Here is a 57,671-nt window from a genome sequence, read left to right on the forward strand (position 1 = left end):
TGATCTTCTATTAATTCGAAGTTTTTTCCTGCTTCACTTTCCAAGAATTTCTGAACCTGCTCCTGATTTTCGGAAGGTAAAATGCTACAAGTTGCATAAACCATCTGTCCTCCAGGTTTCAACATAGATGGATACGATTGTAGAATTTCCTGCTGCGTTTGTTTTACTTTTTCTATGGATTCCGGATTTAACTTCCATTTGGTATCTGGGTTTCGTTTTAAAACTCCTAGTCCAGAACAGGGGACATCCAATAATAATCTATCTGCGGATTCTTTTAATCGCTTGATAGTTTTTGATCCTTCAATGACTTTTCGCTCAATGATAGAAACCCCATCTCTTCTTGCTCTGAGCTTAGTTTGCTGAAGTTTCCATTCTTCCACATCTAGGCTGAGAATTTTTCCTTTGTTTTCCATCAAAGCGGCTAAATGCAATGATTTTCCTCCGGCACCTGCGCAGGCGTCAATGACCCGCATTCCCGGTTCAACGGCAAGCGCTTCTGCCACTAATTGTGATGAACCATCTTGAACTTCAAATAATCCTTCTTTGAAAGCTGGATGTCTAAATACATTTTGGCGCTCATCCAGGATCAAGGCATCCTTGTATCCTTTAATAATATGCGTTTGGATATTGGCTTCAGCCAACATATTTCTAAGACGCTCACGAGTTGTTTTTAAGGTGTTCACCCGCAAAACCACATCAGCCTCCTGATTTAAACTGTGAATTTCAGCTTCCCATTTTTCACCTAATTCTTTCTGCCCCAACTCCTCTAACCAATCGGGAATGGATTCGATCAAAGCAGGATCTTCAAGCTTATCGTATTTTCCTTTTAGCTTTTCGGGTTGGATTTTTGAAAATTCCTCCCACGGTGGCAAGCTATGTCCCTGCATGAGCCAATAAGTTCCAAAAAGATCGTATGGATTATTAGAAGGACTTAAATAATTGATCAATCTCCACCAACGAACCATTTCATAGGTTGTTTCTGCTATAAACGAGCGGTCTCTAGCACCCCATTTTGGGTTTGATTTGAGTGTCCGTTCGATTACTTTATCTGCGTATTGACCTTCTTCGAAAATGGCTGCAAGTGCAGTATGCACTCCACGTATCGTATTGTTATGTAGTTTCATTAGAAAGAAATTCTCTACAAAGGTAGGTTTTCTTTCTGTTCTCTCAGAATCTGATTTTAAAATGGGCTAAAGATCAATCCAAACCGGATCCCATCACGTGCCATAGCTGATCCAAAATCATAATGATTTCCAAAATATTGGGTCGTCGCTGCATAAAATGGATCATATACAGCTTCAATATCAGTGTAGAGCTCTCTTTTATCTTTTAAAATCTGCTTTCTGTATTCAAGTAGATTTGCTCTAACCTCCAAGACCATCCAAGGTTTTAACTTGTAAGCAAATGCAAAGTCAAGTCCGATTTTCCAATTGGTCTCCGCCAATGGTATTTCATTTCTTACATATGCAATACTTAAACAATTAATACAAGGATAGAAAAATCCAAAATATCCAAAATCAGGAGCTAGTAATACTTTTCCTTCTTTTCCTGATTCTTTCATGCCATACCCACTGAAATTGATAGAAATCTTTTTCCCCACGGGAATAGCTTTCTTTAGAAAGATTCCGTAGCCTCTTAAGTTATTTTTTAAAGAAGCTTCTTGATAAATATTTCTGTAGCCAGTTAATGGGAAATCACCATTTTCGTCTGGAGCACCATAGATAGGATAGCTATATTCAGATGGAGAGACTTTTTCTTGGTAAGAACTAAAATTAGCAATGATTCCTATAGACCAGTTTTTTTGAAGATTGAAACCTATCATCGGACGGATACTTCCTGACATATCCCGCTGAATTGCTAATTGGTCTGAATTGTGAATAGCTTTTTGCCAATAGCTGGCATCAAATCCAAACCAGAATTTGGAATCCGTATTTTGAGCCATTACGTTGAGAGAGAAAAACAATGTAAAAATCAGTAGTTGAAATTTTTTCATAAGTAAAGAATTGGGATTGCTACCTTTACGGTAAAATAAGGCCATTCGCAACAGCTATGAGCAACTACAACGAACTAGTAAAACGATGGGCGGGGGAACTCACCCAATATTCTCCTGAGGAGGCAGTTAATTTGATCAATTGGCTTCTGGAATACCATCTGGGACTTCGGAAAGTGGATATGGTCGAAGCTTTTGAAGAAAATAATCTTTCAGAATCTCTTTATCAGGATTTCGAACGTTTGAAAACCGGGGAACCTGTTCAATATATTATTGGAAAAGCTCCCTTTTATGGGCGTGATTTTTTTGTGGATGAATCAGTGTTGATTCCGAGAAATGAAACGGAGGAGTTGGTACATATGATTATTAAAGAAAATCCTAAGCCAGGAATGAAAATTTTGGATATTGGCACTGGGTCTGGTTGTATTCCAATTAGTTTGGCACTTGAGATGAAGGATTCAGAAGTGTATTCAGTTGATGTATCTGAAGATGCGATTGAAGTTGCCTTACAAAATGCGGAGCAACTAGAAGCGAAGGTTACTTTTATTCATCTCGATATTCTGAAAGACCTACCGGCAATTTCGGACCTGGATATTTTGGTGAGTAATCCCCCTTATGTTCCGCAAGCAGAATGGGTGGATCTACACAGCAATGTTAGAGATTTTGAACCTGGGTTGGCTCTTTTTGTACCTGATCATGACCCACTTTTATTTTACAGAGTAATTGCTGAAAAGGGCAAATTATTGTTAAAAAAAGGAGGGAAGTTATATTACGAAATTCATAATAATTTCGGTCCTGAAACAGTAGATCTTTTGGAAAAACTTGGGTATCAGGATATCAATTTGGTTAGGGATCTAAATGATAAAAACCGAATGGTTTCTGCGACATTTGCTGGATAGATCTTAACGAATCTGCTCCCCGATCCAAAAAATACCAGGCGCTTTAATTTCGGTAATCCCTTCTGGAACTTCTAAAAATGTAGCATATGTGATGGGCAGAATTAGCTGCCCATTTTCGTTAGTTATCTCCACCGGAAGACCTTCTTTCGCATGAATGTGGATAGTGGATTTAGAAAACCATTTTTTGAATTCTCCTTCTTTAATGGGGTAATATTTCCAATTGCCATCTATGATTGTGAGATCCAAAAGTTTTATTTTTTCTTCCAGTTCCAAAGCTTGCAGGTGGGGAATTCCTACTAAATGGACTGCATAGTGATTATTTGCTACTAGGTACCCTATACCTTCTTCCAGAGAATCTTTTTGAGTTGAATTTAAAAACCTAATTGGATATTGTTCCTCCAGTAATTGGATGTTTTCCTTTTGAAATGATTCGGTTGCTAAAATTACGTCAATCTTGATTCCCCAGCTTAGCACCTGATCTAAAGCCTCTTCAGCAACCAAAACCGTAGGTACCCATTCAAGAAGCGGAGAAACCTGATCAAAATGAATCTCATCAGCATTCAAAATAAAAACTGCCGGTTCCTGTTGTTCCTTGACAAAATGATGAGAAGACATGTGATTATTTCCAGAGGTTATTATAAAAGTCTAAGGCATTCTTATATGCTAGATTAGCTAATTCTTGCTCATCTAGTTCATTTTCTAAATGATCTAAAAGTGAAGGATACTTACTGGAATTTTCTGCTATTGGAAAATAGAAAGGAATCCGGGAAGGGTCTCCAAAATCCTTGGTGTAAAAGAAATCTGCGCCAAAACACATCGCTTTCTTTCCTCCAATGTGAAATCCGTGTAGTATGTGGTCAAATAACCTCTCAGGTACCTCGGTATCTAAAAATGCTCTCAAGAAATTGACTCCAATGATTCCCCTTCTAAAGATAATTTCCTTTGCAAATTCATCGGTTAAATTTCTTCTGTGATTCCAGATTTCTCTAAAGTTAGAATGGCTGGCAATTATGGGAATATCCAGTTTTTCGGCATCGATATAACTGAAAATACCTTCCGCGAGTAAATCTGAAGAATGGGATAAATCGACGGGTATTTTTTTGCCTGCCATATAATCCAGCAGGCGTTTGCCATCTTCTTTCAGTCCAATTCCATCGGTATAGTTACCTCCGCCAAATCGATTCTCTGTATGATGAGTTAAGCTGATATAAGCCAGTTTTTTTGTTTTTTCAAGAATGCTATCGAACTGTGCTTTTATCTCTTCTATAGTGGCGGCTTCATTACCAAATCCAGCAGCATTTTCTACAGATGCAATTACTCCAACGTTATTTTGACTTTTCCAATTGGCAAGAAATTCAGGACCGGCAAAATTTAAATCCAATGGATTTTTCTCTAATAATCCTTGAAAAATATCAGCTTGTTTGCTTGCAAGCTTCATCGAATCTGGATTGACATCAGTATAAATAGCCAAAACCTGCATCCGAACTCCTCCTGCTTTTAGAAATGGAATTGCACATGCAATATCATCTTTAGAATAAGGATTGGCTGCGGGTACTTTAGCAAGGTAGGAAAGCAAATCGCAATGAAGATCGACAATGGGTAGAGTCATGATTTTGGGCTTTGAAACAAAGTAAACCAAAAAAGCGCATGATTTTTAATACTTTTAAGCCTGATTAGTGTTACATACTTTGAAAGGCAAATTTCATTTTTAACCGAAATAAAAAGCTAATGGCAATTTTAAAACCCTTCAACTTCAAAAAATGGATCGATGAAAATAGACATTTGCTAAAACCACCGGTAGGCAATAAGCAAGTTTATCTTGATAATGAGGACTTTATCATCATGGTAGTGGGTGGACCCAATTCCAGAAAAGATTATCACTACAATGAGGGAGAAGAGTTTTTCTACCAGATTGAGGGAGATATAACTTTAAAAATCATTGAGGATGGTAAGCCAACTGATGTTTCCATCAAAGAGGGAGAAATTTTTCTACTTCCTCCTAAAGTTCCGCACTCTCCAAGAAGACCAGCAAATACCATTGGTTTGGTTATTGAGCGATATAGGAAAGCGGGAGAAAAAGATGGCTTTATCTGGCATTGTGAGAATTGTGGAGAAAAGCTTTATGAAGAGTATGCAGACGTCACAGATATAGTCAACCAGCTTCCTCCGATCATGGAGAGATTCTGGTCGAATCCAGAAAATAGAACCTGTAAGAACTGTGGAACAGTAATGGAAAAATAATAAAAATTCTTTTCATCCCAGAATAGAAAAAATCAGAGTTTTTAATAGAATCCTGTTGAATTAAGATATTAAAATATGACCCAAATAGAATACAAGTTTTCAGAGGATTTTGCCAAAAAAATGGATGCTGAAGATCCAATGAAAGGATTTAGAGATCGTTTTTTCTTTCCTCAGGTAAACGGAAAAGAAGCCATTTATTTCTGTGGGAATTCATTGGGGCTTCAACCGAAGTCTGTAAAATCGTATTTAGATAAGGAGCTTGATAACTGGGCTAAATTAGGAGTTGATGGGCATTTTCATGGAGAAAATGCCTGGTATCACATTCGGCAAAAGTCGAAACCTGCCTTGGCGGAAATAGTAGGAGCCCATACACATGAAGTAGTGGCTATGAATAATTTGACTTCAAACCTACATTTCCTGATGGTGTCCTTTTATCAACCGACCAAAAAACGGAACAAAATAATCGTTGAGGCTGGGGCTTTTCCTTCGGATATGTATATGCTCGAGTCTCAGGTAAAGTTTCATGGTTTAGATCCTGATGAAGTGATTGTAGAGCTGAATCCAAGAGAAGGAGAACATACCTTGCGAACTGAAGATATTCTGAGGGAGATAGAAAATCAGGGAGATTCCTTGGCTCTGGTTAATATGGCGGGTATTCAGTATTATACTGGTCAACTTTTTGATATAAAATCAATCACTGAAGCAGCACATAATCAAGGGGCATATGCTGGTTTTGATTTAGCGCATGCCGCTGGCAATGCTAGACTGAAATTGCATGAATGGAATGTTGATTTTGCTACCTGGTGTAGCTATAAATATATGAACTCAGGTCCAGGTAATGTATCTGGAATTTTTGTTCACGAAAGATTTGCTGATAGACCTGACCTTCCAAGATTTGCTGGTTGGTGGGGATATGATGAAGGTCAAAGGTTTTTGATGGAGAAAGGATTTATTCCAATGCATGGTGCAGATGGATGGCAAGTTGCAAATAGCAATGTATTGGCTTTAGCTGCACATCAGGCTTCCTTAGATATCTTTCAGGAGGCAGGAATAGAAAATTTACGAGCAAAAAGTGAAAAGCTAACCGGTTATTTGGCTTTTTTAATTGAGCAAATTGGTGGAAAATCGGGTATTTTGGAAATTATTACCCCAAATAACCCTGCTGAAAGAGGTTGTCAACTATCTTTGCACATTCATCGTGGAGGTAAAGCTGTATTCGATGAATGGTATAGTCAAGGAGTTGTGGGTGATTGGAGAAATCCAAATGTAATTCGACTGGCACCTACTCCTCTGTATAATAGTTTCTTGGATGTTTACAGATTTGGTCTGATTTTGGAACAAAGCCTTAAAAAATTCGCTTAAAGAAACTGGGATAAAACTTATCCGAATGAAGAAAAATGAAATATCTATTTTAGGAGCTGGTCTAATCGGTTCTTTAATAGCAATTTATCTCAAGCGTCAAGGCCTTGATGTCACGGTGTACGACAAGAGACCGGATAAGCGTAAAACACCTTATTACGAAGGAGGAAGATCGATCAATATGGCTTTAAGTCATAGAGGGTGGAAAAGTTTAGAAGAAGTTGGGTTGAAGGATAAAGTTTTACCTCTTTCCATTCCGATGTTTGGCAGGAAAATCCATGATGAACATGGAGGCACCTCTTTTATTCCTTATGGCAAGCAAGATCAAGCAATCTATTCTATTTCAAGAGGAAAGTTTAATCAACTTCTTGCTGAAGAGGCAGAAAGATTAGGGGCAGAATTTAAATTTGAGCATAAATGTCTGGAAGTAAACTTTCCTTCCCAGGAAGTTACTTTTGAAACTCCTCAAGGTGAGATGAAACTTGAAGCACCTGTTCTCATTGGAGCAGATGGAGCATATTCCGCATTAAGGCTGAGCATGCAAAAGAAAATTCGCTTCAATTACAAGCAGGAATATATTTCCCATGGGTACAAGGAACTTACTATTCCAGCTACCGCAAATGGAGAATTTGCGATGGACCCAAATGCTTTACATATTTGGCCTAGAGGTAAGTTTATGCTTATTGCATTACCAAACCCCGATAAATCCTTTACATGTACGCTGTTTTTGCCTTTTGAAGGAACTAAAGTTTGTTTTGATAAAATCCTTGATAAAACTGATCTGGTTAGTGTCTTTAGTAATTATTTTGATGATGCTTATAAACTGATGCCGGACTTGGTAGATGAGTTTTTTAGGAATCCGACCTCTGCCTTAGTAAATGTTGATTGTTACCCTTGGGTACAGGGCCAAAGTTTACTGATTGGTGATGCATCTCATGCAATGGTTCCTTTTTACGGGCAAGGCATGAATTGCGGTTTTGAGGATTGTTATATCCTAAATAGTTTAATTGACAAACTTGGAACGAATACCTGGGATCTGGTTTTTGAGAAATTTCAGAAAAATAGAAAGCGCGATACCGATGCGATCTGTCAATTAGCAATGGAGAATTTCATAGAAATGAGAGATTCTGTCGCTGACCCTAAGTTTTTATTAAGAAAGAAAATCGAGGCGAAACTATACGAACTATATCCAAATGATTGGATTCCATTGTATAGCATGGTCACTTTCTCCGATATCAGTTACTCGGAAGCCTATGCACAAGGGAAACTTCAGGAAGCAATCATGGATAGGGTAATGGAAGATCCCTTGATTACAGAGAATTGGAATAAGCTTGATTATGAGGATATTATATTTCAGATGGAAACAGCAAGAGCGGTCTAATAGACCGCTTTTTTTAGATAAGATTTTAAATTTTTTGTGTTAGACTTAAAATCTCATCTAAATATTCTCTACTATTAGAAAGCCTTGGAACTTTATGTTGCCCCCCTAGTTTTCCTTTTTTTGCAAGCCAGTTTTCGAATATTCCATGGGGCGCTGGGTGGATGATCGGAGCGATTAAAGCTAAATCTTTATGTCTTTTTGCATCATAATCCGAGTTGATCTCTCTCAAGTGCTGATCCAAAAGCTCATTGAATTTCATCTGATCGGAAGGCTCTTTATGAAACTCTATTAGCCATTCATGTGCACCTTTTGAGCCGGAGCTATCAAAATAAACCGGAGCTGCGGTAAAGTTTACAATAGTTGCTCCAGTATGCTCTGCAGCATATTGGATTGCTTTTTCGGCATTTTCTACGATTACTTCCTCCCCGAATGCATTTATGAAATGCTTTGTTCTACCAGTTATTTTAAAACGATAGGGTTTTGTAGAAGTGAATTTAACTGTATCTCCAATTTTATATCGCCAAAGACCTCCATTCGTACTGATAACTAGTGCATAGTTCTTTCCAATTTCTACTCCGGCAAGAGGGACTACAGTTGGGTCTTCTTTCTCCCAATCCTCCATGGGGATGAATTCATAAAAAATTCCATAATCCAGAAGAAGCAAAAGTTCTTCCGAGTCAGGTTGATCCTGAATTCCAAAAAACCCTTCTGATGCATTATATGTCTCCACATAGCGCATTTTTTTGGATGGGATCAGTTCCTTAAATAGACTTCTATACGGACCAAAAGCAACTGCTCCATGGAAGAAAACTTCTAAATTAGGCCATACTTCTAAAATGTTTTTAGCCTTTTTTATTTCAAGAACACGCTTCATTAATACGATTGTCCATGTTGGAACTCCTGCAATGCAAGTCACATCTTCATCCATGGTTTCTCTTGCCATTTTTTCAATCTTGGCTTCCCACTCACTCATCAATGCAGTTTCCAAAGAAGGGGTCCTTACAAAGTAAGCCCAAATTGGAAGGTTTTGCATGATGACAGCAGAGATATCACCAGCTCTTGCAGAACCTTGTGGATTTAAAGGGTTTTTTTCAAGTGTTCCTCCGATGGTCAAGCTTTTACCTGCGAAAAGTCTGGAGTCTGGGTAGTTTGCGATATAAAGTGATACCATGTCCTTGCCACCGCTATAGTGGCAATCTTCCAAGCTTTCGGTTGACACTGGAATATATTTACTTCTTGAAGAGGTAGTCCCTGAAGATTTAGCAAACCAATTAATATCAGTATTCCAAAGTACATTTTGAGTACCCTTCATCGTCTTATCAATGTAAGGTTTGATTCCTTCGTAATCTAAAATTGGTACCTGCCTTGCGAAATCGTCATAATGTTTGATTGATGCAAAGTCGAATTCCTTTCCAAATTCGGTGTTTTTTCCAGCCTCAATTAATTCGAAAAATGTTGTATCCTGTACCTGAATTGGGTTCTTTTTAAAGTTTTCAATCTGACCTATTCGGTTTTTGAAAATCCAGGTCATAAAGGAATTTAATACCTCCATCACTTAAAAATTTTACGTTTCAACTCAAATTGGCTACCCAAATAAACTTTTCTCACTTGCTCATCAGCAGCTAGCTCTTCTGCTGTTCCAGCTTTCAAAAGTCTTCCTTCAAACATTAAATAAGCTCTATCAGTGATGGAAAGGGTTTCGTTGACATTATGATCCGTGATCAAGATCCCAATATTTTTATCTTTTAGCTTTGCAACAATGGTTTGGATTTCCTCTACTGCTATTGGGTCCACGCCGGCAAATGGCTCATCCAATAAAACGAATTTTGGATCAACCGCCAATGCTCGGGCAATTTCTGTTCTTCTTCGCTCGCCACCAGACAGAACCATTCCCAGATTCTTCCTAACATGAGTCAAACTGAATTCCTCTAATAGACTCTCAACTTTTTCCTTACGCTCTTGCTTCGGCATTTTGGTCATTTCCAAAACTGCCATGATATTTTCTTCTACTGATAATTTTCTGAAAACTGATGCTTCTTGAGCCAAATATCCAATCCCAAGTTTTGCTCTTTTATACATTGGTAAGCTCGTAATATTCTCCTCCTCAAGAAAAATCTTGCCTTCATTGGGTTGAATTAAACCCACAATCATATAAAAGGAAGTTGTCTTACCAGCACCATTAGGGCCAAGTAAGCCCACAATTTCACCTTGTTCTACCTCAACAGAAATATCATTAACCACACGGCGGCCTTTGTATATTTTGACAAGGTTTTCGGCTCTTAGCATCATATCAGTCGAATTTGATGTCTTTTACGTATAGTTGCAAACTTGATTTATCTCTAAAAAAATTTTCTCTCATTTCAGCCACAATATCAAAGCGCATTTTGCCTTGAAGCATTTTTACGATGGTATGATCTGGATCTTTAGCTCGATCTGCTAGTCCAAAGCCCAAACAAACCGGTTTTGTTACTTGCCCGTCTTGTACAATATTGAAACGCAAATGTTTGTCTTTTAAGATGATGACATTTTCGGCATAAGCTTGGTTGATCCGAAAAACAGGTTCAGCATTCCCGGGTCCAAATGGCGCCATTTGCTTCAAGATATTATAAAATTTGTAATTTATTTGATCTAAAAGTAACTCGTCATCAACTTCAATGACAGGTTTGCGATGTGCTTCCTCTATCCTGCTTTTCACTACCTTTTCAAACATTACCTGAAAATCAGGTACTTTATCCACCGAGAGAGTAAGTCCGGCAGCATACTTATGTCCTCCGAATTGATCTAAGAGTCCTGCACATTCTGCGATCGCTTCATAAATATCAAAATCTACAACTGACCTGGCACTGCCTGTTGCTTTACCATTTGATTCTGTCAGGATAATTGTAGGCCTGTAATATTTTTCGATGCATCGACTTGCCACTATCCCTATTACACCTTTGTGCCAGTCTTCTTTAAAGAGAACAGTAGAATTCCAGGCAACGGACTCTTCCCGATCTGCAATCATTTCAAAAGCCTCTTTGGTAATATTTTCGTCGAAATTTCTTCGTGTAGTATTTACTTCATCTACCAATTTTGCACGCTCGATGGCCAAATTCAAATCAGTTGAAATCAATAGCTCTACAGAGGCTTTTGCATGCTCTAACCGGCCGGAGGCATTGATTCTTGGACCGATCTTGAAAACAATATCAGAGATTCCGATTTCCTTTTCGATTTTAGCACTTAGCATAAGTGCTTTTAGACCAGGCCGGGGAGTATTGTTGATTTGGTCCAGACCATAATAGGCCAAAATTCTGTTTTCTCCAGTGATCGGAACAATGTCTGCAGCGATACTTACCACCAACAAATCCAGGTAAGGATATAAGGTAGCTTCATCGATATCCCTTCTTTTTGCCAATGCTTGAATCAGCTTAAATCCAACTCCTGCGCCACTGAGTTCTTTATAGGGATAGTTACAATCTTTTCTTTTGGCGTCCAGCACTGCTACCGCTTGAGGTAGTTCATCTCCTGGCGTATGATGGTCACAAATGATAAAATCAACGCCAAGTTCCTTGGCCATTTTGACCTTATCAATGGCTTTGATTCCGCAGTCCAATGCAATAACTAACTTATAGTCATTTTCTGCGGCTAATCGTACCCCTTTATCCGAAATGCCATAGCCTTCTTTGTAGCGATCAGGGATGTAAAAATCAACTTTGGAATAAAAGGTCTGAAGGAAACTATAAACCAATGCGACCGCTGTGGTACCGTCGACATCATAATCTCCGTAAACCATGATTTTTTCATTCCGCATTATCGCCTCCTCTATTCTATCGATAGCTTCTTTCATGTCCTTCATGAGAAAAGGATCATGTAAATGGCTTAGGCTAGGGCGGAAATAATTTTTAGCAGTTTCATAGCCTTCTACCCCCCGATTAATGAGCATATTGGCAAGGATAGGATTAACATTGATTTCCCTTCCTAATTGCTCAACTAGCTCTATCGATGCTCTGGGCTTTTGCTTCCAAACGTACTCCATGGTTTGCTCTCTAAATTTATAAAAGGTAAAACAGTATCTAAATTAATCGCCTAAACTGATGAAAAAGTTCTACAATAAAGATTTTGAATTTAAGCTTTCCCCTTTTTGTATTGAAACCAAAAATACCCTGGGAAAATGAGTGCTTTTAATTTCCAGTCATTTTTCTCTCGAATACTTAGGTTTGAATCTTGATGCACAGAACGATACATTTTTCCTGCTAATAGGCAATGTCCAATCAAAGCAGCAAAAATGATAGCATAAATAATTAATTCGTTCATTTTATTTTTTTTGTAAAATCAGGGCTGCCCAATTGTCCTTGCTCTGTTTTCTCGTTAAACTGAATCCAAGTGGCTTGGCACATTCCAAAAGGTCATCTACATCTTCGTTATAAAAACCGCTAAGCAATAAATAACCTTGTGGTGAAGTTAAATCTGCATAGATTTTCATTTCATCCAGCAGCACGTTTTTATTAATATTTGCCAAAACTATATCAAAAGGACCTTCTGGATTGACTTCTCTGATAGTTCCGATTTCCATCCGGGTAGTTAATCCATTCAAGTCAAAATTTTCATTTCCGTTCTCCACGCACCACTCATCAATATCAAAAGCTACAACTTCTTTTGCTCCAAGTAAATGCGCCATGACGGCCAAAATCCCGGTTCCGGACCCTACATCCAATACGCGTTTCCCTTTATGATCAATTTCTCCCTGATGTTTGAGCATTTGGAAAGTGGTCGCATGATGCCCCGTCCCAAATGACATTTTGGGATTGATTATAATTTCATACTTATATCTTGGGTCTGGTTGATGAAAAGAAGCTCTGACAAATACGAGATCATCTACAGCAATGGGATCATAATTTTTTTCCCATTCTTCATTCCAATTGACTTTTGGCATTTTACTCTCATGCCAAGTGATTTCAGCCGGGAGCTTATACTTTTCTATCAATTCTAGAAAGGCCTCCCTATCAAATTCATTTTCCGGAGCATAGGCATCCAATCCTTCTTCAGTTTCCAAAAAAGAATCAAAGCCTATTTCTGCCAACTCCGCAATGAGGATTTCCCTGAAATCTTCGAGGCAGGAAATCTTTAATTCCAGGTAGTCCATTTTTTTAGAAAGATTTAATAATATCTAAGAAGTCTCTTGATTTCAACGAGGCTCCGCCAATTAGACCTCCATCCACATCAGGTTTTGAGAAGATCTCTTTCGCATTTTTTGGATTACAGCTTCCTCCATATAATATCGAAGTCTCTGCAGCAATATCTTTTCCATATTTGCTTGCAATATGTCTTCTTAAAGCAGCATGCATTTCTTGCGCTTGTTCAGCTGTAGCCGTTTTTCCTGTACCAATCGCCCAGATAGGTTCATAAGCAATAACTATTTTGCTGAAATCTTCAGGACTTAAACCAAAAAGACTTTGAGTCAATTGGAATTTAACATTTGGTTCATGAGTTCCTGCTGTTCTAATATCCAAAGATTCACCGCAGCAAAAAATAGGTTTTAAACCTTGTGAAAGGGCTTCTTTGACTTTAACTGCTAAAAGTTCGTTCCCTTCATTGAAATACTCTCTTCTTTCACTATGCCCAATGATGACATATTCTACACCAAAAGAAGCTAAAATTTTTGCGGAAACTTCACCGGTAAATGCTCCAGATTCTTTATCTGAACAATTTTGCGCTCCTAAGGAAATTCCCGAAGTATCACCAATCAATTTCTTAACTGGGAAAATATGTGGAAATGGTGGGTTTAAGATGGCAAGTACATCTTTTACATTTTCATCTTTGTACATGTTGACAATCTCGGAAGTCAGTTTTTGACCTTCTTCAAAAGTCATATTCATTTTCCAGTTGCCGGCAACGATTTTCTTACTCATAGTTAGGGTGTTTAAAGTAATTCGGTTTGAAAGAAGATATTTCAAGGGTAATTTGTCCTAAAATTAAAGAAAATGTCCGTCTGGCGAAAAAATAACAGTGATCAGTCAATAAAAAAGTCTTGGAGCTTGGATGAAGCGAAGGAAAAACTCTCTACTTTTTGTGCTTATCAGGAGCGATGTATCTGGGAAATCAGACGTAAACTTTATGAAAAAGGAATAAAAGATTCAAACACTGATGTGTTAGTAGATTATTTAATTCAGGAGAATTTTGTCAATGAAGAGCGCTATGCAAAATCTTTTGCCAGAGGTAAATTTAGAATGAAAAAATGGGGTAGAGGTCGGATTTCCAGAGAATTAAAAATGCGCCAAATCAATGAAGCAGATATTAGAAAGGGGCTTTCTGAAATCGATCCAGTTGAATATTATGATTCGCTATTATCCCAAGTTGAAAAGCATTGGGAAAGAATCAAAGAATCTGATCCCTACAAAAAGAAATACAAGCTTATCCAATACCTTTTTTCCAAAGGTTTTGAGCAAGACTTAATTAAAGATGCTATTTCGGATTTAGGTTTTGAGAATTAGTTGGAATCCGGAATCATGTCAGACATGATTTTTGCAGAAAGAAGACAAAGTGGAATACCTCCTCCTGGGTGAACAGAACCTCCGCAGAAATAGAGATTTTTAATTTTTGAAGAATAATTCGCATGTCGGAGGAAGGCTGAAAACTTATTATTGGAAGAGTTCCCATAAAGTGCTCCCTGGGCGCTGGAAGTTTTAATTTCAATTTTTCGTGGATCTAAAATTTCTTCAACTTCAATCAAAGGCTCAATGTCGGTTTTTAAAATCCGGTTGAGTTTATGGATTATATTTTTCTTAGCCTCAGCAATCATTCTGTCCCAATTTTGACCCGTATTATTGGGTACATTAATCATTGTAAACCAATTCATACTATCCTTAGGGGCATCGTCTTGCTTATAAACTGAAGTAATATTTATATAAACTGTAGGGTCATGGTATATACTTCCTTTTTTGAAAATATGATCAAACTCTTCTAAATAATTATCCGAAAAGAATATGTTGTGAAGGTCTAATTCTGGAAAATTTCGTTGAATTCCCCAATAAAAAATAAGTGCGGAACTTGATTTTGGTTGGTTTAAAAGCAGTTTGGGTTGTCTTTGTTTTTTCAAAATGGTCTTGTAGGCATTGACCATATCCATGTTATTAATTACCAAATCTCCTTTGATGGATTTGTCTTCAATTTTCACTCCAATAGCTTTCCCATTTTGTACTAATATCTCTTCCACTTTTTGGTCAAAATGATAAGAAACCCCCAGCTGTTGAGAAAGCTTATATAAACTTAATGTGATGTCATGCATTCCTTTTTTTGGAAAAAATGCGCCTATGTTAAATTCCAGATGCGGAATGATATTTAATGTAGCTGGGGTTTCGTAAGGGTTGGAGCCATTATAGGTCGCATATCTATTAAAAAGTTGTACGAGTTTGGGATTATCAAACTGCTTTTCATTGGCCTCATTCATGGTCATGAAAATCCCTAGTTTCCCCATTTTTAAGTAGGATTTTAAAGCTTTAGAATTTGTCCAGGTTTTTAATTCATGCAATGATCTGTGCATAAAAAGAGGTGACAGGTGCTCATAAATGAAGGAAGATTTTTCTAAAGCTTTTTTAACATGATTAGAAGGTTCTCCTAATTTTTTTTCAACCTCTTCCGCAAATTTATCTAGATCAGAAAAAGCTTTCAGACTCCTCCCATCTTCCCAGAAGTAATGACAGGCTACCGGGAGTCTCAAGTAATCAAAATGTTCTTTCGGAGATTTTCCTGCTAAAGAAAATAGTTCTTCAACCTGCTCTGGAAGGGTAAATAGAGATGGTCCTGCGTCAAACCTATAACCTCCAATTTCAATTTCTGAAAGTTTACCTCCTGGATAAGAATTCGCTTCAAAGACTTCAACATCGTATCCTTTCAGCGCCAAGCGGATTGCAGAAGCGATGCCTGCTATACCAGAACCAATGATTAATGCTTTTTTTGCCATGAGTTTTAATTCATCTGCTAAACTAGTATTTTTTTAAAGGCAAATCCATTTACAAATACGTCATTGATTTTTCTATTTATCAATTCCGAAAAGGATTACTGATTTTGTATTCAGTTTAATATTACACCCCCAATGCTTACTTTTGGCAGATGTTAAAAGAAATCTCAGTCTTGATTCAGAAAGAGCTCACCTTAGAGTGGAGACAGAAGTATGCGTTAAATGGGATTTTACTTTACGTGGTTTCAGCAGTTTTTATCACATATTTGAGTGTTGGGGCGAAGTCTGGAAACATTTCTATCCCTACGTGGAATGCATTATATTGGATTATAATTCTTTTTTCAGCAGTCAACGCAGTTGCAAAAAGTTTTGTACAAGAGCATCAAGGTCGACAGCTCTATTATTATATGATTGCCTCCCCTGAATCAATTATCCTTTCCAAGATTATTTATAATACAGGTTTGACCTTGCTCTTGGCATTACTAGGCTATGGAGTTTTTTCTGTCATCCTTGGGAATCCAGTGCAAGACCAAGGGTTATTTTTATTGAATTTGATTTTAGGTGCAATGGGTTTTTCTGCGAGCCTCACAATGGTGAGTGGGATTGCTTCTAAAGCAGGAAATAATTCAACTCTCATGGCTATTTTGAGTTTTCCGGTGATCATTCCGATCTTGTTAATGGCAATCCGAATTTCCAAAAATGCCATGGATGGTTTAGACTGGAGTGTGAGTGCGGACAAAATCATCAGCCTTGTTGCGATCAATGCCATTGTAGCTGCTGCTGGCTATATTTTGTTTCCTTATTTATGGAAATCGTAGTCTTTGAATTGAAGGATTAAATTAGACATTGGAGATACCGTTTATAAGGATTACAAACCTTTGTAGCCCCAGAGTTTAAAAGACTTAAGAAAAAGCAGCGAAATCAGGAACTTATGAGTTATTTTTGCGCTTTAATTAGCAAAAATACCCTATGCGCCAAAGTTGGTGGAAAATACTTACCATCGCACTGCTGCTCTATACTTTAACTGCAGGTTTGCTGATGGATGTGCCCCGTCTTCCGATCCTAAATGAAACGATCCGAGCTCTCCATTTTCATGTCACTATGTGGTTTGGTATGATACTGATGCTGATTGTTTCAGTGTTTTATAGTATAAAATACTTACGGACCAATGATATTAAAAATGATGACATGGCAATTGAATTTGCTGGTTCAGCGATCCTTTTTGGAGTTTTGGGGATTGTGACAGGAATGCTTTGGGCAAAATTTACCTGGGGAGATTACTGGAGTGGAGATCCCAAACAAAACGCAGCAGCAATCGGGATTCTCATGTACTTTGCCTATCTGATTCTTCGTAATTCGCTTACAGATTCACAACAAAGAGCAAGGATTGGTGCGATTTATAACATTTTTGCCTTTGCGGCATTTATACCTTTGATCTTCGTACTTCCTCGATTGACTGACAGTCTTCACCCAGGTAACGGTGGCAACCCAGGTTTTAATGCATATGATTTGGATTCAAAACTGAGAATGGTTTTTTATCCAGCAATTATAGGTTGGACACTTTTAGGCAGTTGGATTGCAACTGTTCGTGTGAGAATGCGTAGGGTTGAAAGGGTATTAGAAGATCGAATGATAAATTCATAATTGATGAAAAAATTACTGATTATAGCTCTCATGATTTTCTCACTAGGTGCTTTGGCACAAGAGAAAATACCCGTGAAAGAGTCTGATTATTCCAACAATTCTGTTGAAATGGCTGATGCTATGAGAGCAGATGGTAAAATCTATGTGTTGGTCGGTGTAATTGTATTGATTTTCGCTGGAATTACAGCCTATTTGATCAGTACTGATAGAAAGATCAGCAAGCTTGAAAAGACAATTCAATCCTAAACTTTGGAAACATGAAAAAAGGACATCTTATAGGAATTGGAATTATTGCTGTTGCAATAATAATTATCATGACTTCCATCGGTGATGCAAGTAGTTATGAAAGCTTCAATACTGCCATGGAAATGAAGCAAGAAGGAAATGACAAGCCAATCCACGTTGTGGGTCAATTAAAGAAAACCCAAACAGGTGAGGTAGTTGGATTAAATGTAAGAGAAGACAAGACATCCTTTACTTTTGTTTTGGTTGACAATGATGGTACTGAGCAAGAAGTATTTTATAATGAACCTGTACCTGCTGACTTTACAAGATCAGAATCAGTGGTTGTCATCGGACAGTTCAAAACAGATGATATTTTCATTGCAGATAAAATCCTGATGAAATGCCCATCCAAATATCAGGAAACGGACGTGCAGGCGGCTGGAATGTGAGTTAGAGTAGAAAGAATAACAAATCCATGATCAATACCTTTATAGGAAATCTTGGCCATATGATGACCATTGTGGCCTTTGTCAGTGCATTGGTTACGGCTTATGCATATATTCAGTATTTCCGGGCAAAAGAACTAGATAAAGCTAGCTGGAGAAGATTCAGTAGAATCAGTTTTTACGTCCATGGTGTTTCTGCTACACTAATAGCTGTTTCGCTTTTTGAAATCATCTACAATCATCGATACGAGTATTTTTACGCGTATTCGCATAGCTCGAAAGCACTTCCTGTTCATTACATGATTTCCAGTTTTTGGGAAGGTCAAGAAGGAGCATTCATCCTTTGGATATTCTGGAATGTAGTTTTAGGTGTGATCATCATTAATACCAATAAGTTTTGGGAAGGGCCTGTCATGGTAGTTTTTGCCCTGGTTCAGGCTTTTTTGGTTTCCATGATTTTAGGAGTTGTAATTGGAGATCTGAAGATTGGAAGCTCTCCATTTATTTTGCTTCGAGATGCCACACAAGCTCCTATTTTCCAAATTAATCCCGATTTTGTTCCTGAGGATGGTACTGGGCTTAACCCCTTATTACAAAATATCTGGATGGTGATCCACCCTCCTACTCTTTTCCTTGGATATGCCTCAACGCTAGTACCTTTTGCCTTTTTAATGGGTGGATTGGTGATGAAGAAATATTCTGAATGGATCAGACCTGCCCTTCCTTGGGCAATTTTCTCTGCTATGATTCTGGGAATGGGAATAATCATGGGTGCTTATTGGGCCTATGTAACCCTAAACTTCGGAGGTTATTGGAACTGGGATCCTGTAGAAAATGCAGTGTATGTACCTTGGCTGGTTTTAGTTGCTGCAATCCACACCATGATCACGTTCAAGAAAAGTGCTACAGCATTAAAAACATCAATTGTTTTGGTGATCATGACCTTCATATTGGTTCTCTATGCAACTTTTTTAGTAAGGTCTGGCGTATTGGGTGACGCTTCGGTTCACTCTTTTACAGACTTGGGATTGTCAGGCCAGTTGTTGATTTATATGCTGTTTTTCCTATTAGTTGCGATTATTCTTGCAGCTAGAGCATGGAAACATATTCCTACCTCAGAAAAAGAAGCATCTGTTTATTCACGAGAATTCTGGGTATTCATTGGAGCGACCACATTAGGGTTGATGGCATTCCAGGTAATCCTTCCTACTTCAATTCCGGTTTGGAATACCTTAGTGGAAAGCTTTGGAGGTATTTCAAATATGGCGCCTCCGGCAGATCAAATAGAGTTTTATACAAAATTTCAATTGTGGTTTGCAGTGGTCTTAGCTTTGCTTACGGCTGTGGGCCAGTTCTTCTGGTGGCAGAAAATGGATAAGCAAACCTTGAAAGATACGCTTGTCACCCCATACATTGTTTCTGTTTTGATCTCAGCAGCTATCATCGTATTGGCCAAAGTATATGATTGGAAATATATCATCATCGTTTTGGCAGGAACATTTACGATTGTTGCCAATGCGGTTATTTTAGCTAAAATTCTGAAGAAGTCTACTTTCAAGCTTGCAGGAGGTTCATTGGCACATATTGGATTGGGAATGGTATTAATTGGAATCATGTTCAGTTCCGGTTATTCCGATGTGATTTCAATTAACATGTCTGGTTTGACATATAGCAATAGCTGGGAAGATGAATTAAACAAAGAGCATGTGTTGCTTTGGATCAATAAGCCAACACAAATGAAAGACTATACTGTAACCTATCGCGGTCGTCAGAAAAAAGTAGTTGGGGTTCCTGAATATGTTCCAGCAAAAATTTTGGAGACAACTGGAAATGTCAACGAATCTGTTGCACTAGAAGGATATAAAGATTATTTCCAAAAAGGGGATACAGTCAAATTGGTTTTGGAGGAAAATGATTACTTCAAAATCGATTATTACCAGAACGAGAAACTTCAATTTTCACTAAATCCTATGTCTCAATTTAACTCGAGTATGGGTGGTTTGATTTCTTCTCCAGATTCTAAAATCTACTTTGATAAAGATCTTTATACCTACGTTGCTGCAATGAATGATTATGAAGATCCAGATTGGAAAGATGATGAGATTTACGAAGTTGCTCCTGGAGAGCAATTCCACGTTGCTGATTTTGTCACCTATTTTGATGGAGCTGAAGTTTTAGAAGAGCTGGATGGATATATTCTTCAAGAAGGAGATGTTGCCGTGAAAGCAAAACTTCGAATTTTGGATTATGATGTAGAAAAAGTTCTTGAGCCAACTTTCATAATCCGAAATAGTCAGATTGGGAAAATTCCTGTCATCGATTCGGAACTTGGGATAAAAATTTCTTTGGAGAATATTCTCCCTGAAGACAACAAGTTTGTCTTTAAGGTCAACCAATACCAAAAAGATTATGTGGTAATGAAGGCTATTGTAAAGCCTTATATCAATGTATTGTGGATCGGAACGATTATCATGCTTACCGGATTTTCGGTAGCCATATTCAGAAGATTTGATGAGTTCAAAAAGATGAGAGATAAAGGGTTGGAATAAGTGGGTTTCAGTCCTTATATATCTTAAAACAAAAATAGCCCGATAAACATCGGGCTATTTTTATGATAAGTTATATCCAATTTCCGCTAAAGCAAAGGGGTAAATTGCTTGAGGAATCTTACATCATTCTCAGTGAAGAGACGGAGATCTTTTATTTGATATTTCAGCATCGCAATCCGCTCTATTCCCATCCCAAATGCAAATCCGGTATATTTTTTTGAGTTAATCCCGCAATTTTCCAAAACATTTGGATCCACCATTCCTGAACCACCTATCTCTACCCAGCCTGTTCCTTTACAAACATTACATCCTTTTCCACCACAGATTAGACAGGTGATATCGATCTCTGCACTAGGTTCTGTAAATGGGAAATAAGAGGGTCTGAATCGTACTTTGGTTCCCTTGCCAAACATCTCCTTGGCAAAGTGATATAAGGTGTTTTTTAAATCAGCAAAGCCCACATTTTCATCAACATAAAGTCCTTCCACTTGGTGGAAAATGCAATGCGCTCTAGCTGAAATCGCCTCATTTCTATAAACTCTTCCAGGGGAAAGAGTTCTGATAGGAGGTTTTTGGTTTTCCATCACACGGACTTGCACAGAAGAAGTATGAGTTCTCAGAGCAATATCTGGATTTTTCTCTATAAAGAAGGTGTCCTGCATTTCCCTTGCCGGATGATTTTCAGGGAAGTTTAAGGCTGTAAAGTTATGCCAATCATCTTCGATTTCGGGACCTTCAGATAGATTGAAACCGATTCTTTCGAAGATATCGATGATTCTTTGTCTAGTCGCTGTTAAGGGATGAATTCCACCTAATCCTTGATTAGAAGGAGGTAGAGTCAAATCAATATCAGCGGATTTCGTTTTTTTATTACTCTGGCTAACTTTCTCTATAAGCTCTTGAAACTTGGCTTCAGCCAATTGCTTTACGCCATTTACCAATTGCCCATAAGCACGTTTTTCTTCATTTGGGATTTTCCCCATTCCTGCGAAAAGCTCACCTACGACAGATTTTTTGGAGATAAACTCCATTCTGAAAGATTCAAGTTCCTCCGGTGTATTTGCATCTGCCGCTGAAATAGCCGCTTTTATAGCTTCAATTTTTTCCTGATACATGCCTTGCCATTTTATCAAGCCACAAAGCTAAGGGTTTTAGAGTTTATCGGAGAAAAAATCAGGAAGGAATGCATGTTTAAAGTCAGCAAAAAAATAAAATATTAAAAATTCAAAGGTCTGCTCAATCCAGAATCCAGATGTACTGCGTAATTCCAACCAAATAAAAATCACAAAATCATTAAAAATCAGATCATGAAAATTCAAAACTTCTTCAAATTCGCTTTCGGTGTCTACATTTTCCTTTCTGCGAATTTTGCCTTTTCTCAAATGGAAAAAACAGTAATGGTTGGAGGTGCAGAAATGTATCCCTCAAAAAACATCGTTGAAAACGCAATAAACTCTGTAGACCACACTACTTTGGTAGCAGCTGTACAGGCAGCAGATTTAGTGGAGACTCTTCAAGGGAAAGGGCCATTTACAGTTTTTGCTCCGGAAAACTCTGCTTTTGAAAAACTTCCTTCAGGAACCGTTGAGACGTTGCTGAAGTCAGAAAATTAACTGCATGAATGAAAGGCAAAGATCTTTATATTACAGATGAAAACGGTGGTCAATCTAAAGTATTAATCGCCGATGTATGGCAGAAAAATGGAGTGATTCACTCCGTGGATACCGTAGTACTTCCAAAAATGTGATATAAAGTCACTTTAATCAGATTAAAATAAAGAAAAAGAGCTGTCCAATAAAAAAGGACAGCTCTAACTATTTCTCGCTATTCTTTGTTACCAGGTTCTACTTCCGCCGGGTCTTCTTCTCTCCCAAGGATTATTGGAAGATTCAGGCTGTTTGAAATTTCCAATAATATATGTAAATGTTAACATCCCATATCTTGTCAATACGTTGGTGAAAACATCTGTCACCGATACATCAGAAATAGTTCTTTGGATACTATTGTTCTGGTTAAGCAAATCAAAGATCATTACTTTCAACTCAGCCTTATTATTCTTGGCAAATCTATATCCACCTTCGATGTTCCAGAGCCAGAAATTCTGATCAAACCCTTCAGAAAGGCCGCTATATAAGCTATGATTCAAGTTGTTTCCTATAAAGAGTTTTCCTCCATTCGGAGAATAGTACAACCTAAGATTTGATTCCTGAACATAGTAATTGTTATCCTGAGTCGATTGTAAACTAGAATTTACAATGTTATAATTTCCTGTTGTACTAAGCGTGAAATCTACGTTTTCACTGATATTGGAAGTGAATGTGATTCCCTGCCTTAAAGATAAATTATCATTTAGGTTTTTCTCACCATTAATTAGACCTGGGATTCTATTGAAGTTTACCCGGGTATTCATGTTAAACTGAGTTTTGAATCCTTTAATTGGAGTTCCGTAAGTAAAAAAGAATGTAGTTCTGAAATTCCCATCCAAATTAACAGGCTGTGAAATTTGACCTCCCGGTCTCAATAAAATCTCTCCGTTGATCAAGGTATCCTGAGCGGTAATAAAAGTGCTACTTCCTATGTAGTTGCTTGTTCCTGAATAATTCACAAACATGAACATGGTATGATTTTTCTCCATGTTTATCTTACTCATATTTACGAAGATGTTGTTATTATAACTCTGACCTAAATTAGGATTTCCAATGCTTAGATTTAGCGGGTTTTGGTTATTTACCACATTTTGTAGCTGAGATACATTCGGCTCGTCAGTATTTGTTCTATACCTCAATCGATAAGAAACTCCTGTTTCTCTATTTCGATAGCTTAAGCTGGCTCCAGGCAATAGATTATTGAAACTTCTTTTGAAAACTCCAGCTTCAGGGAAGAAAGCTTCATTGTTTAATTGGGCGTTTTGATAATCCAAGTTAAAATTAAGATTCAATCCATTGTTGCTATAAGCATATCCAGTTCGAAGTCTTTGAGTAATAAACTTGTTGATAAACTCATTACTCAATGCCGTATCCAACATATAAATACCTTGCTCTGCTCCCAATACATAAGTTTTTTGATCAGAATCAGATTTATTGTTTCCAACCTGATAACCAAGCGTACCAATTGACTTTTCTCCCAATGGCTCCGTCAAAGTTGCATTGATTCGGTAATTAAATCCTTTTGAAAGGGTGTAAGTCTCTTGAAGAGTAGTGTCGAGTCTATCTCTGTTATAGTCAATACTTGCTGCTAAAAGATCTGAATATTGGTCTCGATTAGACCATGTGGTATTGATATCTGTGGAAAATGTTCTTCCTTTTTTATCGAATTTATATCGATAGGTAATGTTGTTGGAGATGTTATATGTTTTGTTTTCGGCACTGTTTATTGATCTCAAAGCACTTAAAGAATCTCCAGTGCTTGCAGTTGTTAAGGCATCTCTATCACTAAAGCTCTTGCTGTTTTGGATAGAAATATTTGGAGTTACGATGAATGAATTTTTTTCATTTAAATCTGCTTCCAATCTACCACTCACTCTATGGTTGTAATTATCTGTTGTACTGATCAGGTTCTCTTGATAAAACTGGGTCAAATTTTCATTTACTACAGTTTCTCTGTTTGTGATCTGTTGTAATTTATTTGCGGAGTTGTTAAAGAAATAGCTTCCTGTAAAATTTACTTTTTGACCCCATTTGTCAGAATAATTCAAGCCTAAGGAATTGGTGGTGTTAATACCGTTGCTATTTCCCGCATTAAAATTATTATTTCCACCACCGAAGCCTCCTCTACCTCTGCCTCTTCCCCCACCACTAGAACTATTTGCATTGACTCCTGCCAAATCCTGACTTGAAAAGTTTTGCTGATTGATATTATTCGCCAACCCTAAAATAGAAATCCTTCTGTCTCCGCTAAAAAGATTAATACTTCCTCCAGCTGAATATCGATCATCCGTTCCATATCCAGCATATGCCCTTCCAAACTGCCCGTTTTTTCTATCTTCCCTTAAAATGATATTAATTGTCTTTGTATATGTTCCATCATCAAATCCGGTTAATCTACTTTGATCCGATCTTTGATCTAATACCTCAACCCTATCGATAGCATCTGCAGGAAGATTTCTTAATGCGATATTTGGATCTGAACCGAAAAACTCTCTTCCATCTACTAGAATTTTTTGAACTGTTTCCCCTTGTGCTTGGACCTCACCATTCTGAATGGTGACACCTGGTAGCTTTCTGATTAGGTCTTCTGCCTGAGCATTTTGTTGAGTTTTAAAAGCCGACGCGTTAAATGAAGTAGTATCGCCTCTCATTTCTCCAACAGGAGACTGCCCTTCGATGACCACCTCACCAAGAGTCTGTGTATCCTCATTTAAAACTAAAGTTCCCAAATCTGCAGGATCCCTGAAGCTATGGGTTCGGGTGATCGTCTCATAGCCAATAAATTTTATTTCGATTTTAACTTGAGGGATCATCGGTCTATTAATTTCAAACTTACCTTGAGCGTCTGTAACACCACCTAGTAAAAGAGAATCAGCCAATGTTTTAATCAGTATATTAGCACCGTTCATGGGAGTTTTGGTGGAGCCATCCATCACTATGCCGGTCAGTTTTATTTGAGGTCTTTGGGCATACGCTTCTGCCACTAGCAGGAAGCAAAAAAATAAAAAAATAGATTTATACATGTTTCTCATAGTTGCGCAAATATCTACCCCTTTGACCAAAGAAAAATGCCAAAGGTTTAGTACGTAACTAGAGAAAAATTAGAATGGGGAATTCAGAGGATAAATGGCTAAAAAACCATTTAAAAATTTAATTAATTCTTGATAACATCCATGATTTCTGGATATGAAATTCCAAAATGACTGTTATCGTAAACTGAAACTCCATTTTTAATTACTAATACCTGAGGAGATTGGTGAGGAACTCCAAATTCCTGACTAATCTGATTGGATAATTCCCTGTTTTCAATAATATCTAAATGATAGGGCACAATATTCTTATGATCTTCGTCTTTCCAGTTTCGCAGCAATCGATCCAAGGACATACTACTCAGAGAACACCGAGTACTATGTTTAAAAATCATCACTGGAATATCTTCGCTTAAAGCTTTGATATCCTCAATTTGCTCCAGTTGTGTTAATTTATTCCAATTCATTTTCGTTCCTTTTATAAAGGGGCAATATTTTTGGGGAAGATAAAGTTCCCTGATTAATTAAGGAAATTTCAAAAAATGAAAATATTCAAAACCAATTTATTTAAGCTTCAACCGATTTTATACCTAACACTAATTTTTCTTGTTGCATGTAAATCGTTTAATCCAAATAATATCCCCCCCTATAAAACAGCACCTCCCGCCTTATCTTCGGTTAATGTTCCAGTTCAAGTTCCTCAAAACACCCTTTATAGGATTATTAATCAAGCAATTCCTCAAGTTTTAATCGATGATGAAAATCTGTCTATGGGAAATGTAGAAGGGAGATTGCTTATAAGCAGAAACGGGAAACCAACTTATGTGACATTAGACAGTCAAAGAATTCAATTGACCTTGCCGCTTAAAATTCAGGGAGAATTAGGGCTTTCAAAAAGAGGACTTGGTAGTTTTCTACAGTCTAAACTCCCACTGAATGAAAATCTTTCTCCTGTGATTATTGTCAATCCTACTATCAACCCTGATTGGAGTATTTCGATCAAGGATTTTGAATTGGTTGACTTGGGAGGTCAGGTAAGTTTGAATTTATTGGGAATGCAGGTTGATCTCAGCGGGATTATTGAGAAAGAAATCACGAAATGGGGAGATGAAAATCTGGGCTCTTCTCAATCAATTTTCAGTTTAAAACCTTTCATAGATTTAGCATGGAATCAAGTGGGAAAACCTTTTATGATTGATTGGGAAGGAGAAAAATCCGCTTTTTCTATTCAACCGGAATCGGTAAGGCTGAAGGAGTATTTTGGTGAAGATCAAAATCTAAATCTTTGGCTAGGGCTCAATGGAAAAGTAAATACCCATCCTGAAAATGCAGTTCCAAGTAGAGCTTTCCCTCTTCCAAAAATCACAGGAAACGAGGATTCTGAAAACTATTTGGGGATTACACTTCCTTGGGTTTTCAGCTATAATAAACTTGATCAGATTCTAGGTGAGAATCTGAACAATATTCCTATTCGGGTTGATAAAAAAACAATTTTGACTCCGAGTAATATCAGTAGTGAGGCTTTTGGAGAATTTCTTCAAATCAAGATGGATTTTCTTGCTACGCAAACAAATGGAAAAAGCCTTCCTGGGAAAATTTATGTGATTGGAAAGCCTGCTTATGATGAATCCTCCCAGAGCCTTTATTTCACTGATATAAACTTCAAATTAGAAAGTGGAAACCTAGGAGCACAGACAAGTGTTGGACTTAAAAAGAGAAAAATAATCAGGCAAATTGAGAAAAGGGCCAACTTTCCGATTGGAGAAACGCTAAATGAAAGTATATTCAGTATTCAAGAAAGACTTGGTATTAAAACCGGAATTGCTGATTTAACTATTGAAAACTTAGAGATCGATCCTGAGGCTTTCTATCCTGCGAAGAATGGATTGATAGTTCACATAAAAGCAAATGGAAAGGTTAATGTTGATTGGAAATAAATAATGGGGAAGTAATCAACTTCCCCATTATTTAATTAATCATTTGATTTTTTTTATCAAATCCTTAGCTGAGTTCTTGATATCATCATCAAGAAAATTCTTGGAGATGTGATCAATTTTTGATTTTAGTTTTTTTCCCAGCTTCATACTAGAGACTGATTTCATTGCAAACTTGACTACGGAAGGATTGTTATCCTCTAATGATCGTGATAAAATAGCCTCTGCAACTTCAGGAGATCTTTTTTGCGCTCCATACGCAGCAGCAATCCGTATGGTAGATGAACCTTTTTCTGCTGCCTTTTTTAATACATCCCCGACGCTTTCATCATCAATGTATCCCACAAGGTATGCTGCTTTCATAGAAAGATTTTCATCCGTACCTTCGATTAAGTCAGATAGAAATGGAATCGCATCTTTTCCAAATTTTTTAGCTCCAGCTGGGTAATCCAACTCGTCCTGTCTCAAAAAGTCTAATACTTCCTGAGGATCAAAGCTTTTTTTAACTGCTTTTTTTCTTGATTGTGCCATAAGTTCTAAAAATTTTGGGTTAAAGATTTGTACTGAGTCCACTAGATCTCATTGTACTTGATTCTCCAGATGTCAAGTTTGGTGGAGGATTGGTAATATTAAAAGTACCATTTCCAGTCATCAAACGATCATTATTATTTACATGACTTAGACCTAAAACATGTCCAAACTCATGTCCCAATGTCCATCTACTCGCTGTTCTAACGACCACACATCCAGGTCTTCCCGAAGGAAAAGCTGCACATCCGTTATAGCCAGGTACCGTACTGTTCACGAAATAGACCACCACATCATTTGATCCTACGAAATTTCTGTTTCCAAATAATGTGATTTGCTCAGCAGTCACAGAGCCCATTGTACATCCGCCCACATCCACATCGTTTAGAGATGGTAGATTTAAATTTTCTGTTGAGGCGCAATCCACACGAATTCCTGCTACTGCATAAACATCTTGCATAGCTGCAAATTGCTCATTGATAGTGAATCTGGTAGGAGTGGTTAAGATTTTTACATGCACTCGAATTCGCTCTCTCAAAACCCGTACCCCTGCCGTAGGTGACCAATAAATACTTCCATGTTGGAAATGGGAAATTCTTCCTGCACCTCCAAAAACAACCAATTCGTCAGAGATAGGATACCCGAGAAAGCTTCGTTCCCAGCCCAAAGATGCCCAATGAGATCTTATTGCCCCATGGACTTCGTGAGCTCCAGTACTAGGGCTCCAATAAATACTGCCTCCCTGAAAATGATTATATCTTCCGACTCCATCTGGACAAGTATTTTCATTTGTTAGCGGATAGCGTAAAAAGCTTCTTTCCCAACCCAAAGATGAATATTTGGATCGAATAGCTCCATGAACTTCCCAAGCGCCCGTTGAAGGAGACCAATAAATGCTCCCTCCCTGAAAATGATTGTATCGTCCAATCCCGTCTGGAGTTTTGGTTTCATCAGTTTTGGGATAACCAAGAAAGCTTCTTTCCCAACCTAAAGACTTCCATCTAGCTTTAATCAAACCATGCACCTCGTGTGCTCCTGTTGAAGGATGGTAATAAATCGATCCGTTTACATAATGTTGGAATGATCCGATTCCATCTGGACATTTTAAAATTCCAGTCGTAGCAACGCCAAGCCAACCTCCTGATCCGCCAAGTGCCCAATACTTTGCCGTGATTGGGTTTACTGGAATAGCCTGCAAATTCTTAAGCTTTTCTAAGAGCTCATTTTGCACAAGTAATTGAGGGTCTATTTTAAATTTTGACATAGAAATATAGTTGAAAAATGAGACAAAAAACCTATATAATATAAGGATATTTACCTGAATACAAATGAGTTAAGAGAAATTTATTTTAGTTTTGTAAAAAAAAAATAATCGATAACTTATTCAGTTCTCTCATTTATTTAAAAGACCCCAACTAGTTATTCCTTTCTTTGAAGCTAACTTCAATAATTTCAGAAAAATAGTTGCAGTAAGGAAGGCATCTCCACTTGCCGTATGTCTATCATGAGTTTTTATTTTAAATCTTTGACAAAGTGAATCAAGCGTATATTCTTTAAGATTTACCCTACTCCGATCTACCAATAACCCATGATCAATGCGAATTGCAAGATTAGCAGTATCGATATAAGGATTTGGGAAACTTTCTAAGCCCACTGGCCTTAAGGCTTTCTGCAACATTTCTAAATCGAATCCCAAATGATGACCCACCAGAATATTATTACTCAGGTATTCTAATAACTGGATAGAAAAGTCCTCTAAAGAAACTTTTTTTTCATTTCCCATTAAGCCGTGAATTGTTATTGATTCCTTTCCTTTTTTAGTGGAATCTAAATACCATTCCACCGAGGATGACACTTGAATTTTTTCCTCATGAATTTTTACTGCACCGAAAGACAAAATATGATCTTCTGCCGGATTTAAGCCGGTAGTTTCAGTATCCAACACAACAAAATTGAGCTGATCGAAACTACGAATGCTAGGAATTGGTTTTTTGGCTTTTTCAAGATAGTCTTTCACAAAGCTTTTTTGGATTGCTTTTTTTCGATTAAACAGCCACCAACTCATTTTAAAAAATAATCAAGTTGAAATCTTACTCTGATAATTTCCTGGAGCTCCGATATAGGGGCAAAAGTATTCTTTAAAAGTTGTTTTTGAAGCTTGCCTAGCTTTTCTGGATTTATATACCTCCCATTATTTCCATTTTGAAGGCCTTCTAATGCTCTCATACGCATCAAAATCTCGTAAGCTTTTCCTGCTTGTATAAATAGATCATGGTTTACGGGTTCAAGGTCGGCTAGTTTCTCAAATCGCTTAAATGTGTTGTTGATTTTAACAACTCCATGACTGAATATCAGCAGTCGCGCTATATCCGTCAAAGGTATCATAGCCCTCGCTTTGATATCAAACTCGTCTTTATGCTCTCCAGATTTTTCTACTACAAATCCCTTAAAAAAACCAAGAGGGGTAGGATTCATGTAGGCATTTTTTGCTAGGAAATTTAAAAAGAAATGCTTCCTACCCAATTCTTCATAGATATGTTCTGTTAACTTATCAGCAAGTGTTTTCGAGCCTGCGACAGGCCTATAATCAAAAAAGATAGACGAGTTTAAAAGCGCTTCTTCTGTTGGTTTTAAAATCCAATCTGAAAAATATTCCTTCCATTTTGATAAGGGCTTTACCCATTTTGGGTTGCTTGCCATGATGTCTCCAGGGCATGATGAAACCCCGCAATGGATCAATACTTCTACGATTTGTGATCCGATTTTTAGGAAGTATTCTGAAGCTTTTCCCTTTAAATGTTCTGGTACATCCTCATATAATATAGCATTATCCTGGTCGGTCCTAAGTAGCTGTTCCTCTCTTCCCTCACTTCCTAAAGACAAAAAGCAATAGTTTACTTTTTCGATTTCAGGATAGTCTGCTGCATACTTTTTAAAGGCTATAATATTTGCCTGGCTAAGTATCACATCGTTTATTTCAGTCATTACTGATGCGACAAAATCCATCGAAACTTCATTTTCCAGATAGTAGCGAAGCATTTGTTCGGCTCTATCCCGGATCATTTTCATTTCATTTATATCTAGCGTATTTAAAAGGGCATGAATCAAAACAGCAGGACTATTACCCATAGATAGTAAGATGTCATGATCAGAAATGATTCCGTTTACCGGACTATGAATAGTTCCATCTTTTGTTAGAACAAGGTGGTGGAGCCTGTTTTTAATCATGCAGAGGTATAAATCTGAAAAGGAGGAATCACTTTTTTTTACGATTAAATCCGCACTCATTAATTTGGAAACCGGTGTGGTAAGAGGAATTCCCTCTGCAACAACCCGTTTCCTTAAATCTTTGTCTGTAATTATTCCGAGGGGATGATTTTTAGCATTGACTATGACAATGCTGCTAACTTCCTCAAAAGCCATTTTTTTTGCAGCATCCTGAATATTAAGGCTTTCATTCCCAGTTAAAACATTCTCAGAAATTTTTACCACAGAAGGGTCTGAAAAGATTAAAAGAGAATGATCTGACGAGTCATTTCTAAATATTTTTCTTGCTCGTTGACTTTCGGAAAGATCCTTCCTAACCACCACCTGCCCACTTGCAAATCCTGCGGCAAAGTATAATGCTACTCTGCTATTTTGATTTAGTATTGACTCAAAAACGGAAACCGGAACAAAGTAAAGTAAACTATCTTCAGCTGCATGAGCACTTAATACATAGGGGCGTTTTCCAAGTAATGCGAGAACTCCAAAAACATCTCCTTGATCACAATATTCAATGATTTCTTCTCCTGAATCTTTTTTTTCTGTCAAAGCAATGGCGCCTTCTTTGACTACAAAAAAATGAGGTTGAGCGACTTGACCTTGTAGAAATAAACTTTCATCCTTGTCAAAATATTTGATCTCTACAGCAGAAGCGACCATTTCCAAATCTTCTTTATCTAAAAATGAAAAAGGTGGAAAGTTTTTTAAAAACTCAGCAACTCTATTGACGATCACATTGGCCATAGTTGAAATATACTAATTCCAATTCTTCTCACCTCAAAAATGACAGAATGGCATCAATTTTCTACGGGTACGGTATTTGAGAATAATGGATTTATGAAAAATAGAATGAACCTGATAAAAAAGGGTTTTAAATTTTTTAGGAAAATAACCTGGGCACTAATTGTCGCCTTTATGCTAGGCGTTCATAATTTTTATAAACAAGAAATGGATTCCCCTGATTCCATTGTTTCATCCATACAAATAGATGCGGAAGAGGAAGATTCAGCACCAAAGCTTTAAAAAAAGAGTCAAGAAATAAACCCTGACTCTTTCTAAAATTGAATGTTATTTTCGTCCTTCAATAATTTTGCTGACTACCTCTGGATCAAGTAAAGTACTGGTATCACCCATATTATCCAGACTATTTTCAGCTACTTTTCTAAGGATTCTTCTCATGATCTTACCTGATCTGGTTTTAGGTAATCCAGGGACAATTTGAATTTTATCAGGTTTGGCAATTGGTCCAATTATTTTTGAAACCATTTCTTTGATTTCATTGACCAGGTTATCCTCAGTTCGATTGGCCATATCGCAAATCACATAGGCATAAATCCCTTGACCTTTTACATCATGTGGATAGCCGACTACCGCGGATTCAATTACTTTTGGATGTTCATTGATTGCGTTTTCAACTTCAGCAGTACCCATTCTATGGCCAGAAACATTAATCACATCATCTACACGGCCAAGAATTCTATAATATCCATCATGATCTCTTTTTACGCCATCTCCGGTAAAATACATTCCTTTGTAAGTGGAGAAATAAGTTTGCTTACATCGATCATGGTCTCCATATGTTGTTCGGATCATTGATGGCCAAGGAAATTTGATACATAGATTGCCTTCTACAGAATTCCCTTTTAATTCATTTCCCTCTGGATCGACAATACATAGCTGAACACCCGGTAAAGGTAATGTCGCATATGCCGGTTTTGTTGGTGTGATGCCAGCAATTGGTGAAACCATGATTCCTCCGGTTTCTGTCTGCCACCAAGTATCGACAATTGGACATTTATTTTTTCCAATATGCGTGTGGTACCAATGCCATGCCTCTTCGTTTATCGGTTCTCCAACTGAGCCCAAAACTTTGAGCGAACTCAAATCATACCCTTCTATGGGTTCTGTTCCATATGCCTGTAGCGCACGAATCGCAGTAGGAGCAGTGTAAAATTGATTTACTTTATATTTTTCGACAACGGCCCAAAATCTTCCTGCGTCAGGAAAGGTAGGAACACCCTCAAACATTAATGTTGTGGCACCAGCTAATAAAGGACCATAAACAATGTAGGAATGTCCAGTAATCCAGCCAATATCAGCCGTACACCAATACACATCTCCGGGTGAATACTGAAAGACATTTTCGAAGGAGTATTTAGAGTAAATCATATATCCCCCTGTGGTGTGAACTACGCCTTTTGGCTTTCCAGTAGACCCAGAGGTATAAAGGATAAATAGGATATCTTCACTATCCATTTCTTCCGCTATATTTTGATCTGTTTCTTTGGATACAACTTCATGCCACCAGAAGTCTCTTCCTTCCTTCATACTTACCTCCTGCTTCGTTCTTTGATAGACGATGACTGTTTCAACTGAACTCTTTTCCAAAGCTTCATCAACCACAGACTTAACAGCGATTTTTTTACTTCCTCTGAAATTACCATCTGAAGTTAATATTGCTTTTGCACCACAGTCATTTACTCTATCTGCTAAAGCATTGCTTGAAAATCCTGCAAAAACAACGGAATGAATAGCCCCTATTCTAGCACAAGCAAGCATAGCTACTGCGGCTTCCGGAACCATTGGCATATATATAATTACTTTATCACCTTTCCCGATCCCTTTTCTTTTCAAAGCATTAGCGAATCGACAAACATCATGGAAAAGTTCTCTATAAGTAATTGTTCTTCCTTTTTCTTGAGGGTCATTTGGCTCCCAAATAATAGCAGGTCTATCACCAATAGTAAATAAATACCTTTCAAAAATATTTTCGGTAATATTCAATTTTCCATTTAAAAACCATTTAACGTCTGGCCCATCAAAATTCCACTTTAAAACCTGATCCCATTGTTTTCTCCAAAAAAATGAATCGGCAATTCTTGCCCAAAATTCTTCAGGTTGTGCGACACTTTTTTGATACTCATGCAAGTACCCGCTCAGGGTATGTATTCTATCACTCATGATATTATTGGGTTATCGATAATCTAATTTTTTAATGACTCTAATTTAAGCTTAATGATCAACTGCATTGCCAGCTCCACGGGGTATTCTTATTTCTTGAATCATATCCTGGACAGATTGAGGAGGTGCCGGAGTAAACCGGGAAACCACAATGCATACCAGAAAATTGATAAACATACCAATCGATCCAATTCCTTCCGGAGATACGCCAAACCACCAATGATCAGCAGTATTAAGCTCCGGAGATATAAATTTAAAATAAATAATATAGGCTAAGGTAAAAGCCAATCCGGAAATCATTCCCGCAATTGCCCCTTCCTTATTTATCCTTGAGGAGAAAATTCCCATAATAATAACCGGGAAAAAAGATGCAGCGGCTAGGCCGAATGCAAAGGCTACAACTTGTGCCACAAATCCAGGAGGATTTACTCCAAAGTAACCAGCAAGAAGAACAGCCCCGGCAGCAGCAATTCTTGCTATTCTCAATTCCTTTTTCTCCGAAATTTCCGGTTTAAATGTCTTAAATAAATCTCTCGAAACGGAAGTGGAGATGACTAACAATAATCCTGCTGCAGTGGACAGAGCAGCAGCCATAGCCCCAGCTGCAACTAAGCCAACCACCCAATTCGGAAGTTCCGCTATTTCAGGACTTGCCAAGACCATGATATCCCTATCAATACTTAATTCATTGGCTTCAGGATCTGCAACGTACTGGATCTTTCCATCTCCATTCTTATCGTCAACTTTTATCAAATTGGTTTTTTGCCAATTAGAAATCCAAACAGGGAGGGAGGAAATCTCTTTTTCAGAAGTACTATTGATCGCATTATAGATACCAAAAGCTGCTATAGCAGGAGCAGTTGTATAAAGAATGGCTATGAAAACTAATGCATAACCAGCTGATAATCTTGCGTCTTTTACTCTGGGTACTGTAAAAAATCTAACTATCACATGGGGAAGTCCGGCAGTACCGACCATCAAAGCCAATGTGATCATGAAAACATCTATCATTTCTTTTCGACCGGAAGTATATTCAGCAAAACCTAGCTCGGCCAAGACTCCATCAAGCTTATCTAATAGGGCGGTTCCATCTGCAAGTTCTCCGCCTAATCCTAGTTGTGGAATTGGGTTTCCGGTGAGTTGCATGGAAACGAAAATAGCCGGAACCATGTAAGCAAAAATCAAAACACAGTATTGGGCTACCTGTGTATAGGTGATCCCTTTCATTCCACCTAAAACAGCATAGAAAAATACAATACACATGCCTATTACGACACCCCATTCTATAGGAACCTCTAGATATCTTGAAAATACGATACCGACTCCACGCATTTGTCCGGCGACATAAGTAAAAGAGACAAACAATGCACAAATCACAGCTACTACTTTGGCTGTATTCGAGTAATATCGGTCTCCAACAAAGTCAGGAACAGTAAATTTACCGAATTTGCGAAGATAAGGTGCTAGCAAAAGTGCAAGTAATACATATCCTCCTGTCCAGCCCATGAGATAAACAGAACCATCATATCCTGCGAACGATATAATTCCTGCCATGGAAATAAACGAGGCTGCTGACATCCAATCAGCTGCTGTTGCCATTCCGTTTGCCAAAGGAGAAACTCCTCCACCAGCTACATAAAACTCCTTTGTAGAGCCTGCTCTCGACCAAATAGCTATTCCAATATATAATGTGAAGGAAAGTCCTACGAGAATATATGTCCAGGTTAAAATGTCCATTTCTTAAGGTGATTTTGGTTGTGTTATTATTATTCCTCGTTGACATCAAACTCTTTGTCCAGTTTATTCATCCGATATACATAGATGAAAATCAGGATAACAAAAGAATAAATTGATCCTTGCTGAGCAAACCAAAACCCTAGTTTGTATCCTCCCAGGCGAATGGTGTTTAATTCTTCAACCCAAAGAATCCCAAACCCAAAGGAGACTAAAAACCAGATAAAAAGTAAAAAAAATAAAGTTTTGAGGTTCTTTTTCCAGTAGGCTTTCATTTTGCCTGCATCTTTAGCCATGGTATTGGGGTTTATTTTTTGGAATCAATTTTAAAAGTAAGTGTAGATTCACGCGAAATGCAACCGCTTTTCCATTAAATAATGAAAAAATAAGTCAAGACGTGTTTTTATTCCGAATAATTTGCCAATTCCGAAATATCAAAGGTTTAAGTAAAGAAATTAAATTGTGTTAAAAGACATATTCAGACAGAATAGCCAGACCAGCTGCGACAAAACTCACGATTAACTTATTCCAATTAAACTTGTGATGAGGACTGCTTTCAAAGAATATCGTGGTAGAAATGTGAAGAAACCCACCTGCCACCAAGCCGTAAAGCATTCCAACTCCTTCTTTTTCAAGTAGGCCGCTTTGAAATAAATAGGCGCTTGAGAACATACCTAAAGGAGAGGCAAATGCAAATAAAGTCAGTAATATCAATGTCCATTTTTTGCTTAAAGAACTACTGAGTACCGCTGCCAATGCAAAAGCTGCTGGACCTTTATGCAAGATTACGCCTACCAAAACTGTTTTGCTATTGTGTACATGTCCAAAGGCTTCAGTTCCAGCCCCAATTAAGCTTCCATGAGAAAGCAGCGTGCCTTCTAGGAAAGCATGGATAAAAAGTCCAATCATAACTGTAAAGATTCCAGCTTTTGTTTCTCCGTGGTGATGGTGAATATGGCCATGTTCGATTCCACTTGATAAAAACTCCAATAACTGCTGGAGCAAAAAGCCTATCAAAATGTATAAACCCATTCTTCCACCTTCATACCCACTATGAAATAGTTCCGGGAGAATGTGTAAAATGGTGATTGAAAAAAGATAAGATCCTGCAAAAACCAGAACTAGTTTAAAGTACTTATCTCTAAAATTCGGAGCGATAAAAACTAAAGAACCAGCTCCAATGGCCGTTATAAAAAGAAGCAGAAAGTTTATTCCCATAACCAAGTTTTACTTTCCTTTTCCGAAAGTTGGAGATATAACCCCAGCAAAGGTAATAAAATTCAATAATGTTGCATTTAATTATTGAAATGGGAATTTCTATCTAAATAAAGAATTAATTTGAATGGTGCTATTTCTGAGGAAAAGAAAGATATGGCTTTAATTCTTCGCTAGCAAAGGTTTTAAATTCCCCATTTTCATCGCTGTAAATAAGAAAAACCTCAATTTCATCTAATCCCGAATCCAAAGCAATTGCTTTTTCCGTTCCCATCACCATCATTGCTGTAGCATATGCGTCTGCAGTCATACAATCTTCGGCGATTACGGTTGCACTTAACAAGTTTTGTGCGATTGGGTAACCAGTTTTGGGGTTTATTGTATGGGAGATTTTAACAGAATCCCGAACATAAAAATTTCTGTAATTTCCTGAGGTAGCCATTCCTTTGTCTTGAAGGGCAATGATGCTAAATAGATCGGAAGCGCTTGAGGATTCCTCTGGTCTATTTACACCAACTTTCCACAATTCACCATTTTCGTTTACTCCTTGGGCCACCAACTCTCCACCGATTTCCACTAAATAGTTTTTGATTCCTTTTGATGATAAAAATTCTGCTACCACATCCACTCCATATCCTTTGGCGATGCTGCTGAAATCCAGATAAATACCGGGAACTTTCTTTCTGACCTGTTTCGTATCAAAATCAATTTTTTCAAACCCTACTAATTTTAGCAGGTTTTGGATATCGACACTATCTTTCAATTCAGGCCCGCTAGGTCCAAACCCCCAAATATTGACTAAGGGTCCTACAGTAGGATCAAATGCCCCTGAAGTTTTCTCAAACACCTCTTTACTGGCATTAAGAACTGGTAATAAATATGGCAAATTAAAGTCCAAAGTATCTGCCTTATTAAATCTGCTTATTTCGGAATCAGGAATGTAGGTAGATAAACTCTGGTTGAAGACAACTAATAAGGAGTCGATTGAAGGTTGAAAGTCTCTACCTTCTTCATCCAAATAGGTTATATTATAAGTTGTGCCCATCGTTTTTCCAGATAGGGTCAACTTACCATTTACTTCAATTTCTTTCTCTTGTACTGTTGTCTCTGGATTTTGATTTCTCCAGGAGTAAACAAGAATCACCATAGTCAATAAGACCAGTGAGTAAATAATATTTTTACGGACATTAGGACGCATAAGAATCTTTATTTCGGTGCGAAGTTAAGAGTTATTTTTCAGTATGGAGGATTAAGAAGGCTTACAAAAAGTCCATCGTCCCCACGGGTATTTTTCTATCTTTGTGTGAGTACCCTATTTCTATGAGAGAAGATTATTTAACTGGTGACGAAGAACATTTAAGTTCAAAGGATAAAGAATTTGAAAAAGCTTTGCGCCCTTTGAGCTTTGAGGACTTCACCGGACAATACAAAATCGTTCAAAATTTACGCGTTTTTGTTGTGGCCGCTAAGCGACGGAATGAGCCCCTTGACCACGTTTTGCTGCATGGACCTCCAGGACTTGGCAAGACAACTCTAAGCTATATTATTGCAAACGAATTACAGGCAGGGATTAAAATCACTTCTGGACCTGTATTGGATAAACCATCTGATTTAGCTGGTTTACTTACCAATCTGGAGGAAGGTGATGTACTATTCATCGATGAAATCCATAGGCTTAACCCTATCGTGGAGGAATATCTTTACTCTGCAATGGAGGATTTCAGAATAGATATAATGCTGGATTCTGGACCAAATGCTAGGTCTGTGCAAATCAGCTTAAGCCCTTTTACTTTAATAGGTGCTACAACCCGCTCTGGTTTATTAACATCACCGCTTCGTGCTCGGTTTGGGATCAACTCCAGATTGGAATATTACGATGCAAAATTATTGACAGATATTGTTAGCCGTTCAGCAGGGATTCTACAAACCCCAATTGATGAGGTCGCAGCTTATGAAATTGCAAGAAGAAGTCGAGGTACCCCAAGGATTGCGAATATGCTTTTACGCAGAACTCGTGACTTTGCCGAAGTAAAAGGAGATGGAACGATAACATTAGAAATTTCAAAAATTGCTCTCGATGCACTGGATGTGGATATGAATGGGTTGGACGAAATGGACAATCGAATTTTAATGACCATAATCGAAAAATTTAAAGGTGGGCCTGTTGGATTGAGCACTATTGCCACGGCTTGTGGTGAAGAAGCAGAAACCATAGAAGAGGTATATGAGCCTTTTCTGATACAGGAGGGATACTTGAAGAGAACTGCAAGAGGTCGAATGGCAACAGAACTTGCATACAAACACTTAAACATAAAGCCTACCCAAGGACTGGGAGGTTTGTTTGATGGGATATAAAAAAACCGACTGAGATTCAGCCCTCAGTCGGTTTTTTACTTTTTAATGGAATTGTCACTTTTTCAAAGTTGCCATGTCGATAACAAATCGATATCTCACATCTCCGGCGATAGTCCGCTCGTATGCTTCGTTGATCTGATCCATAGCAATTACTTCTACATCGGAAACAATACCATGCTCAGCACAAAAATCTAGCATTTCCTGGGTTTCTTTGATTCCTCCGATTAAGGATCCGGCTAGGCTTTTTCTACCAAAAATCAATGAGGTAGCATGGATTGTTTCTGGAGTAGGAGGTACACCAACCAAAACCATTACACCATTTGTCCTTAATAAATTTAAATAGGTGCTATAATCATGAGAGGCAGATACTGTATCGATAATCAAATCATAAGTGCCCTTTAACTTCTTGAGGTTTTCTGGATTTGTCGTAAGTTCAAAGTGATGGGCCCCAAGTGAGTCTGCATCTTTTGCTTTTTCTGGTGAACGGCTTAGCATAGTGACTTCAGCTCCCATAGCCGCTGCAAGCTTCACTGCCATGTGCCCTAATCCTCCCAGGCCAACTACTGCTACTTTATCTCCTTTTTTTACATTCCAGTGTCTTAACGGAGAGTAAGTAGTAATTCCTGCGCAAAGTAGAGGAGCTACTCCTTCTAGAGGTAACTTGTCTGAAACAGAGAGTACGAACTTTTCAGTCACCACAATATTCGTAGAATAGCCTCCGTATGTGATCGTTCTTTTATCTTGAAGGTAAGAGCTATAGGTGCCTGACATTCCATTTTCACAGAATTGTTCTAAGTCTTCCTCACAGCTTCCACATTTACCGCAAGAATCCACCATACAGCCTACCCCTACAGTGTCGCCAACTTTGTGTTTACTGACTTCCGACCCTACTGATATTACTTTTCCAACGATCTCATGACCTGGAACAATTGGGAATATAGTCCCTCCCCATTCATTTCTTGCCATGTGAATATCGGAATGACAAACGCCACAATATAAAATCTCGATTTCTACGTCTTTTGGTCCTGGGGTTCTTCTGATAAGATCAAATGGGGCAAGAGGTTGATCAGCTTTTTTAGCTGCATAGGCTTTTACTTCTGTCATAAAAAATTATTGATTGAGGATTAATTCATTTTGAAAAGGGAAGAAATCAATTTTAGCAATATCAAGGTATATAAATAGTATTTTGAAACAGCTTTAAACCTTGTTTTTTGTTAATTATTCTTCAGAAAAGTCTAAATCTTTGGCGGCAGCCTTATCTAGATACCAGGTCAGTTCTTCGCTTTCAGGATTAACTAAAGAAGCTGGATACGTTTCATAATTGCCTTCAAGCATTATAATTTCTTTCACCTTTTCTGCTTTGTTGGCACCTGTCACTAGAAAGGCCACTGCCTTGGCATTGTTAACAATTTTTCCTGTGATAGTTACTCTTTTTTGTCCAGAATCAGGATGTACTGCAACTACACAGTTTTCTTTAGCATCCCACAATTCGATATTATATGGGAAAATAGAAACAGTATGCCCGTCATCTCCTAAGCCCAACATGACCAAATCAAACTGAGGAATTCCATTGACAATTGGAAGTTCATCTTCCAGCAGTTGGCTATATCGAATTGCTTCTTCATCCGGATCATTTTCTCCCTTAATTCGGAAAATATTCTCCTCAGGCATGTCAATTTTAGACAATAGATGATCCACCGTCATCTTGTAATTGCTTTCAGAATCAGAAGGAGAAACACACCTTTCATCGCCCCAATAGAAGTTTATATTATCCCAAAGAATATCTTCCCCTAATTCCTCAGAGATATAGTCAAAAATAACCTTTGGTGTACTGCCGCCTGAAAGTGCTACGTGGATTTTTTCTCCTGTATCAGACATTTCCTTTAAAGTGTAAGCAAACTCTTCTGCAAGACTTTCCTTTGAGCTAGATACAATGACATTCATTTTTTGTTCTTTAGTAATTATTGGGCAATTGAAAATAGAAAACGAAGATTGTTACAGGATACAGAATCCTGTTTCGTCCGTAAGACGCTTTCCTGGATTTCTCCATCCAAAATGACCTCCAAACATTTCATCGGAGTTTCTAGGTCCCCAAGTTCCGGCGGCATAGCCAAATGTTGGCACATCCTCATTCTCCCAGTATTTTATTATTGGATCTACAAATTTCCAAGCGGCTTCCACCTCATCAGCTCTTGCATATAATGTCGCATCTCCCTGCATTGCATCTAAAAGCTATCTTTCGTAGGCATCCATCACCTCAGCAGAATCTAGATCGGAATAATAGAAGTCAAGATTTGCCTGATCCACAATAAAACCTAGACCAGGCACTTTTACTCCAAACTTGATCAAAATCCCTTCATCTGGCTGGATTCGAATGATCAATTTATTGTCTTTTTTATAAGCATCATGACTTGTGAAAACTTCATGAGCTGGAGATTTGAAGTGGATAACTACTTCTGTCACTTTGGTTGGCATGTACTTAGCGGTCCTTACATAAAAAGGGACGTCTTTCCATCTCCAGTTATCCACAAAAAACTTGATTGCAGCAAAAGTTTCAGTTTTTGAATTTGGATCCACCCCTTCTTCTTCACGGTAGCCTTTTACTTTTTTACCATTGATTGTCGAAGCCATGTACTGACCTTTCATCGTGTGAGTAGCCAAAACTTCCGGGTCAGTCATCAAACGCAATGATTTTAAAGCTTTAACTTTTTCATCCCTGATTTCCTCTGCACTGGAATTGATTGGTGGCTCCATCACAATTAGCGAAAGTACTTGTAGCAAATGACTCTGGAACATATCCCTCAAAGCACCTGATTTATCGTAATATCCTCCCCGTTTCTCCACACCTACGGTTTCGGCATTGGTGATTTCTACATGGTGAATGTACCTTCTGTTCCAAGTTGGTTCAAAAATCGAATTTGAAAAACGGGTTACTAAAAGATTTTGAACAGTTTCTTTTCCCAAATAATGGTCAATTCTATAAACCTGCTTTTCTTCAAAATACTTGTGCAAGCCTTCATTTAACTCTTTTGCCGTTTCAAGACTGTAACCAAAAGGCTTTTCAACAATAATCCTTTTCCAACCATTTTCTTCCTTGGTCAATCCTGCCTCACATAAATTCTTGGCTATGACTTCGTATAAACTTGGGGGAGTCGATAGGTAAAAAATATAATTTTCTTCACAACCATGATCTTTGTTTAACTGTGCAATTCTTTTTGCTAAAGTTGAATAATCGCTATCATAGTTTTCTCCCAAATCTTGATAAAAAAGTTTATCGGAAAAGGTCTTAATGAAAGAAGTTTCTTCCTTGCTGATCTTTTTTTCTAAAAACTCGCTTTCCTGAACCACTTTCTCACGAAATGCCTTATCAGTCAAATCGCTTCGACTTGCTCCAAGCACTACGAAATTATCTGGCAGATGATTTCCTTTGTAAAGATTATAAAGTGCAGGAACTAGTTTACGAGTGGTTAAATCCCCAGATGCTCCAAAAATAATTAGCATCTGATTTAAAGTTTTTTTCATGCGTTGGTCGATATTTTTAGCTCTTCAAACAAATTTAATTAAGCCAGAACTCACAAATTGATTATTTGAAGAAACAGGTTTATTATTTAGGCCACATCCTGTTAGGTTTAAAAGACTTCCAATTTTTAGGAGATTTACAGTAGCTAAACAGTTTAAATTTTAGAAATGGGGTTAATTGATTTGCATAATAAAGCGAACAATTGCCACTTTAATTTAATTTTGCTTTGCAGTCGCAAAATTAAGGCTTATTTGATTTAATAAGCATAGGAAGCAAAAATGATTGCCAAGGTATTTTTAAGAAAAACAGAAAAAGATGGAATATAAAGATTACGATTTTGGACTGGTAGGTCTTGGGGTAATGGGGAGAAATTTTATTTTAAATGTCGCCGATAATAATTTCAAAGCCTTTGGATATGATTTAGATTCAGAAAAAGTGGAGGCATTAAAAACAGAAGGTGGAGACCTTTCCAAAGTAAGTGCTTCTACGGAAATCAACACATTTGTCCAAGCGCTTAGCACTCCAAGAAAAATCATGCTTTTGGTTCCTGCCGGTAAAATTGTGGATCAGGCAATTGAGAGTTTGCTGCCTTATTTGTCTAAAGATGATATCATTATAGATGGTGGAAATTCATTTTTCACAGATACTGATCGCCGTGAAGCTTATTTGAAAGAAAAAGGAATTCACTTTTTCGGTTCTGGAGTATCTGGTGGTGCGGAAGGAGCTAGAAAAGGGCCTAGCATTATGCCGGGAGGAGATAAAGATGCTTATGCTCATGTGAAGCCAATTTTTGAAGCCGTTTCTGCTAAATATAAGGGGGAACCTTGTGTTGCATATTTAGGTCCGAAATCAGCTGGGAATTATGTGAAGATGGTGCATAATGGTATCGAATACGCCATGATGCAGCTGACTTCAGAGATCTATGATCTATTGAAAAAATCTTGTGGATTAAGTAATGAAGAATTGCACAAAGTTTACTCCAAATGGAATGAGGGACGTCTTCAGTCGTTTTTAGTGGAAATAACAGCAGAGATTTTTACTCAGAAAGATGACTTGACTTTTGCTGACTTGATAGATATGATTTTGGATAAAGCAAAGCAAAAAGGGACAGGCAAATGGACTTCCCAAAATGCAATGGATTTAGGTATACCAGTACCGACTATCGATATGGCAGTAAGTATGCGTGAGATTTCTGCCTTAAAGGATGAACGAGTGCAGGCTGATAACTTGTATTCCAGACCAGAAGTCGCACATATTGCAAAAGAAGAATTAATAGCTCAAGCGGAACAAGCCTTATATTTCTCTTTTATCATTGCCTATGCGCAGGGACTGCATCAGCTGAGCTATGCTTCCAAAGATTATGGATATGATTTAAATATAGCGACGATCGCCAAGATTTGGAGAGCTGGATGTATCATTCGAGCGGGGCTTTTGGCAGATATCTCTGGAGCTTTCGAAGAAGATAATGACCTTCCTAATCTATTGCTTTCACCTTCTTTTGTTTCTAAAGTACAAGGAACCCTACCCGCGGTTCGCCAAGTTGTTGCTTTTGCGGCTACTAATGGTATTCCTGTCCCTGGACTTTCTTCTGCTTTAAGTTATTTTGATGCCTATACTTCGAGTAGACTTCCTCTTAATTTAATCCAAGCTCAACGAGATCATTTTGGATCACATACGTATGAGCGAATTGATCGGGAAGGGATTTTCCATACCGAATGGGGAAATTAGCAGTAGTCAATAGCAGTTGGCAGTTAAGCTCAAAACAAAAGCTCGTTGAGGGAATTCAACGAGCTTTTGTTTTTTTATTCAAAATAAATTATTGCGATGGATTACCCTACTTTCAACTTCAGTTCACCGTGCCTTTTAACTACTTTTAGCTCAAAATATTGATTAATAAAAGCCTTGCAGTGATTTTCTGCCCACTCTGCTCTTGTTTCTGTGTCATATAGCAAGGTCATTCTAAGCATTGTTTTCACATATTGCTCATAAATCCCCAACTCCTGTACGTAAGAAACCAATGCAGCAGACCAATCTTCCTTGAATTTGTCCAAATGAGTTCTTCCATCAAAAAGCATTTCCAATTGATTATCTCCATGCTTATATCGATAAATTCCACAAAGCTGTCGGTAAATCAATTTGGCCCTTTCTCTTGGAAAAGTAAAAGTATCGATGATCTGGATAAATGTCTGATCCATCAATCGCAAAGGATTATATAAAAATGTGTAGGATCGCTTCAACTCAAAAACCATACGATCGATCAACTCTTCCTCTAACTCAGACTGAGCTTGACGAAGAATGTAATTTTTATCTAATGGGAATAGCTTTTGGATCATTTCTGCTTTTGCGCTGTGCAAAAATAAGAAATTTAATTTTTAGGATGATTTTAAATAATCCTAAATGTTTGATTTCATTAGGGCTTGAGCAGGAATTCTAAGCATTTTCACCAATCTGGAGTCCCTTTTGGACGATAGGAAGCCATTTTTTCAAGAATCTCAATTGGATCATCAGAAACTATCAAGGATTCCTCCAAAACAGAATATAGGAATCCCTCCTCTTTGGCATGTTTAAGAAAATCTACCAACTTGTCATAATATCCATTCACATTAAAAAGTGCTAAAGGTTTTTGGATGTAATGCAATTGATTTAAAGTCATGATCTCAAAAAGTTCTTCTAAAGTACCAATCCCTCCAGGCATGGCTATGAAACCATCTCCCTGTTCTGCCATCAGCCATTTTCGATCTCTCATTGTTTCTACAATTACTAAATCTGTACAGCCCTGATGCGCCACTTCACGATCCACCAATTTTTGGGGGATAATTCCTATTACCTCCTTTCCGGCTGCTAACATTTCATCTGCTATGACACCCATCAGCCCGACTCGGCCTGCTCCATACACCAACGAATAATCTCTTTTGATCATTTGCAAGGCTAATGTTCTCACGGCAGATTCATACATAGGGCTTTCGCCTTTTCTAGATCCGCAATAAACAGTGATTTTTTTCATCTAATTGAATAAAATGATAGTTCCGAAATTAAGGTTTTCAGATGATAATTCGCAAAATGTAATTGTTGTTAAAATTTATCAAGGTGAAATCCAAAACAGTTATGGCTGAAAATCTCTATGGAAATTATATTTTTGAATCATGAAAATTTGCTTTGCAACAAATAATAAGAACAAAATAAAAGAAGTTAAAGCTGCCCTTGGGAATAAAATGGAGATTTTATCACTTGAAGAAATTGGTTGCAAAGAAGAACTTCCTGAAACCGGAGATACGTTAGAGCATAATGCTTTCCAAAAAGCCCAATATGTAAAAGATCACTATGGAGTGGATTGTTTTGCAGATGATACGGGATTAGAGGTGGATGCACTTGAAGGAGAACCGGGGGTTTATTCGGGCAGATATGCGGGTGAACCTAGAAGTGATGACAGGAATATTGATCTGCTTCTAAAAAATCTTGAACATTCTTCCATTAGGACCGCGAGATTTAAAACAGTTATTGCCTTATTGATTGCAGAAGATAAATATAAATTTGAAGGTATAGCTGAAGGAGAAATTTTAAGACAGAGAGTGGGAACAGGAGGGTTTGGATACGACCCGGTTTTCAGACCAGTAGGTTTTTCGAAGTCTTTTGCTGAACTAAGCATTGAGAAAAAAAATGAAATCAGCCATCGGGGTAAAGCTGTAAGAGCATTGATCGACTTTTTGAACGAAATATAATTCTGATAAGCGCTAAGAAAAACTCTAACTTTAACTTATGAAAAAGCCGTTCATAGTAGGAATTACAGGAGGTTCTGCCTCAGGTAAAACACTTTTCCTGGAGCGTTTATTAAGTACATTTGAAAAAGGAGAGGTTTGTCTTATTTCTCAGGATAATTATTATAAGCCTAGGCATCTACAACCAATAGATTCTATGGGGATTCACAATTTTGATACTCCCCATAGTATAGATTTTGAAGAATATGCTTCTGATATTCGTAAAATTCAGGCTGGAGAGTCTGTTGAGAGAGAAGAATATACTTTTAATAATGCCTCTAAAACCCCAAAAGTCTTGACGTTTCATGCGGCTCCAGTTGTTGTTGTGGAAGGTATCTTTGTTTTGTATTATCCTGAATTAGCTGATTTGCTGGATCTAAAAATTTTTATTGACGCCAAAGATCACATAAAACTAAAGCGCAGAATAATTCGTGATAAAGTAGAACGAGGCTATGATTTAGACGATGTTTTATACCGCTACGAAATGCATGTGATGCCTACTTATGAAAAGTACATCAAGCCATTTAAAAATGAAGCTGATTTGATTGTTCCCAACAATCATAACTTTGATAAAGCCTTGGAGGTCATCAGAACCTACCTTAGAGCAAGGTCAGGTAAGTAACATTTTCAAAAAAAAACTACTAATTCTGTTGAATTTCAAATATTGACTATATTTGCGGCGCATGAAGCAAAGAAATCGAAATAGCAAATTATTCCAACAGCGCATCACGATGACGCTTGCTCTGCTATTTTGTTTGTTTATTTCCAGTGTTGAATACATTCCTGATTCTGTAAATAGTATTAAGCTTGAACAGCAAGATGCTCCGTCTGATCAGGATCAACACCAAACTTTTTTGAATGTTGCAGTTGATGCGGTAGTACCATTTGTAGTACACGTATCGCATACTGCTTTATATCTGATCTACCAGATCAAACAAGAAAGTAATTTAGATTTCCATGTGGAGGTCAGTACTTTCTCACATCCAAATCAACTTCTCGAAATCCTCTTTGAACGGATAATTTCGACCAAAGGTCCCTGAATTTACTTCATATTACCTTATTTCTTCGCTTCCTAGCTTCTAGGAGCAATTCAAATCTGTATTTACAATTCTAATAATTAATACCTAATCCTTATGCAAAATAAAGGTGTCATTGTGTTTTTGACAGTGATTATTACAGGGCTTTGTCTGTATTATCTGTCATTCACATTTGTTTCAAATAGCGTTCAGCAAAAAGCAGAGGCTTATGCTACAGACGCTTCCGGCAATGTTGATTTTGCCTTGAGAAGAGCTTATCTCGATTCCGTTTGGAGAGAGCCAGTTTATAATTTTCTAGGTGCTGACTACACCTACCAAGAAGTTAAAGAGACAGAACTAGGCTTAGGTCTGGATCTTCAAGGTGGAATGCATGTAACCTTGGCGGTTTCTCCTGTAGAAATTGTTAAAGGAATTGCTGGTAACCCAAAAGATGTAGCTTTTAACAAGTCGGTAGAGGAGGCAAGAGAGGCTGCCAAAACATCGGACGAAAAGTTTGTTAATCTTTTTTATTCTGCTTGGCAAGCTAATAGCCCAGACAAAAATCTAAGTTCAATTTTCGCAACAGCAGCGAATAGAGGAAGAATTTCACTTGAAACTTCTGATGCAGAAATTCTTGATATCATTGATACTGAGATAGAGAATGCGATTGATCGTTCTTTTAATATCTTAAGAACTCGTATTGATAGATTTGGTACTTCTCAACCAAATATTCAAAGAATCCAAGGTTCTGGCCGTATTCAGATTGAACTTCCAGGTGTAGACAATCAGGAAAGAGTTAGAAACTTACTTCAGGGAGTTGCGAAACTTCAATTCTGGGAAGTTGCTGAAGTTAATGAATTTGGTGGAGCTCTTGAGGCAATTAATACGGCATATCTTGCTGATCAAAAAGCTTCAGAATCCACAGCTGTTGCTGATTCTGTTTCTACAGAAAATTTATCTCAGGAAGATTCTTTAAGAAAGGCATTGGAAGCTCAGTTGGAACAAATCGATCCAATGAATCCTAATGCTGGAACTTCACCTATTTTCAGCTTGCTTAAAGCAAATTACGGTTTGGTTTACGATGTAAGAGATACTGTGACTATTAACAGAATCTTAAAAAGAGATCAGTATAAAGCCATGCTTCCGAAAGACATCAAATTACTTTGGGGTGTAAAACCTCAGGTACTTGAGGATGGAACAGAAGCATTGGAGCTTTATGCTATCAAAATCCCAAGAGGTTCAGATCAAGCTCCTTTAGAAGGAGATGTTGTGACTGATGCACGCCAGGTATTGGATCAGACTTCAAGACCTGCTGTTTCTATGCAAATGAATGCGGATGGAGCTAGAAAATGGAGAAAATTAACTGCCGATAACGTAGGTCGTAGAATAGCTGTTGTGCTTGATGACTATGTGTATACAGCACCAGTGGTAAATGGTGAAATCCCAACAGGTCAATCTGAAATCTCTGGAAACTTCTCTCTGTTGGAAGCCCAGGATTTAGCGAATATTCTTAAGTCTGGATCTCTTCCAGCCCCTACACAGATTGTAGAGGAAAGCATTATTGGTCCAACCTTGGGTAAAGAAGCTTTGAATCAAGGATTGATTTCCATGATTGCTGGACTTTCGATCGTTGTTCTTTTTATGCTTGCATATTATGCTAAAGGTGGATTGGTTGCTATCGCTGCTTTGGTATTCAACATCTTCTTTATCTTAGGTATTTTGGCACAGCTTCAATCTTCTTTGACTCTACCGGGGATTGCAGGTATTGTACTGACAATCGGTATGTCCATTGATGCGAATGTGTTGATATTTGAGCGTATTAAGGAAGAACTGCGAAATGGCGTAGGACTCCTAGCTGCCATTAATGCAGGTTATAGCAAAGCATTTTCTGCTATTCTTGACTCAAACGTAACAACTTTCTTAACTGGTGCTATTCTTTATGCATTAGGTCAAGGACCTGTAAAAGGCTTTGCAATAGTATTGATGATTGGTATCGCTTGTTCCTTCTTTTCAGCAGTATTTATTACAAGGGTTATTGTCTCTTGGATGAGCAAAAAAGGGGATAAGAGTTCTATAAGCTTTGCAACTCCTTTTGCTAAAAATGCATTAAGCAGCCTTAATATTGATTTCCTTGGAAAAAGAAAAGTTGCCTATCTGATTTCTACCGGAATTATCATTGTAGGTTTAGCTATTGCAGGTCTTAATGGGTTGAAATTTGGAGTTGACTTTACAGGGGGTAGATCATACATCGTTGCATTTGCAGAGCCTGTTGCAGCTTCAGAATTGAAAACAGGTCTTGATGGTGAGTTTGATGGATCCGTAGAAGTGAAAACTTATGGTGCTACCAATGTTTTGAAAGTAACCACTTCTTATTTGGTAAATGAAGATGATGATGCTTCTAATAAGGAAGTCGAATCTAAAGTGAAAGAAGGAATAGCGAATGTAATGGGCTTTGAGTTCAGCGAAGATGCCGAGGACCTTGCTGCCGATCAATTTGCTATTACAGGTTCTTCTAAAGTAGGAGCAACTGTGGCGGATGATATCAAAGCATCTTCAGGTGAAGCAATGATTGCTGCCTTAATTGCAATCTTCCTTTATATTTTGTTGCGTTTCCGTAAATGGCAATTCTCTTTGGCATCAATTATCGCGTTGATTCATGATACCTTATTCGTGATAGCTGCCTTTGCTATTGCAAGTGCTCTTGGTGCTACTTTCGAGATCGATCAAGTATTCATTGCGGCAGTATTAACCGTCATCGGTTATTCCATCAATGATACTGTGATTGTATTTGATAGAATTAGAGAGAACATTGAAAGCAGAGGCACTCATAGATTAGTTAAAGTATTTAATGATGCCATCAACCAAACTTTAGGTAGAACTTTGATTACCTCATTTACTACCTTAATTGTGATTATTGTATTGCTATTATTTGGAGGTGAAGTATTAAGAGGGTTCTCATTTGCTTTATTAATAGGGATTTTGGTGGGTACTTATTCTTCAGTATTCATTGCTACACCGATTGTGGTAGATTTGATGAAGAGAGATATCGATCAAGAAGAAATAAAAGAATCCAAGAAATTAGCATAGAATTAGAGTCTAATTATTTAAAAGGAGCGTAAGAAATTGCGCTCCTTTTTTATTTGGTAATTCTAAATTTTTTATCTAAACAATTTATATTGAATGCTGGGTTTAGTCTTTATATGAACCTTTTATGAGCATCAGATTAACCTTAGAAGCATAATCAATGAGTTTCAATGAAATGCAAAGACAGATTGATTTATCACCCATTAAAGTTTGATTATGGGAAATAATCTTTGGGTTGCTTTTAGTGGCTGGTATTTAGTTTTATTGGATATTCTCCTGATAATTGGGATCACCTGTTTTTTAAGATTATCTGGCGAGAAAAAAGCCAGTATTTTTTATTGGCTTCCCTTTTTGATTTTGTCTTTTACAGTTTTTTATGAAAATATTGGAGCTTACACCCTTTATGATTTGGAATTTAGAAAAGCTGCAAATGCTTATTTGGGAAACACCGAATACCCTTTGTATAATTTATGGGTATTTAATATTACTAATAGCCAAATTCTTACTGTCTTATATCTTTCTCTTATCAGGTTTTGGTTAAGTCAATCTAAAAAGAAATATCTCACTCGGATGATCTTATTTTTTGTCATTTTTGTGGTGGTAATTCAATTGACAGGAATTGAACCGATTTATTTAAATCAACCATTCATTTTAGCGGTAGGAACTTACCTGATTTTATTTGGATGTGGACTTTATTTTATAGAGCTCATGGCGCAGGAGAGATTTCTTAAAAGTAATCTTTTGAGATTAATTTCATTTTGGCAAATGACCTTGATTTTTTTTAATTATTCTTTGTCCTATAGCTATTCTATTTCCTTTGAGTACCTCTATGGCATTAACCCTGAATTGACAAAATCCCTTGCAATCGTTAATCAAACGATGGGTATTTTATGCCTGTTCATATTTGTGGTTACCATTGCATCCCCGTTTTTACCAATAAATTTTGAAAGAGAACCTAACCATGAATCCAGTATTACTTAGTCTTTAAACTTTTGATGTTTAAAATTAGCAGGTATAATGGCCATCGCTCAAATTTACAATTGGGTAAAATGATTTATTTGAATTAGAAACTAATGCATCTATTGATTTTATTGTTCGGTAGGGAAAAAATATCTTACCTTTTAGCAATAATTAATAGTTCGAAATTGATTTAAACTTAACAGCAAAAAATTTTTCTATGAAAATTTCAAAAGAGGACTTCGAAAGCATGAAGGCTAAGTATGACAAAGAAGTAAAAAAAGGGAAGCCAGCGAAGGATAATAAAGACAAAGACAAGATCAACCAAACGAGTTGGATATTTTTTGATAGAGAAACGTTAGAAGGGTTATTGGAAAAAGCCGACAAGGATCCAAAAGTCGGTGGAATTCAATTTTATTTTACTGAGTATACTGAAGAAACTGCCAAAAAATTCTACCCTAATGAAGCAGAAGATTATACCGGTCAATTGACTTTGGTAATGAGAGCTGCTAATCTTAAAGAAACTCAACAGGTTTCTAGAGGAGTGGCAGGAGATGAGGAAGAATATCAAAATAGGGGCGTTCAGTGTCCTTATGTCTGTGAACCAGCTCCAACGAGTACCTAAAAATGGATAGCAGATTTTCCCAAGCATTCTTGAATCAATACACTATACCTATTGATTTACTGCTGATTTTAGGGATAATTTGTTTCTTTAAAATACCAAAAGAAAAGAGGGCCAATATTCATTATTGGCTCCCTTTTTTGATTTTGGGGTATACCGTAGTTTATGAAAATATGGGTGCTTACACGAATTACGATTTTGAGTTCAAAAAATCAGTAAATGCCTACCTAGGAAATTATGAATTTCCTCAGTTTAATCTTTGGCTTTATAATATTACTAAAAGGCAGATAGAGGTTATCCTTTATTTAATGCTGATTAAGACCTGGCTTCATCCTTCCAAAAAGAAATACATTAACTGGATGATCTATGCGTTTATAGCAGTTGTATGTACGCTGCAAGTGTCAGGAATAGAATCTCTTTATTTGAACCAGCCTATCATATTTGCCTTGGGGGCCAACCTGATATTGGCTGGCAGTGGATTGTATTTTATTGAAATGATTACTCACAATCAATATTTAGAGAGCAATCCATTTAGGCTGGTATCATTCTGGCAAATGACTATTATTTTGTTCACGTTTTCTTTGAAATATATTTCTTCAGTAGCTTTATTATATCTCTTTGAAGTCAATCCTGTTTTAGGTAAGTCTTTACAGGACATTTCCTATCTGATGTCGCTATGCACTTTGGGGGTTTTGATTGTCGCGATAGCATCACCACTTTTTCCCAGAATATTTGAGAAAGAGCCATCGCTTGAATTTTTATCTTGATTATTTATACTTTCTCTTCTTAAAGGGATTCTTTTGTTTTATAAAATATGTACGTTTTGTAAACAATGAGGGCAGAACCAATTGGGTAAGTAAGCTCACAAATAAGTATACCTGATTGGAATAGCAGTCCATTCCTCTTATTGGGTTTGGCTTAAATGGGTTGTTTTTTTCACTTTAGATTTAGGAATAGGAACACTTACTTACTTAATGTTTGCAAATTGAAATTCAGGGTGTAATTTCAATATCGAAATAGTTTGAAACTTTATTCTTGATCCTCCAAATGTTGGTCAACTTAACATAGAAAGAGTAGAATGAACTTTTATATCATGGATATTTAGGGGCTGAAGAGAGATTTCAATATTGGAATATTTAATGCTTTTTCAGTAAACAAGCTTCTTCTAGTGCCAAAAAATGGATAGCAGATTTTCACAGATATATCTTGAACCCTATTTTATCCTTATAAATCTTCTTCTGATTATAGGACTAATTTTCTTCTTTCGTTTAAATAAAGATGAAAGAACGAATATCTATTATTGGCTTCCTTTTTTAATATTAACCTTTACAGTAGTTTATGAGGATTTTGCGGGCTATTTGGTTTACAATTATGAATTAAATAAATGGGTTAATGAAATTTTGGGGAATGAAAAAAATCCAAATTATAATGTTTGGTTTTATAATTTTGCGAATAAATATATAGCAACCGCCCTCTATCTTTTTCTCATTAAAACATGGCTTGAACCAGCAAAAAAGAAATATATTACCTGGATGATCTTTTTTTATTTTTTCGTGATTCTGTTTCTCACAGGAACGGGGATTGAACCTGTTTACTTGGGCCAACCTATTATTTTTGCCATAGGAGCTAATATGATTTTGGTGGGGAGTGGGCTTTATTTTATAGGCTTAATTTCTAATGAAAAATATCTTGAATCGAATCCATTAAGGTTATTGTCATTTTGGCAAATGACCTTTATCCTATTTACTTATTCTTTAACTTATATCAGCTCTGTTTCAGTTACCTACCTATATAGTGTGAACAAGCAATTGGGAATGTCTTTGTTTCAGATTGATTGGGTGATGGGAGTGTTAAACCTTAGTATCCTGGTGCTAACTATTGCATCACCTAAATTACCCGGTATTTTCGAAAAAGAACCTTATTATGCAGCCAGTTGAAGACCAGATATATGTTATCATTTTTGCCACGCTATTCCTAGGTGGATTGATGTCTAGCTTTGTAATAGCGATGGTATTTATTCATAGACAAAGACAAGTTCAAAATCGGCAAAAATTGGATCAAATTAAATCCGAGCATGAAAAAACTTTGTTGAATATAGAAAACGAAATTCAGCAAGAAACCCTTTCCTATGTGGGCAGAGAACTTCATGACAATATTGGTCAATTATTGTCTTTGGCAAAACTTTATTTAGGGTCATCTAAACCAGAAAAACAGTCAGAAGGAAAAGAAACTATTAACCAGGTAATCTCAGAAGTTCGTGCGCTTTCCAAAAACCTGAATTTAGATTGGGTGGAATCTCTAACAATCGTAGAATTTATCGAACAGCAATTAGAAAAAATTGAATCGACAGGTTATTGTAAAACAAAGGTAGCATATGAATTTGAACTCGGGGATTTTCCAAAAGACCAAAAATTAGTTCTCATTAGGGTAATTCAGGAGGTTTTGAATAACGCAATGAAACATGCTTCTCCCGATTTAATTTCAATAAATGTGAAACGATTTGGTTCAGATAGAGTTATCGAAATTAAGGATAATGGAAAAGGCTTTGACACTTCTTTAGAATCAGATGGAAGCGGCATGTTTAATTTGAAAAAGCGTATGGAGACTATTGGAGGTGATTTCTCGATCACCTCCAGTGTAGGAAATGGTACACTCATCCATTTAATGTTGCCAAATTAGATTTCAAGGCGTAATTTAATATTACTTTAATTTAAAGCATAGTTCATTCACCCACCCAAAAATGATCAGAATAGCTTTGGCGGACGACCATAAACTTTTCGCAAAAGGGCTGGAAGGTTTGTTAGAAGAGTACGACAATTTAATTATCACGGGACTTTACCCTAATGGTAAAGAGTTAGTTGACGCAATTGAACGTGATCTTCCGGATGTGATCCTGACAGATTTAAATATGCCTGTACTCGATGGTTTCGGTGTGCTGAAATATGCCAAATCTAAATTTCCTGAAATCAAGGTAGTTGTACTTTCAATGTACGATGAAGAGAAAATTTATAAGAAATGTATGCATGATGGAGCTGATGCTTTTATCCTCAAAGATGCAGACCCGGATGAGCTTGTCTACACGATTCACGAGGTTTTTGAAGGAAGACATTTAGCTAATTTTCAACGAGTCATTCAGCAAGCAAATCAAAGTTCTTTTTATGATGCTTTTAGAGAGAAATTTAAATTATCCAGAAGGGAAGTTCAGATTATTAAATTGATCAAAGAGGGGCGTCAAAATAAAGAAATCGCTGAAGATCTGAGTCTCAGCGTACAGACTATAGAAACTCATAGAAAAAATATTCACTCCAAGCTCCAGGTAAATTCACGTATAGAATTAGTGAATAAAGTCCAGGATATGCACCTATAAAATCATGAATAGACCAATTAGAACAGCGATTGTCGGCTTTGGCTCAGTTGCTGAGAAAATGCATGCTCCTCTTATCACAGTTTGTCAGGACCTTGATTTGGTCGCAGTTGTAGAACGGCACACAAATCGCTGCGAAGAATTGTATCCGGGTGTGACAACTTACAGAAGTTTGCAAGAATTGCTAGATGCAGATGCTTCAGACCTTATTGTGATTACTACACCCAATGAGTTCCATTTTCCAATGGCTATGCAATGTCTGCAGGCTGGAAAACATGTGGTAGTTGATAAGCCCGTGACTATATTTTCTCATGAAGCTGAGGAGCTCAATAAGCTAGCTGAAAAGCAAGGATTGGTTTGTTCTGTCTTTCATAATCGTCGCTATGATGGGGATTTCATGACTTTGCAGAAGTTGGTGCGTGCCGGAGATCTTGGTGAATTAGTTTATTTAGAATCTCATTTTGATCGCTTTCGCCCGGATCTTACCGAGAACTGGAGAGAGAAAGAAGTTCCAGGAAACGGAATCACATATGATTTAGGATCTCATTTGATAGATCAGGTTTTATTACTTTTTGGCCTACCCAATTGGATTCAGGCGGATATTCGAAAGCAACGAACTGGAGCAGTAGCTGACGATTACTTTGATATCATACTTGATTATGGCTCATTAAAGGCAAGAGTTACTGCTGGCGCTTTGGTGAATGTACCCACACCAAAGTTTTTACTTTTGGGTAAAAATGGTTCCTATCAAAAGTTTGGCTTAGATGTTCAGGAAGCTGCTTTTAAAGTTGGGGAAAAACCGGAAGGTGCAACTTGGGGTGTAGAACCTGAGGAGAATTGGGGAAAAGTTTTCCTCAAAGAGGAAACAAAAGCCTATCCATCAGTTCCAGGAGATTATAGAATTTTTTATGGAAATATAGCTGATGCTATTTTGAATAGAAGTGAATTAAAAGTCACTATTTCTCAGGCAATCAGTGTTTTAGAAATGATTGAAGCGTCATTTTTGAGTGCTAAGGAAAAACGGACAATTTCAGTTTCAGAAGGAAAATGGAGATAAGATAAAGTTGGCTCTTTCTTGGTAGTAGGTATCAAATATAATACTTATAACCATGAAGAAACTAATTCTTTTCTCATTAACGATTTTTACCTTCATTTCATTTTCACAAGCGCAGATCAGTGCGGGGGTGAATCTACAAAGCTCGGAGACTTTTGTTACTGTAGGTACAAATCCATACAAACAAATCTTCGGTGAAGGTAGGATTGGAACAGGTGGAGATGTCGGTGTAGAATTGATGGGAGCTTACAACGTTGTCCAAAAAGATGACGTAAATTTTTACATAGGTTTAGGGCTTGGTTTGGATGATGATAGGAATCGTGACAATGACAATGATGATGATATTTACATTGCTATTCCATTTGGACTTCTTGTGACTCCATTTAACAGCAAAAATCTAGGGCTTGTCCTTGAGGCAGCTCCAATTTTAGCAGACGATCATGGAGATTACTTCCGTGCTGGATTTGGTTTTAAGTACACCTTTAGATAATAGTCTATCAATTAAAGAAGAGGGCCATTTTTCTTTTGGGAATCTTGCCTTTTTCTTTTTTGGAGAAGATTATCATAGGTTTCAAGTGATTTAAGACTTTTTTTGCGCTCTAGATATCAATTTGTTTCTTTAATTTTGCCGCCATGGCAAAAACAGCAACTCCGGCGGAAAACGCCCAATTGAAAGATATTATTTCCCATGCCAAAGAGTATGGTTTTGTTTACCCAAGTTCCGAAATCTATGACGGTCTTCAGGCTGTTTATGATTATGGTGCCTATGGGGTTGAATTAAAAAATAACCTAAAGCGACTTTGGTGGGAAACCATGACCAGAGTGCAGGATAATATTGTAGGAATTGATGCAGCAATTTTTATGCATCCTACCACTTGGAAAGCTTCCGGTCATGTGGACAGCTTTAACGATCCCATGATTGATAACAAAGATTCAAAGAAACGTTATCGAGCCGATGTACTG

The 57,671-nt window shown here is 37.4% G+C and carries 54 protein-coding genes and 2 pseudogenes (1 of these 56 running past the window's edge); 28 read left to right on the top strand and 28 right to left on the bottom strand.

The genetic code is table 11. The annotated features are described in order from the left end of the window. The coding region (locus tag AAGF08_RS05920; protein ID WP_343510203.1) for an RsmB/NOP family class I SAM-dependent RNA methyltransferase at nucleotides 1–1,124 on the bottom strand (1,124 nt) is incomplete at its 3' end. 56 nt (nucleotides 1,125–1,180) lie between these two features. Next, nucleotides 1,181–1,993, bottom strand: coding sequence for a hypothetical protein (locus AAGF08_RS05925; RefSeq protein ID WP_343510205.1), 813 nt, complete (start codon nucleotides 1,991–1,993; stop codon nucleotides 1,181–1,183). A 56-nt stretch (nucleotides 1,994–2,049) separates the two neighbouring features. Between AAGF08_RS05925 and prmC the strand changes: the two genes are divergently transcribed. After that, complete coding sequence (gene prmC / locus AAGF08_RS05930; protein ID WP_343510206.1) at nucleotides 2,050–2,889, top strand: peptide chain release factor N(5)-glutamine methyltransferase; 840 nt, start codon at nucleotides 2,050–2,052, stop codon at nucleotides 2,887–2,889. A 3-nt stretch (nucleotides 2,890–2,892) separates the two neighbouring features. Here the strand turns inward: prmC and AAGF08_RS05935 are convergent, their stop codons facing one another. Then, entirely contained in the window at nucleotides 2,893–3,504 is a 612-nt protein-coding gene (locus AAGF08_RS05935; RefSeq protein ID WP_343510207.1) for a thiamine pyrophosphokinase, read from the bottom strand. A 4-nt stretch (nucleotides 3,505–3,508) separates the two neighbouring features. After that, nucleotides 3,509–4,498, bottom strand: a complete 990-nt coding sequence (locus tag AAGF08_RS05940) for a membrane dipeptidase (protein WP_343510209.1) — start codon at nucleotides 4,496–4,498, stop codon at nucleotides 3,509–3,511. Nucleotides 4,499–4,617: 119 nt separating this feature from the next. On the opposite strand from AAGF08_RS05940, the gene AAGF08_RS05945 reads away from it, so the two are divergent. From AAGF08_RS05945 to AAGF08_RS05955, 3 genes are all read left to right on the top strand, one after another. Further along, nucleotides 4,618–5,130 carry a 3-hydroxyanthranilate 3,4-dioxygenase gene (locus AAGF08_RS05945; RefSeq protein WP_343510211.1) on the top strand — a complete coding sequence of 171 codons (513 nt, stop codon included), beginning with the start codon at nucleotides 4,618–4,620 and terminating at the stop codon, nucleotides 5,128–5,130. Between the two features lie 75 nt (nucleotides 5,131–5,205). Further along, nucleotides 5,206–6,492, top strand: coding sequence for a kynureninase (gene kynU / locus AAGF08_RS05950; protein WP_343510213.1), 1,287 nt, complete (start codon nucleotides 5,206–5,208; stop codon nucleotides 6,490–6,492). A gap of 25 nt (nucleotides 6,493–6,517) precedes the next feature. Next, nucleotides 6,518–7,870 carry an NAD(P)/FAD-dependent oxidoreductase gene (locus AAGF08_RS05955; RefSeq protein ID WP_343510214.1) on the top strand — a complete coding sequence of 451 codons (1,353 nt, stop codon included), beginning with the start codon at nucleotides 6,518–6,520 and terminating at the stop codon, nucleotides 7,868–7,870. A gap of 25 nt (nucleotides 7,871–7,895) precedes the next feature. Here AAGF08_RS05955 and AAGF08_RS05960 read toward each other — a convergent pair whose 3' ends face one another. From AAGF08_RS05960 to tpiA, 6 genes are all read right to left on the bottom strand, one after another. Next, nucleotides 7,896–9,422 carry a GH3 auxin-responsive promoter family protein gene (locus AAGF08_RS05960; protein WP_343510215.1) on the bottom strand — a complete coding sequence of 509 codons (1,527 nt, stop codon included), beginning with the start codon at nucleotides 9,420–9,422 and terminating at the stop codon, nucleotides 7,896–7,898. Further along, nucleotides 9,422–10,159: an LPS export ABC transporter ATP-binding protein gene (lptB, locus tag AAGF08_RS05965; RefSeq protein WP_343510216.1), complete on the bottom strand. Its 738-nt coding sequence runs from the start codon at nucleotides 10,157–10,159 to the stop codon at nucleotides 9,422–9,424. Before lptB ends, AAGF08_RS05960 begins: the two co-directional genes overlap by 1 nt. Before the next feature lies 1 nt (nucleotide 10,160). Further along, nucleotides 10,161–11,885 (bottom strand): single-stranded-DNA-specific exonuclease RecJ, encoded by a 1,725-nt coding sequence (gene recJ, locus AAGF08_RS05970; protein ID WP_343510217.1) that lies wholly within the window; start codon nucleotides 11,883–11,885, stop codon nucleotides 10,161–10,163. An 89-nt stretch (nucleotides 11,886–11,974) separates the two neighbouring features. Next, a complete protein-coding gene (locus AAGF08_RS05975; protein ID WP_343510219.1) occupies nucleotides 11,975–12,163 on the bottom strand; it encodes a hypothetical protein in 189 nt (62 codons plus the stop codon). 1 nt (nucleotide 12,164) lies between these two features. Then, nucleotides 12,165–12,992 carry a 50S ribosomal protein L11 methyltransferase gene (gene prmA, locus AAGF08_RS05980; RefSeq protein WP_343510220.1) on the bottom strand — a complete coding sequence of 276 codons (828 nt, stop codon included), beginning with the start codon at nucleotides 12,990–12,992 and terminating at the stop codon, nucleotides 12,165–12,167. 4 nt (nucleotides 12,993–12,996) lie between these two features. Further along, entirely contained in the window at nucleotides 12,997–13,758 is a 762-nt protein-coding gene (tpiA, locus tag AAGF08_RS05985) for a triose-phosphate isomerase (protein WP_343510221.1), read from the bottom strand. A 72-nt stretch (nucleotides 13,759–13,830) separates the two neighbouring features. Between tpiA and AAGF08_RS05990 the strand changes: the two genes are divergently transcribed. After that, entirely contained in the window at nucleotides 13,831–14,340 is a 510-nt protein-coding gene (locus AAGF08_RS05990) for a regulatory protein RecX (RefSeq protein WP_343510222.1), read from the top strand. On the opposite strand, the gene crtD is transcribed toward AAGF08_RS05990, so the two are convergent. Beyond that, nucleotides 14,337–15,809: a 1-hydroxycarotenoid 3,4-desaturase CrtD gene (gene crtD / locus AAGF08_RS05995; RefSeq protein ID WP_343510223.1), complete on the bottom strand. Its 1,473-nt coding sequence runs from the start codon at nucleotides 15,807–15,809 to the stop codon at nucleotides 14,337–14,339. The genes AAGF08_RS05990 and crtD overlap by 4 nt on opposite strands. 149 nt (nucleotides 15,810–15,958) lie before the next feature. Between crtD and AAGF08_RS06000 the strand changes: the two genes are divergently transcribed. From AAGF08_RS06000 to ccsA (AAGF08_RS06020), 5 genes are all read left to right on the top strand, one after another. Continuing rightward, nucleotides 15,959–16,624 carry a heme exporter protein CcmB gene (locus AAGF08_RS06000; protein ID WP_343510224.1) on the top strand — a complete coding sequence of 222 codons (666 nt, stop codon included), beginning with the start codon at nucleotides 15,959–15,961 and terminating at the stop codon, nucleotides 16,622–16,624. Between the two features lie 151 nt (nucleotides 16,625–16,775). Then, nucleotides 16,776–17,450 (top strand): cytochrome c biogenesis protein CcsA, encoded by a 675-nt coding sequence (gene ccsA / locus AAGF08_RS06005; protein WP_343510225.1) that lies wholly within the window; start codon nucleotides 16,776–16,778, stop codon nucleotides 17,448–17,450. A gap of 3 nt (nucleotides 17,451–17,453) precedes the next feature. Next, a complete protein-coding gene (locus AAGF08_RS06010) occupies nucleotides 17,454–17,696 on the top strand; it encodes a CcmD family protein (protein ID WP_343510228.1) in 243 nt (80 codons plus the stop codon). Nucleotides 17,697–17,707: 11 nt separating this feature from the next. After that, a complete protein-coding gene (locus AAGF08_RS06015) occupies nucleotides 17,708–18,124 on the top strand; it encodes a cytochrome c maturation protein CcmE (protein ID WP_343510229.1) in 417 nt (138 codons plus the stop codon). Nucleotides 18,125–18,150: 26 nt separating this feature from the next. Beyond that, nucleotides 18,151–20,670, top strand: a complete 2,520-nt coding sequence (ccsA, locus tag AAGF08_RS06020) for a cytochrome c biogenesis protein CcsA (RefSeq protein ID WP_343510230.1) — start codon at nucleotides 18,151–18,153, stop codon at nucleotides 20,668–20,670. A gap of 86 nt (nucleotides 20,671–20,756) precedes the next feature. Here the strand turns inward: ccsA (AAGF08_RS06020) and AAGF08_RS06025 are convergent, their stop codons facing one another. Then, the gene (locus AAGF08_RS06025) at nucleotides 20,757–21,785 is read right to left on the bottom strand and encodes a phenylalanine--tRNA ligase subunit alpha (RefSeq protein ID WP_343510232.1); all 1,029 of its coding nucleotides are present in this window, start codon (nucleotides 21,783–21,785) and stop codon (nucleotides 20,757–20,759) included. 267 nt (nucleotides 21,786–22,052) lie between these two features. Between AAGF08_RS06025 and AAGF08_RS06030 the strand changes: the two are divergent. After that, nucleotides 22,053–22,417 (top strand): annotated as a pseudogene (locus AAGF08_RS06030) (fasciclin domain-containing protein). An 87-nt stretch (nucleotides 22,418–22,504) separates the two neighbouring features. Here the strand turns inward: AAGF08_RS06030 and AAGF08_RS06035 are convergent. Continuing rightward, nucleotides 22,505–25,339 (bottom strand): outer membrane beta-barrel protein, encoded by a 2,835-nt coding sequence (locus AAGF08_RS06035; RefSeq protein WP_343510233.1) that lies wholly within the window; start codon nucleotides 25,337–25,339, stop codon nucleotides 22,505–22,507. A gap of 131 nt (nucleotides 25,340–25,470) precedes the next feature. After that, nucleotides 25,471–25,812, bottom strand: coding sequence for a bacillithiol system redox-active protein YtxJ (ytxJ, locus tag AAGF08_RS06040; protein WP_343510235.1), 342 nt, complete (start codon nucleotides 25,810–25,812; stop codon nucleotides 25,471–25,473). Between the two features lie 75 nt (nucleotides 25,813–25,887). Between ytxJ and AAGF08_RS06045 the strand changes: the two genes are divergently transcribed. Further along, the gene (locus AAGF08_RS06045; RefSeq protein WP_343510237.1) at nucleotides 25,888–27,282 is read left to right on the top strand and encodes a DUF4403 family protein; all 1,395 of its coding nucleotides are present in this window, start codon (nucleotides 25,888–25,890) and stop codon (nucleotides 27,280–27,282) included. A gap of 39 nt (nucleotides 27,283–27,321) precedes the next feature. Here AAGF08_RS06045 and AAGF08_RS06050 read toward each other — a convergent pair whose 3' ends face one another. The 4 genes from AAGF08_RS06050 to AAGF08_RS06065 form a co-directional block, all read right to left on the bottom strand. Continuing rightward, complete coding sequence (locus AAGF08_RS06050) at nucleotides 27,322–27,810, bottom strand: HEAT repeat domain-containing protein (protein ID WP_343510239.1); 489 nt, start codon at nucleotides 27,808–27,810, stop codon at nucleotides 27,322–27,324. Between the two features lie 19 nt (nucleotides 27,811–27,829). Further along, nucleotides 27,830–29,071, bottom strand: coding sequence for a hypothetical protein (locus AAGF08_RS06055; RefSeq protein WP_343510240.1), 1,242 nt, complete (start codon nucleotides 29,069–29,071; stop codon nucleotides 27,830–27,832). Nucleotides 29,072–29,200: 129 nt separating this feature from the next. Continuing rightward, entirely contained in the window at nucleotides 29,201–29,824 is a 624-nt protein-coding gene (locus AAGF08_RS06060) for a 3'-5' exonuclease (protein WP_343510241.1), read from the bottom strand. A 44-nt stretch (nucleotides 29,825–29,868) separates the two neighbouring features. After that, entirely contained in the window at nucleotides 29,869–31,815 is a 1,947-nt protein-coding gene (locus AAGF08_RS06065) for a DUF294 nucleotidyltransferase-like domain-containing protein (protein ID WP_343510242.1), read from the bottom strand. A 39-nt stretch (nucleotides 31,816–31,854) separates the two neighbouring features. Between AAGF08_RS06065 and AAGF08_RS06070 the strand changes: the two genes are divergently transcribed. Next, entirely contained in the window at nucleotides 31,855–32,094 is a 240-nt protein-coding gene (locus AAGF08_RS06070; RefSeq protein WP_343510243.1) for a hypothetical protein, read from the top strand. Between the two features lie 45 nt (nucleotides 32,095–32,139). On the opposite strand, the gene acs is transcribed toward AAGF08_RS06070, so the two are convergent. The 5 genes from acs to AAGF08_RS06095 all read right to left on the bottom strand — a co-directional run bounded on the left by acs (nucleotide 32,140) and on the right by AAGF08_RS06095 (nucleotide 38,179). Continuing rightward, entirely contained in the window at nucleotides 32,140–34,032 is a 1,893-nt protein-coding gene (acs, locus tag AAGF08_RS06075; RefSeq protein WP_343510244.1) for an acetate--CoA ligase, read from the bottom strand. A 51-nt stretch (nucleotides 34,033–34,083) separates the two neighbouring features. Next, the gene (locus AAGF08_RS06080) at nucleotides 34,084–35,769 is read right to left on the bottom strand and encodes a sodium:solute symporter family protein (RefSeq protein WP_343510246.1); all 1,686 of its coding nucleotides are present in this window, start codon (nucleotides 35,767–35,769) and stop codon (nucleotides 34,084–34,086) included. A gap of 29 nt (nucleotides 35,770–35,798) precedes the next feature. Next, a complete protein-coding gene (locus AAGF08_RS06085) occupies nucleotides 35,799–36,062 on the bottom strand; it encodes a DUF4212 domain-containing protein (protein ID WP_343510247.1) in 264 nt (87 codons plus the stop codon). A gap of 169 nt (nucleotides 36,063–36,231) precedes the next feature. Beyond that, complete coding sequence (locus AAGF08_RS06090) at nucleotides 36,232–36,984, bottom strand: zinc permease (RefSeq protein ID WP_343510248.1); 753 nt, start codon at nucleotides 36,982–36,984, stop codon at nucleotides 36,232–36,234. Nucleotides 36,985–37,114: 130 nt separating this feature from the next. Beyond that, nucleotides 37,115–38,179 (bottom strand): FAD:protein FMN transferase, encoded by a 1,065-nt coding sequence (locus AAGF08_RS06095; protein ID WP_343510249.1) that lies wholly within the window; start codon nucleotides 38,177–38,179, stop codon nucleotides 37,115–37,117. Nucleotides 38,180–38,301: 122 nt separating this feature from the next. On the opposite strand from AAGF08_RS06095, the gene ruvB reads away from it, so the two are divergent. Continuing rightward, a complete protein-coding gene (gene ruvB, locus AAGF08_RS06100) occupies nucleotides 38,302–39,336 on the top strand; it encodes a Holliday junction branch migration DNA helicase RuvB (protein WP_343510251.1) in 1,035 nt (344 codons plus the stop codon). Between the two features lie 54 nt (nucleotides 39,337–39,390). On the opposite strand, the gene AAGF08_RS06105 is transcribed toward ruvB, so the two are convergent. From AAGF08_RS06105 to zwf, 3 genes and pseudogenes are all read right to left on the bottom strand, one after another. Then, the gene (locus tag AAGF08_RS06105) at nucleotides 39,391–40,440 is read right to left on the bottom strand and encodes an NAD(P)-dependent alcohol dehydrogenase (protein WP_343510254.1); all 1,050 of its coding nucleotides are present in this window, start codon (nucleotides 40,438–40,440) and stop codon (nucleotides 39,391–39,393) included. Between the two features lie 114 nt (nucleotides 40,441–40,554). Further along, complete coding sequence (gene pgl, locus AAGF08_RS06110) at nucleotides 40,555–41,280, bottom strand: 6-phosphogluconolactonase (protein WP_343510256.1); 726 nt, start codon at nucleotides 41,278–41,280, stop codon at nucleotides 40,555–40,557. A gap of 51 nt (nucleotides 41,281–41,331) precedes the next feature. After that, a pseudogene (zwf, locus tag AAGF08_RS06115) lies at nucleotides 41,332–42,858 on the bottom strand (glucose-6-phosphate dehydrogenase). Between the two features lie 313 nt (nucleotides 42,859–43,171). Here zwf and gndA point away from each other — a divergent pair. Next, on the top strand, nucleotides 43,172–44,584 hold the full coding sequence (gene gndA / locus AAGF08_RS06120; protein ID WP_343510257.1) for an NADP-dependent phosphogluconate dehydrogenase: 1,413 nt from the start codon (nucleotides 43,172–43,174) through the stop codon (nucleotides 44,582–44,584). 101 nt (nucleotides 44,585–44,685) lie between these two features. On the opposite strand, the gene AAGF08_RS06125 is transcribed toward gndA, so the two are convergent. Further along, complete coding sequence (locus AAGF08_RS06125) at nucleotides 44,686–45,189, bottom strand: hypothetical protein (RefSeq protein ID WP_343510550.1); 504 nt, start codon at nucleotides 45,187–45,189, stop codon at nucleotides 44,686–44,688. Nucleotides 45,190–45,296: 107 nt separating this feature from the next. Beyond that, complete coding sequence (locus AAGF08_RS06130; RefSeq protein ID WP_343510259.1) at nucleotides 45,297–45,860, bottom strand: TIGR00730 family Rossman fold protein; 564 nt, start codon at nucleotides 45,858–45,860, stop codon at nucleotides 45,297–45,299. Between the two features lie 139 nt (nucleotides 45,861–45,999). On the opposite strand from AAGF08_RS06130, the gene AAGF08_RS06135 reads away from it, so the two are divergent. The 13 genes from AAGF08_RS06135 to AAGF08_RS06195 form a co-directional block, all read left to right on the top strand. Then, nucleotides 46,000–46,575: a non-canonical purine NTP diphosphatase gene (locus AAGF08_RS06135; RefSeq protein ID WP_343510262.1), complete on the top strand. Its 576-nt coding sequence runs from the start codon at nucleotides 46,000–46,002 to the stop codon at nucleotides 46,573–46,575. 37 nt (nucleotides 46,576–46,612) lie between these two features. Next, a complete protein-coding gene (gene udk / locus AAGF08_RS06140; protein ID WP_343510263.1) occupies nucleotides 46,613–47,233 on the top strand; it encodes a uridine kinase in 621 nt (206 codons plus the stop codon). A gap of 61 nt (nucleotides 47,234–47,294) precedes the next feature. Then, a complete protein-coding gene (locus AAGF08_RS06145; RefSeq protein ID WP_343510265.1) occupies nucleotides 47,295–47,651 on the top strand; it encodes a hypothetical protein in 357 nt (118 codons plus the stop codon). A 93-nt stretch (nucleotides 47,652–47,744) separates the two neighbouring features. Further along, on the top strand, nucleotides 47,745–50,714 hold the full coding sequence (gene secDF / locus AAGF08_RS06150; RefSeq protein ID WP_343510266.1) for a protein translocase subunit SecDF: 2,970 nt from the start codon (nucleotides 47,745–47,747) through the stop codon (nucleotides 50,712–50,714). Nucleotides 50,715–50,927: 213 nt separating this feature from the next. Further along, a complete protein-coding gene (locus AAGF08_RS06155) occupies nucleotides 50,928–51,692 on the top strand; it encodes a histidine kinase (RefSeq protein WP_343510268.1) in 765 nt (254 codons plus the stop codon). Nucleotides 51,693–51,888: 196 nt separating this feature from the next. Then, nucleotides 51,889–52,293, top strand: coding sequence for a molecular chaperone DnaK (locus AAGF08_RS06160; protein WP_343510269.1), 405 nt, complete (start codon nucleotides 51,889–51,891; stop codon nucleotides 52,291–52,293). A 2-nt stretch (nucleotides 52,294–52,295) separates the two neighbouring features. Further along, nucleotides 52,296–53,057, top strand: a complete 762-nt coding sequence (locus tag AAGF08_RS06165; protein WP_343510270.1) for a histidine kinase — start codon at nucleotides 52,296–52,298, stop codon at nucleotides 53,055–53,057. Nucleotides 53,058–53,468: 411 nt separating this feature from the next. After that, on the top strand, nucleotides 53,469–54,227 hold the full coding sequence (locus tag AAGF08_RS06170; protein WP_343510271.1) for a histidine kinase: 759 nt from the start codon (nucleotides 53,469–53,471) through the stop codon (nucleotides 54,225–54,227). Next, the gene (locus AAGF08_RS06175) at nucleotides 54,214–54,969 is read left to right on the top strand and encodes an ATP-binding protein (RefSeq protein ID WP_343510272.1); all 756 of its coding nucleotides are present in this window, start codon (nucleotides 54,214–54,216) and stop codon (nucleotides 54,967–54,969) included. Before AAGF08_RS06170 ends, AAGF08_RS06175 begins: the two co-directional genes overlap by 14 nt. A gap of 61 nt (nucleotides 54,970–55,030) precedes the next feature. Continuing rightward, nucleotides 55,031–55,657, top strand: coding sequence for a response regulator transcription factor (locus tag AAGF08_RS06180; RefSeq protein WP_343510274.1), 627 nt, complete (start codon nucleotides 55,031–55,033; stop codon nucleotides 55,655–55,657). A 4-nt stretch (nucleotides 55,658–55,661) separates the two neighbouring features. After that, the gene (locus AAGF08_RS06185; RefSeq protein WP_343510275.1) at nucleotides 55,662–56,711 is read left to right on the top strand and encodes an oxidoreductase; all 1,050 of its coding nucleotides are present in this window, start codon (nucleotides 55,662–55,664) and stop codon (nucleotides 56,709–56,711) included. 52 nt (nucleotides 56,712–56,763) lie between these two features. Beyond that, nucleotides 56,764–57,198: an outer membrane insertion C- signal gene (locus AAGF08_RS06190; RefSeq protein WP_343510276.1), complete on the top strand. Its 435-nt coding sequence runs from the start codon at nucleotides 56,764–56,766 to the stop codon at nucleotides 57,196–57,198. A gap of 143 nt (nucleotides 57,199–57,341) precedes the next feature. Then, nucleotides 57,342–57,671, top strand: the 5' portion of a protein-coding gene (locus tag AAGF08_RS06195; protein ID WP_343510277.1) for a glycine--tRNA ligase. It continues 1,137 nt past the right edge of the window; the window shows 330 of its 1,467 coding nt (coding positions 1–330); its start codon is at nucleotides 57,342–57,344; the stop codon falls past the right edge of the window.

The sequence above is a fragment of the Algoriphagus sp. SE2 genome (assembly GCF_039563885.1).
GTDB lineage: Bacteria > Bacteroidota > Bacteroidia > Cytophagales > Cyclobacteriaceae > Algoriphagus.

What these genes read in the sequence shown, in the direction of transcription:
- AAGF08_RS05925 (WP_343510205.1), bottom strand. Translation starts at nt 1,993, where the DNA reads ATGAAAAAATTTCAACTACTGATTTTTACATTGTTTTTCTCTCTCAAC.
- prmC (WP_343510206.1), top strand. Translation starts at nt 2,050, where the DNA reads ATGAGCAACTACAACGAACTAGTAAAACGATGGGCGGGGGAACTCACC.
- AAGF08_RS05935 (WP_343510207.1), bottom strand. Translation starts at nt 3,504, where the DNA reads ATGTCTTCTCATCATTTTGTCAAGGAACAACAGGAACCGGCAGTTTTT.
- AAGF08_RS05940 (WP_343510209.1), bottom strand. Translation starts at nt 4,498, where the DNA reads ATGACTCTACCCATTGTCGATCTTCATTGCGATTTGCTTTCCTACCTT.
- AAGF08_RS05945 (WP_343510211.1), top strand. Translation starts at nt 4,618, where the DNA reads ATGGCAATTTTAAAACCCTTCAACTTCAAAAAATGGATCGATGAAAAT.
- kynU (WP_343510213.1), top strand. Translation starts at nt 5,206, where the DNA reads ATGACCCAAATAGAATACAAGTTTTCAGAGGATTTTGCCAAAAAAATG.
- AAGF08_RS05955 (WP_343510214.1), top strand. Translation starts at nt 6,518, where the DNA reads ATGAAGAAAAATGAAATATCTATTTTAGGAGCTGGTCTAATCGGTTCT.
- AAGF08_RS05960 (WP_343510215.1), bottom strand. Translation starts at nt 9,422, where the DNA reads ATGGAGGTATTAAATTCCTTTATGACCTGGATTTTCAAAAACCGAATA.
- lptB (WP_343510216.1), bottom strand. Translation starts at nt 10,159, where the DNA reads ATGATGCTAAGAGCCGAAAACCTTGTCAAAATATACAAAGGCCGCCGT.
- recJ (WP_343510217.1), bottom strand. Translation starts at nt 11,885, where the DNA reads ATGGAGTACGTTTGGAAGCAAAAGCCCAGAGCATCGATAGAGCTAGTT.
- AAGF08_RS05975 (WP_343510219.1), bottom strand. Translation starts at nt 12,163, where the DNA reads ATGAACGAATTAATTATTTATGCTATCATTTTTGCTGCTTTGATTGGA.
- prmA (WP_343510220.1), bottom strand. Translation starts at nt 12,992, where the DNA reads ATGGACTACCTGGAATTAAAGATTTCCTGCCTCGAAGATTTCAGGGAA.
- tpiA (WP_343510221.1), bottom strand. Translation starts at nt 13,758, where the DNA reads ATGAGTAAGAAAATCGTTGCCGGCAACTGGAAAATGAATATGACTTTT.
- AAGF08_RS05990 (WP_343510222.1), top strand. Translation starts at nt 13,831, where the DNA reads ATGTCCGTCTGGCGAAAAAATAACAGTGATCAGTCAATAAAAAAGTCT.
- crtD (WP_343510223.1), bottom strand. Translation starts at nt 15,809, where the DNA reads ATGGCAAAAAAAGCATTAATCATTGGTTCTGGTATAGCAGGCATCGCT.
- AAGF08_RS06000 (WP_343510224.1), top strand. Translation starts at nt 15,959, where the DNA reads ATGTTAAAAGAAATCTCAGTCTTGATTCAGAAAGAGCTCACCTTAGAG.
- ccsA (WP_343510225.1), top strand. Translation starts at nt 16,776, where the DNA reads ATGCGCCAAAGTTGGTGGAAAATACTTACCATCGCACTGCTGCTCTAT.
- AAGF08_RS06010 (WP_343510228.1), top strand. Translation starts at nt 17,454, where the DNA reads ATGAAAAAATTACTGATTATAGCTCTCATGATTTTCTCACTAGGTGCT.
- AAGF08_RS06015 (WP_343510229.1), top strand. Translation starts at nt 17,708, where the DNA reads ATGAAAAAAGGACATCTTATAGGAATTGGAATTATTGCTGTTGCAATA.
- ccsA (WP_343510230.1), top strand. Translation starts at nt 18,151, where the DNA reads ATGATCAATACCTTTATAGGAAATCTTGGCCATATGATGACCATTGTG.
- AAGF08_RS06025 (WP_343510232.1), bottom strand. Translation starts at nt 21,785, where the DNA reads ATGTATCAGGAAAAAATTGAAGCTATAAAAGCGGCTATTTCAGCGGCA.
- AAGF08_RS06035 (WP_343510233.1), bottom strand. Translation starts at nt 25,339, where the DNA reads ATGTATAAATCTATTTTTTTATTTTTTTGCTTCCTGCTAGTGGCAGAA.
- ytxJ (WP_343510235.1), bottom strand. Translation starts at nt 25,812, where the DNA reads ATGAATTGGAATAAATTAACACAACTGGAGCAAATTGAGGATATCAAA.
- AAGF08_RS06045 (WP_343510237.1), top strand. Translation starts at nt 25,888, where the DNA reads ATGAAAATATTCAAAACCAATTTATTTAAGCTTCAACCGATTTTATAC.
- AAGF08_RS06050 (WP_343510239.1), bottom strand. Translation starts at nt 27,810, where the DNA reads ATGGCACAATCAAGAAAAAAAGCAGTTAAAAAAAGCTTTGATCCTCAG.
- AAGF08_RS06055 (WP_343510240.1), bottom strand. Translation starts at nt 29,071, where the DNA reads ATGTCAAAATTTAAAATAGACCCTCAATTACTTGTGCAAAATGAGCTC.
- AAGF08_RS06065 (WP_343510242.1), bottom strand. Translation starts at nt 31,815, where the DNA reads ATGGCCAATGTGATCGTCAATAGAGTTGCTGAGTTTTTAAAAAACTTT.
- AAGF08_RS06070 (WP_343510243.1), top strand. Translation starts at nt 31,855, where the DNA reads ATGACAGAATGGCATCAATTTTCTACGGGTACGGTATTTGAGAATAAT.
- acs (WP_343510244.1), bottom strand. Translation starts at nt 34,032, where the DNA reads ATGAGTGATAGAATACATACCCTGAGCGGGTACTTGCATGAGTATCAA.
- AAGF08_RS06080 (WP_343510246.1), bottom strand. Translation starts at nt 35,769, where the DNA reads ATGGACATTTTAACCTGGACATATATTCTCGTAGGACTTTCCTTCACA.
- AAGF08_RS06085 (WP_343510247.1), bottom strand. Translation starts at nt 36,062, where the DNA reads ATGGCTAAAGATGCAGGCAAAATGAAAGCCTACTGGAAAAAGAACCTC.
- AAGF08_RS06090 (WP_343510248.1), bottom strand. Translation starts at nt 36,984, where the DNA reads ATGGGAATAAACTTTCTGCTTCTTTTTATAACGGCCATTGGAGCTGGT.
- AAGF08_RS06095 (WP_343510249.1), bottom strand. Translation starts at nt 38,179, where the DNA reads ATGCGTCCTAATGTCCGTAAAAATATTATTTACTCACTGGTCTTATTG.
- ruvB (WP_343510251.1), top strand. Translation starts at nt 38,302, where the DNA reads ATGAGAGAAGATTATTTAACTGGTGACGAAGAACATTTAAGTTCAAAG.
- AAGF08_RS06105 (WP_343510254.1), bottom strand. Translation starts at nt 40,440, where the DNA reads ATGACAGAAGTAAAAGCCTATGCAGCTAAAAAAGCTGATCAACCTCTT.
- pgl (WP_343510256.1), bottom strand. Translation starts at nt 41,280, where the DNA reads ATGAATGTCATTGTATCTAGCTCAAAGGAAAGTCTTGCAGAAGAGTTT.
- gndA (WP_343510257.1), top strand. Translation starts at nt 43,172, where the DNA reads ATGGAATATAAAGATTACGATTTTGGACTGGTAGGTCTTGGGGTAATG.
- AAGF08_RS06125 (WP_343510550.1), bottom strand. Translation starts at nt 45,189, where the DNA reads ATGATCCAAAAGCTATTCCCATTAGATAAAAATTACATTCTTCGTCAA.
- AAGF08_RS06130 (WP_343510259.1), bottom strand. Translation starts at nt 45,860, where the DNA reads ATGAAAAAAATCACTGTTTATTGCGGATCTAGAAAAGGCGAAAGCCCT.
- AAGF08_RS06135 (WP_343510262.1), top strand. Translation starts at nt 46,000, where the DNA reads ATGAAAATTTGCTTTGCAACAAATAATAAGAACAAAATAAAAGAAGTT.
- udk (WP_343510263.1), top strand. Translation starts at nt 46,613, where the DNA reads ATGAAAAAGCCGTTCATAGTAGGAATTACAGGAGGTTCTGCCTCAGGT.
- AAGF08_RS06145 (WP_343510265.1), top strand. Translation starts at nt 47,295, where the DNA reads ATGAAGCAAAGAAATCGAAATAGCAAATTATTCCAACAGCGCATCACG.
- secDF (WP_343510266.1), top strand. Translation starts at nt 47,745, where the DNA reads ATGCAAAATAAAGGTGTCATTGTGTTTTTGACAGTGATTATTACAGGG.
- AAGF08_RS06155 (WP_343510268.1), top strand. Translation starts at nt 50,928, where the DNA reads ATGGGAAATAATCTTTGGGTTGCTTTTAGTGGCTGGTATTTAGTTTTA.
- AAGF08_RS06160 (WP_343510269.1), top strand. Translation starts at nt 51,889, where the DNA reads ATGAAAATTTCAAAAGAGGACTTCGAAAGCATGAAGGCTAAGTATGAC.
- AAGF08_RS06165 (WP_343510270.1), top strand. Translation starts at nt 52,296, where the DNA reads ATGGATAGCAGATTTTCCCAAGCATTCTTGAATCAATACACTATACCT.
- AAGF08_RS06170 (WP_343510271.1), top strand. Translation starts at nt 53,469, where the DNA reads ATGGATAGCAGATTTTCACAGATATATCTTGAACCCTATTTTATCCTT.
- AAGF08_RS06175 (WP_343510272.1), top strand. Translation starts at nt 54,214, where the DNA reads ATGCAGCCAGTTGAAGACCAGATATATGTTATCATTTTTGCCACGCTA.
- AAGF08_RS06180 (WP_343510274.1), top strand. Translation starts at nt 55,031, where the DNA reads ATGATCAGAATAGCTTTGGCGGACGACCATAAACTTTTCGCAAAAGGG.
- AAGF08_RS06185 (WP_343510275.1), top strand. Translation starts at nt 55,662, where the DNA reads ATGAATAGACCAATTAGAACAGCGATTGTCGGCTTTGGCTCAGTTGCT.
- AAGF08_RS06190 (WP_343510276.1), top strand. Translation starts at nt 56,764, where the DNA reads ATGAAGAAACTAATTCTTTTCTCATTAACGATTTTTACCTTCATTTCA.